This is a genomic window from Ditibartonella apihabitans (genome assembly GCF_002007485.1).
GTDB classification, from domain to species: domain Bacteria; phylum Pseudomonadota; class Alphaproteobacteria; order Rhizobiales; family Rhizobiaceae; genus Bartonella; species Bartonella apihabitans.
Genome location: NZ_CP015820.1, coordinates 2,317,501 through 2,375,171, shown reverse-complemented (window position 1 = coordinate 2,375,171; position 57,671 = coordinate 2,317,501). Strand labels below are relative to the sequence as shown.

Sequence of the window (57,671 nt, the reverse complement as noted above, 5' to 3'; positions counted from 1 at the left end):
GGACAGAGGACTTTGTGAGCAAGGCTCAGGAATTTACCCATAAAAGAGGTGTCAACGTCATTCTTGATATGGTCGGGGGAGACTATGTCAACAAGAATTACAAAATTGCTGCTCCTGAAGGGCGCATTGTGCAGATTGCCAATCTTTCCGGCTCTATGGCAACAGTCAATCTCAACTACATTTATGTAAAGCGGCTTATTCATACCGGCTCGACGTTGCGGGCACGTGACACAGCGTTTAAAGCTGCCATTGCCGCGCAATTAAAGGAAAAGGTCTGGCCGCTCCTGGAAACGCAAAAAGTTCATCCGGTTATTGATAAGGTTTTTCCGCTTGCAGAAGCCGCCAAAGCCCATGAACGCATGGAATCAAGCGCCCATATCGGCAAAATTATTCTCCAAATCGATTGAGGGGACTTGCGAGTTTCACCTCATGTCTTGTCGTTTTATAAAATTCGGTTTATAAGGCTTGGCGAATTCCCGGAAAATGTGGTCTATTCCACGTCCCGCCTCACCGGAGCGGGCGAACGAGAGGATAATGTTATGGCAACACAACTATTGATGCCCAAAGCTACAGCCGTTTGGCTGGTTGATAATACGGCGCTTTCTTTTGACCAGATCGCCGCTTTTTGCAAGTTGCATCCATTGGAAGTCAAAGCGATTGCCGATGGAGAATCAGCACAAGGCATCAAAGGGCTTGATCCGATTATTACCGGTCAATTGACGCGTGATGAAATTGAACGCGGCGAAAAGAATAATGATTACCGCCTGAAAATTTCCGAACCCAAAGTTCGCCTTCCGGAAAACAAACGTAAAGGACCGCGCTATACACCGCTTTCAAAGCGTCAGGACCGTCCGAATGCTATTTTATGGCTGGTGCGCAATCATTCCGAATTGAAAGACGCCCAGATTGCCCGTTTGATCGGCACAACCAAATCGACAATCGAGCAAATCCGCAATCGTACGCACTGGAATTCGGCAAATTTGACACCGATGGATCCGGTAACACTCGGGCTCTGCTCACAAATCGAGCTTGATATAGAAGTTGAAAAAGCCGCCAAGAACCGTCCGGCAGTGATGCCGGAAGACGGCACATTATTACCGGCATCAGCTACCGAGAATCTTGAAATCAATGATAACAAGGATGAAGAGCTTGATGCCGATAAGGTTTTTGCCAAGCTTTCATCTCTTAAAAGTGATAATCACGACGATAACTGAGTTTTTTACCAGTCAAGCTGTCAGACTTGATTGGTTGGAAAATTAACTAGTCGTTTCACCCCGCAATTTGAAAAAATTGCGGGTTTTGTTTATCGAAAATTCGGATATATCAATTGTATAGATAGTTTTTTACGGTTTTGTTATGATGTGTTAAATTTAGCGTTCGATTTTTTATTATATATAGATAATTATAATAATTTATATTTCACATTATAAATGATAAATTTTGTAACGTTGCTTTTTAACATATGAAATATTGTTTCTTTGTGGTCTTGTGCCCGCAAAGGCAGATTTTTTAATCCTCTAAAGTTGAACTTGTAGACCGTTAAAAATTGACCTGTTCAGGTTTGTTTTTAATTAGCCGACTTATTATTACTAAAAATTAACCATCCTTATCTATTGATATCGTCGAAGCAAACGCGCCGGAATATTCAAGTTTTGGCCTTTGTTTCAACAAATTTAAACGTCATAGAAATAACGTGAAGCAGGGAAATATCGTGAAGCAGGTCTATCGGTAAATCTGATGCTTCAGTTATTTTGACGGGAAGTAAAGAATTTTGCTTAAGACCGCCCGGTGAAAAGATGCCGGGCGTTTGGATTCAGGGATTAACACATTATGCCGGGAATAGAATTAGCGAGTCCAGCGTCGGTAGGAATCTGGAGCCTGTTCATGCAGGCCAATTGGGTTGTAAAAGCTGTCATGATCGGCTTGCTATTGGCATCTATCTGGAGCTGGGCAATCATTATTGATAAATTGATTGCTTATAGTCGCATTCGTCATGCGATGAACCGTTTCGAGCAGGTTTTCTGGTCCGGCCAATCGCTTGAGGACTTGTATAGAAATTTGAGCGAAAGGCGGGTTTTTGGCATGGGAGCCATTTTTATGGCGGCTATGCGCGAGTGGAAAAAGTCACTTGAAAAGGGTGCGCGCTCGCCGATGGGGTTGCAAAGCCGTATTGATAAAGCCATGGATGTTGCACTTGCCCGCGAAAGCGACCGGATGGAATCACGTTTAGGGTTTCTGGCAACAGTCGGCTCGGCAGGTCCGTTCATTGGCCTCTTCGGAACGGTTGTTGGTATTATGAGTTCTTTCCAGTCCATTGCAGCTTCGAAGAATACATCCCTTGCTGTCGTCGCACCCGGTATTGCGGAAGCTTTGTTGGCAACGGCTATCGGTCTTCTTGCTGCTATTCCGGCGGTTATTGCTTTCAATAAATTGTCGGGAGATGCGGGAAAAATCACCGGTCGTCTTGAAGGCTTTGCCGACGAATTTTCAGCCATTCTTTCCCGCCAAATCGATGAGAAATTGACTTCTCGCCAGTCTTACTAAAAGGAATTCTGAGATGGGTATGGCTGTAGGAAGTTCCGGTGGTTCAAAACGGCGTGGTCGCCGTGGCGGTGCGCCGCGTCGTGGCTTGATGAGTGAAATCAACGTGACACCATTCGTTGATGTGATGCTGGTTCTGTTGATTATTTTTATGGTTTCGGCACCATTGCTTGTTAATGGTGTGCCGCTTGATTTACCGAAAACGCAAGCCGGCCCCGTCAATACCGAAACAAAACCTTTGACAGTTTCCATTAACGATCAGGGGCGCCTTGCCGTTAACGAAGAATATTATGATACGCCGGATGAAGTTGTTGCAAAATTGAAAGCGGTTACAGAATCAGGCGGTGATGCTTCCAAGCAACGTATTTTTGTTCGCGGGGCAAAAACAGTAGAATACCAGAAGGTTCTTGATCTTCTTGCAATCATTCAGAAAGCGGGCTTTACCAATGTTGCATTGGCAAGTCTGCCACAACAGTAAAATTGGCGATAAACTGATATTATGAAAGCAGGTCTGGCAACATCGGTAGCGGCACATGCCCTGATTCTTACCTGGGGGCTTATCAGCCTTTCCTCGCCGGCCGATTTTAATGCAGAGGTAACCGAAGCTTTGCCGGTTTCTCTGGTGCCGATTGCCGAAACAACTTCGATACAAAAGGGCGAATTGACAGCATCCAAAGAGAATAAAGCCGCACCGAAACCAACCACAAAACCGGTTGAAAAACCTGATGCCGAGCATGTCGGCGATGGCAAGGTTGATAATGAAGCGCCATTAAAGCCCAAGGAAAAAGATCGCGATGTCGATGCAACACCGCCGCCTTCGGGCACACCCGACGCGGATCCTAATCCTGTTCCGCCTACAAAAACGCCCGAAACAAAGCCGGATAATACTCCCAAACCTGAAGAAAAACCGAAGGTAGAAGAACAAAAGCCGGAAGAAAGTTCCAAGCCGGATCAGGCAGAGCCGAAACCGGAAGAATCGGCCGATGCGAGTGAACCTGCAAGCGAGCCGAAGAAGGATCCTTTCCCGAATTTGCCGGAAAAAGCGCCTTTGCCGACAGCCAAACCGAAACCGGCAGAACCTAAGCCTGCTGTTAAAGCCAAAGGTGAAAGTGTCGATGATATTCTGGCAATGAATGAAAAGGCCTTGATTGATAAAACGCGCACATCCGGCGGTGGTGCTGCCCGTTCGCAAGGACCTGCAGGTTTTGGCGCCAAGAAAAATATCGGCAATGGTCAGGATGTTGGTCAGACACTCGTTAATGCGGCAACAAGCTGTATCACCAAAAACTTGAAATTGGCCGCCCTCGGTGGCGGGGTTGCCGGAGAAAATCCGGTTGCCGAAGCCAAGTTCAATTTGAGCATAGAAGGTAAAGTTGTCGGTGAACCGATCATTACCGGAATGAGTGGCAACCCCAATAAAGTGGACTTGCTGATTAATCAGACACGCGCGGCCATATTTGCCTGTCAGCCGTTCGAGGATTTGCCACGTGACCAATATGACAAATGGGGTCAGGGATTTGATTTGAAAATCGACCCGTTCAACTCGTTCTGATTGTGGCGATGTATTTTTGTGACGCGATTAAACAAAGTAAACAACTTTAGGAGAGATAACCGACTTTTTTATTCGCCAATGGTGTTGATGAAATAATTTCTTCATAATGGCGGAAAACAGTTTTCGATGTTCAGGTTTTTTCGATTGCATATCCGGTTTCCGGCTTGGCAAAATTATCTCATCGCAGTGATGATAGCGGCAGAAAACAAGACGTTGCTCGAAAATGGTCATAAGGTATTGGAAAGGTCTGCAAGGATCTGATGTGAAAGGGCTTGGAAACGGTTTTTCAAACAAGTCTTGTCATGATTCAAAATCTGAAATTGGAAAATAAATATCCGGAATTTTTACTATTCCGATATAAAAAAGACGTAAAGTGGAATGCTTTAAGGCAACGGAAAGAAAATGGTTTCTTCGATGATTAAGAAAAATAAGCGCCTTTATATTTTTGTTTTTTTGTCAATGGTTTTGCCATTTTTAAGCTGGCAAACCTCTTTTGCGCAATTGAAAGGAACTGTCTCGTCGGCCGATTTTAACCCGATTCCCATTGCAGTGACCGATTTTATTGCCGGTGATCAGATGGGCGTACAGATTTCCTCGGTCGTAACTGCCGACCTTGAACGCTCCGGTCTTTTCAAGCCGATTGACAAATCGTCATTTCTGGAACGTATCTCCAATCCGGATGTACAACCGCGGTTTCCCGATTGGCAGCAAATCAATGCACAAGGTTTGGTAACCGGCCGTGTTACAAAAGAAGCTGACGGGCGTTTGCGGGTCGAATTCCGCTTGTGGGATGTTTATGGTGGCAAACAGCTTGAAGGCCGCCAGTTCTATGCAACACCGCAAACTTGGCGTCGCGTTGCCCATATCATTGCCGATGCCATTTATACGAAAATGACCGGTGAAAAAGGTTATTTTGATACACGCATTGTATTCGTTGATGAAACAGGTGCAGCAAATGCACGTGTCAAACGTCTTGCTATTATGGATCAGGACGGAGCAAACCTTACCTATATCTCGAACGGTCGTGAACTTGTTTTAACACCACGTTTTTCACCAAGCCGTCAGGAAATTACCTATATGGCTTATGCCGGCAACAATGTTCCGAAGGTTTATTTGCAACAAATCGAAACCGGTCAGCGTGAACTTGTCGGTACTTTTCCGAACATGACCATTGCACCGCGTTTTTCACCGGATGGTCAAAAGGTGATTATGAGTTTGTTGCAAGATAATGGCAGTGCCAATCTTTACACAATGGATTTGCGTTCGCGTTCGACAACACGGCTTACAACAACGCCGGCGATCGATACATCGGCTTCCTATTCACCCGATGGCACCCAGATCGTTTTTGAGTCCGACCGTGGAGGAAAACCGCAAATCTATGTCATGAATACCGATGGCAGTAACCAGCACCGCATCTCGTTCGGCGATGGCAGCTATTCAACGCCGGTCTGGTCACCTCGTGGCGATTATATTGCCTTCACCAAACAGTCGCAGGGGCAGTTTTCAATCGGTGTCATGAAGCCCGACGGGCAGGGTGAACGTTTGTTGACTTCCGGTTTCCATAATGAAGGTCCGACATGGGCACCGAACGGTCGCGTTATCATGTTCTTCCGGCAAAATCAGGGGCAGCAGCCAAAGCTCTATACGATTGATATAACCGGACGCAATGAACGTGTGTTACCGACACCCAATGGTGCATCCGATCCGGCCTGGTCGCCACTTCTCGACTAGGAATTTTATATCAACCTTATCAAGCTGAAAGGCCATAAGCTTTCAATTTCTTGATGGCATCAATTGACTTTTCCGGCTTGCTACAAGAAGGTTTTTTCAAAATACCGAACACCGTTTCAAAGAATTGAAACGGTGTTTTTATTTACCGGCTTTCTTGAACAACTTGCTATTGGACTTTTTACTCATTTCGCGCTAAGGAAAATCACATCTGCCGTCTTTCCGCCTCAATCAGCGAGCAACCGGTGGATTTGTATTTTTTATAAAAAAGTGATGCGTAAGTATTCATTAACCATGCGTGTTGAGAGCTTTTTAAGCAAATCAAGCTAAAAGCCTTGAAAATCAACCGCTAACTTTTAAGGAGTCTCGGCACATGGGCCGTTTCCAAAAACTTGCTCGCAATCCGCTTGCTATAGCATTTGTCCTATCGCTAACTCTCGCTGGCTGCGCCAAACACGGCCTGAATGACCCGAATGCGCTGGGACTGAACAACGCAAAACCGGGATCAGCGCAGGACTTTACAGTCAACGTTGGTGACCGCGTATTCTTTGATCTTGATTCATCCAGCATTCGTGCAGATGCCCAGCAGACATTGACACGTCAGGCACAATGGTTGCAGCGTTATCCGCAATACACCATCACTGTTGAAGGTCATGCCGATGAACGTGGCACACGCGAATACAATATCGCTCTTGGTCAGCGTCGTGCTGTTGCCGCCCGCGATTATTTGATTTCACAAGGTGTTGCCGCGAACCGCATGCGGACCATTTCCTATGGTAAGGAACGTCCGGTTGCTGTTTGTGACGCTCCGCAGTGCTGGAACCAGAACCGTCGCGCTGTTACAGTCTTGAACAACGCACGCTAATTTACATTTTTATTCCAATGTCAAAAACGGCCCTGTCAAGGGCCGTTTTTTTTGTCAAACTTCCGCCGAAGTTGGTTGATAACCAAAATTGATACGAACATAAAAGGACAAAGCTATGGGTTTTCTTTCTTCCCCGCATTTATTGGCATGTTCGGTAAAACGTTTGGCAACAACGGTTATACTCGCTCAGGCTTTATCGTGGTCGGTGCTGGTGCCTTGTTATAGCGCGTCGTCAGAGCAAGGCGGATCGTCATTTGCAAACGGGCTTTTTCCTTTTGGCAAGAAAAAAACAGTTGAAAGCCAAACCGTACAAATGTCTCCTCAACCCGATAGCCGCGTTACCGATCTTCAACAACAGGTGCGTGAACTTACAGGAAAAGTAGAAGAGCTCAACTTTATGGTTCTGCAAATGCAGGAACAATTGCGTCAATTGCAGGGAGGCTCGGCGAGCTCTTCTGGTTCGACCCAACAGCCGTCATCGCCGCAACAAGCCCAGTCACTTCCATCGTCATCCCAGTCATCTGCGGCGACAGCCAATACTGGCAAGTCTATTGCCGGAAGCTCCGTTGAAGGGGCTACAGGAAACAGTGTTCCTCAAAACAGCGAAAATGGACAAAAAATAAATCCGCAAGAAGCGCCTAAAGATCTCGGCTCGATTGAATTTGACAAGAATGGCAATGTTCTTAATGGAAGTATCAATAAGGATGCAGTAGACACCGGTTCTCAAGGTCAGTCGGGCACACAAACCGCAACAGCATTGCCCACGGTTCCACAAACAACCAGTGCAAAAGAGCTTTATGACATCGGTTATAAAAATATCCTTGCCGGTGATTACCGTTCAGCCGAAGCCGATTTTCGTGCTTTTCAGGAGCGCTATTCCACCGACCCGCAAATTGCGGATGCAAGTTTCTGGCTTGGCGAATCTCTTTTCGGCCAGAAGCGCTATCGTGAAGCGGCACAAGCCTATATTGATGTGCAGCGTAATTACAAAGATTCACCGCGTGGACCGGAAAATCTTTTAAAACTTGGTATGAGCATGGCTCATCTTGATGAACAGAAAGTGGCTTGCGCAACCTTTGCCGAAGTGACAAAACGTTACAAAACTGTAGATCCGGCAGTTTTGAAACGTGTCAAAGACGAGCAAAGTCGCAACAAGTGTCAATAATAGATTTCAAAAAACTCTTTCAGCCTTCAGATTTCGAAAACTGTAAAATAGTCATTGCTGCGGTTTCCGGGGGCGGGGACTCAACGTCTCTTCTGTTTCTTCTGCGTGACTATTTGAAAGGTCTTGCAAATCCGCCCGAACTCATCGCTGTCACAGTCGATCATCGTCTGCGTCCCGAATCTGCGGCCGAGGCCGAAGAAGTCGGAAAATTATGTGATCGTCTTCACGTGAGACATGAGACGGTTTGCTGGGCAGATGCGAAACCTCAAACAGCTTTGTCCCATGAAGCGAGAATAGCACGTTATGGTTTGCTCTTTTCTGTTGCTGAGAAAGTCGGTGCGAGTGTCATTATGACCGGTCATACCTTGAATGATCAGGCAGAAACTTATGAAATGCGGTTGCATCGCGGTAGCCATCGCGGCCTTGCCTGTATGCCACGAGAATCGCTTCTCATGCGCAAAATACGCTTGATCCGGCCTCTCCTCGGAGTGAAACGGCAAGAGTTGCGTGAATATTTACGCTCCATTAAACAGGATTGGATTGACGACCCGACAAATGAAAATCCGCATTATGAACGGGTACGCATTCGCAAACGCCTCAAAGACGAGGATGTTGATGCCATTGCAAAAAAAGTTGACGAAGCGGCAATTTTCAGGCGCACACAAAGTAAAGCCGCAGCCGATCTCATCGGTAAACTCGACATAACAATGCAACATGCCTTATGTACGATAAGCGCGGTCACGGACGAACAGTTGAATGACCCGGAGTTTCCTTTTGTCATGGGGGCTCTCGCTTCCATTATTGGGGGAGCGCAGGTTCTCGCGAGCGATTCGCAGGTTGAATTTCTGAAAACCCAGCTCATGAAGAAACGGACGGCTCTTTATCATTTTACGTTACTTGGAACGGTGATCGAGCTTAACGGTAAAAATATCAGATTGTGGCGCGAGGCGAGAAATCAGACAGCAAGTGTCGCCGCTGCCCAATCTTCGATCATTTGGGATGGCCGTTATCGTATTGATAACCGGTCGGACAATGCTGTGCGGGTAAATGTTCCCTCTCTTTGCGATATAAAGTCTGTAGCGCGGGAAGAAGATATTAACCCCCGTTCGATCCATTTCCTGTCACTACAGACAGCATTGGCAATTTTCAGCCGTTCGGGAATTGATATTCCGGCTCTTACCGGAAAACTTGTTCATGCCGAAAATCTCACCTGCAAGAGATTCATGCGCCCGTTCGGTTGGCTGATCTCTTCTGATGATTACCCGCTTTTTAAAATATTAAGCCGTTTTTTTGAACTGACATTGTCGACATCGCAAGAAAATGACCAAAAAGCTGGATGAAACATTATGAAAAGCTCAAGTTCAGCCTTGGCAAGGCAACTTCAAGCACATATGTTACAATAAAATTTATCCAATAGAGCGTAATAGCCAATAGAGCGAAATAGATTGAGTGGACCTAATATGAATCCAAATTATCGTTCCTTCCTGATATGGGGGATCATCGCACTCTTATTGATTACTTTATTTTCGTTTTTTAACGGAAATAGTCAACAGGGTGGCACAGGAGAGATAACGTATTCAGATTTTCTGAAACGGGTCGATAATAAAGAAATCAAAACTGTTACCATTCAAGGTCAACGTTTGACCGGCATCACAAACGATAACAGAACGGTTCTTTCCTTTGCACCCAATGATCCCGGTCTTGTCACTCGTCTTGAAAGCAAAAATGTCAATGTCAGAGCCCAACCGGAAAGCACGGGCAATAGCACCTTTATGAATTTGCTCATCACGCTTCTGCCGGTTGTCATTCTTATCGGCGTGTGGATTTTCTTTATGCGTCAGATGCAAGGGGGTGCACGCGGAGCGATGGGCTTTGGTAAATCCAAGGCAAAATTGCTCACCGAAGCGCATGGCCGTGTGACTTTCAAGGATGTCGCTGGCGTCGACGAAGCCAAACAGGATTTACAGGAAATTGTCGAATTTTTGCGTGAACCACAAAAGTTCCAGCGTCTTGGCGGTCGTATTCCACGCGGTGTTTTGCTTGTCGGCCCTCCCGGAACCGGTAAAACATTGCTCGCCCGTTCCGTTGCCGGTGAAGCCAATGTGCCGTTCTTCACAATTTCCGGTTCGGATTTTGTCGAAATGTTTGTCGGTGTTGGTGCAAGCCGTGTTCGCGACATGTTCGAGCAGGCGAAAAAGAATGCGCCATGTATCATTTTCATTGATGAAATCGATGCCGTCGGTCGTCACCGTGGTGCCGGTTTCGGCGGTGGCAATGATGAACGTGAACAGACATTGAACCAGCTCCTTGTTGAAATGGACGGGTTCGAGCCGAATGAAAGCATTATTCTGATTGCCGCAACCAACCGTCCCGATGTTCTTGATCCGGCATTGTTGCGTCCGGGTCGTTTTGACCGGCAGGTGGTTGTTCCCAATCCCGACGTTGCAGGACGTGAGGAAATTCTTAAAGTCCATGTTCGCAATGTGCCTTTGGCACCCAATGTCGACTTGAAGATTGTAGCGCGCGGTACACCCGGATTTTCCGGTGCCGATTTGATGAACCTTGTCAATGAAGCAGCACTTATGGCAGCCCGGCGCGACAAACGCCTGGTCACCATGCAGGAATTCGAGGATGCCAAAGATAAGGTCATGATGGGGGCCGAACGCCATTCTGCCATGACACCGGCAGAAAAAGAGCTGACAGCATTTCACGAAGCCGGACACGCCATTATTGCAATCAATATGCCGGCAGCCGATCCTGTGCACAAAGCAACAATTGTCCCGCGTGGACGTGCACTCGGTATGGTTATGCAATTGCCGGAAGGTGACAAATATTCGATGAGCTACCGCTACATGATTTCGCGTCTGGCAATCATGATGGGTGGCCGTGTTGCCGAAGAATTGAAATTCGGCAAGGATAATATCACTTCAGGCGCTTCCTCCGACATCGAACAGGCAACAAAACTTGCCCGTGCGATGGTCACACGTTGGGGCTTTTCCGACGAACTCGGCAAGGTTACCTATGGCGAAAGTCAGGAAGATATGTATCTTCAAGGTGGTGGCCGTAACCAACAGGTTTCGGAAGAGACAGCAAGAGTTATTGATTCTGAAATTCGTCGTCTTATCGACGAAGCCTATCAGACAGCAAAACAAACCTTGACGTCGAAGAAGAAACAATGGGTTGCTCTTGCCGAAGGTTTGCTTGAATACGAGACTCTTACGGGAGCCGAAATTCAGGAAGTCATCAACGGCAAACCGCCATCACGCGATATGGGCAAGGATTCGCCGACCCCGCATGTTTCAAGTGTTCCGAAAGCCGGAAAAACGCCTGAAAAATCCAAAGCCGATCATGCGAAGTCGGTTGTCGTAAGGGCAAAAGCTGTTTCTCATTCGACCGATAAAGTCGATGAAAAGACAGAGGCTTCCGACAAGTCCGAAACAGAAAAAGCTGCGGCTGAGAAAAAGCCGACAAGGACCAGAAAGACGACCAAGGCAACAAAGACGGCAAAGACGACGGGGACAACCAAAACGTCAAAGTCGGAAAAGTCCGAAAAACCGGTAAAAAAAGTTGAAAAGCCGGCAAAAAAATCGGCAAAAACAGAAACCGGCACTGATAATCCGGATAATAAAAAGGACTGAACTTTATTTTAAAAAACGTCAAAGCGGCTTGATAAACTCAAGTCGCTTTTATTTTATTCAAGTGCCGCTATGTTAACCTTGTCTTGATAATTCCGGCCTTTACCAGCTTTGTTGATAGAGGAAATCATTGGTTTTTGGCTTAAAAATTGATAATCGAAACAAAAGACACAGGTATATGAGTAGCGGGCAGAATTTTATCGATTTTCAATTTTGTCGAAAAAGGAAAATATAATGGCGTTTAAATATTTCGGTACCGATGGAATAAGAGGAAAAGCCAATACATTTCCGATGACCGCAGATGTGGCTATGAAAGTCGGTATGGCGGTGGGGATTCTTTTTCGCAGCCAAGGTCGGCCGGGACGCGTTGTTATCGGTAAAGATACACGCCTGTCAGGTTATATGCTGGAAAATGCAATGGTTGCAGGCTTTACGGCAAGTGGCATGGAAGTGTTTCTTTTAGGGCCAATTCCGACACCTGCCGTCGCAATGCTTTGTCGTTCGCTGCGTGCCGATGTCGGCGTTATGATTTCGGCATCACATAATCCTTTTTTCGATAATGGTATAAAATTGTTCGGTCCGGACGGTTTCAAACTTTCCGACGAAATCGAGTTGAAAATCGAAAAGCTCATTGAAACCGATATGACTAACGAGCTTGCCGGCCAATCGCAAATCGGTCGGGCAAAGCGTGTTGAAGGTGATATTTATCGTTATATCGAATTTGCCAAACGTACATTGCCGCGCGATGTACGGCTCGACGGTATGCGGATTGTTGTCGATTGTGCAAATGGAGCAGCCTATAAAGCCGCGCCGCTTGCTTTGTGGGAACTCGGTGCGGAAGTTGTGACACTAAGCGACAAGCCGACAGGCACAAATATCAATGAAGAATGCGGTTCGACCCACCCGATTGCTTTGATGCGGAAGGTTCATGAGGTGAGGGCAGATGCGGGAATAGCACTTGATGGCGATGGTGACCGCGTGGTGATGGTTGATGAAACCGGTGCCATTATCGATGGTGACCAGTTAATGGCGGTTGTCGCCGAACGTTGGCTGGAAAATGGTCTTTTACGGGGTGGCGGTATTGTCGCGACAGTCATGTCCAATCTCGGGCTTGAACGGTTTCTTGCCCAAAAAGGACTGACTATGGCAAGAACCAAGGTTGGTGACCGGTATGTTGTCGAATATATGCGCCAGCATGGTTTCAATGTCGGTGGTGAACAATCGGGTCACATTGTTCTATCCGATTACGGGACGACCGGTGATGGTCTGGTGACATCGCTGCAAATATTGGGTTGTGCAAAAGAATCACAAAAACCGATGAGCGAATTGTGTCATCGCTTCGAGCCGGTACCACAAGTCTTGAAGAATGTCCGCTTTTCCGAAGGCAAACCGCTTGAAGATGCGCACGTCAAAGATGTTATCAAAAATGCCGAAAAACGTTTGGGGAAAAACGGTCGACTGGTCATTCGCCCGTCGGGAACCGAACCACTTATCCGCGTTATGGCGGAAGGGGATGACGAACATCTTATTGGCACACTGGTTGACGAGATTGTCGAGGCGCTCAAAAAAGTAAGAGATGCCGTTTAACCGGAAATTTTGCTCTATCAAATTGGATTTATGAGTTTTTTAAAGCAGTCTTTGTCGGGCTGCTTTTTTATTTATGACGTGATGACGTTTAAATTTATGGAAAATAGGTGGTTAAGAATTATGGTTAAGAACGTCTTAACCAATCATGTTTAAAAAGCTTCTTGAAATGAGAGAGGCTTCAATGCCTTGTTTAGAGGCTTTACATGAAATTTTGCGTTGCACTTGTTGGCGGGGCGATATCGGTTCTTGGTTCAATGCCTGCACTCGCCGGTGATATTGATCTGGACAAGGTGCCGGAAGTTGCTATTGCGTCCGAAACAGTTCCTTTTTATCTGAAAGGCTATGTCGGGGTCAGTATGGCAGATGCTGATCACCTCAATAAATTTCCCTCTTTTGGGGTGGATAGCGATTATCACTGGAAAAATAAAAGTGACATGGATGACGCTTTTCTTGGCGGAGTGGGTTTAGGCTATCGTATGAATGATATTGTCCGTCTTGATGGAACAGTCGAATATCATGCAAAAAATAAAATGAGCGCACGTGATCAAAATTTTTCAAACATACGAAAATATGAAGGCAATGCCTCGTCAATTGTGCTGATGGCCAATGCTTATGCGGACCTTGTAACCTATCACAATGTCACGCCCTATATCGGGGCAGGAATTGGCGCGAGTGCCAATCGCATGAACGATTTTGAAGTTGATGCTGGTAGCGATCACTATGAGGCCTCGTCAAAAACGAATTGGGATATTGCTTGGGCCATTCATGCGGGCGTTGGTGTTAAACTATCGCGAAATGTTATTCTTGATATCGGATATAGCTACAGCGATCTGGGAGACGCAAAAACCGGCGATTTTTCAAAAGAAGCTACGCTCAAGCTTGATCATTTGACATCGCACGATGTCAAAGTCGGAATAAGATACGCGTTCAAATAGAATTTGCCAAAAATAGTGACATAAAAAACCGGCTGTTTTACAACCGGTTTTTTAATGAGATCATTCCTTCATGCCCCTCAGGACTTGGAGTTCTTGTCTTTGTTCCAGAACATCAAAGCCGCAAGTCCGATGAGAGGAACAGCAAGCACAAGCGTTTTTTTATTTTTCAAAATGGCCGGAACAGCGGCAACAAGAGAAGCAGCGACCAGATTGAAACGTTCATCGTCCATCTGTTGCTGATAGATTTTACGTCTCTTTGCCGAAATGATGCGGCCGATAAAAACACCACGAGCGCGACGATAAGCCAAAAGGCAAAAATAATTGTTGCCGATAAGATGGGCGAGACAATCCAGCTCAACGCAATAAATGCAATAACGCATAAGAATATCACCGCGAAAAACAGCGATAATCCAATCAGAAAATAACAAATTGCCTGATTGCGCGTTGATTTGACTGCCGTCTTTACGCTGCCATTTGCCAAACCGCTCATGAGCGGCGCGATAAGCCGCCACATATCTTAACGCCGCATCAACAGAGCAAGAACAAAGCCGACACCTGCTGCCGCAACAAGGCTTGCAACCGGCTTTTCGCGGATGCAATTGCATAACTGGCTTTGCACATCATCAATTTTTTCTTTTGCCTGGGAAATGGCCTCTTCACCATTTTCTTTGGCAGAAGCATAAAGTTTTTCGGCTTTGCCTTTGGCGGCCGTCAGTTTTTCGGAGCCCAGATCATTGAGTGTCGAATGAATATTGGACACTTCTTTCTTCAACTGTTCGAATTGTTCCTGAAGACTTTTTCGGTTGGCGTTGCATTTTCTTTTGGCATAACGGTTTCTCCTGCTTTTGCGAATGAATGATCGTACGAATAATTTTCGTCGATGTACTTTAATTACATAGTTATCGCATTCAGTTTTTCCACTTTTTTCTAAAAACTGTGTCAGTAATAAACTATAATCGAAAATCCGAAGCAACAAAACGAACGATAGTTTTTCGGGAGGAGAACAATTGATAAATTCCACAGATCGCAGTTTTCTAAAAGAACTCTTTGATTGTGCGGTTATGGCTGCCAATCCGGAACATTTGATGGAACAGTTTTTGCCGAAAAAGCCGAAGGGCAGAACAATTGTTGTCGGAGCCGGAAAAGGCTCTGCCCAAATGGCTTTGGCACTTGAAAAACTTTGGGCTAAGGCTGGCTATGGCAAGCTTGAAGGCGCTGTCGTCACTTGCTACGGTTGTGGTGTAGAGCTTCATTCGATTGAAGTTATGGAAGCTTCCCACCCTTTGCCGGACGAAAACGGGCTGAGGGCTGCAAAAAAGCTTGTCAAACTTGTTCAAGGATTATCGCCCGACGATCTTGTCATTGCTCTTATCTGTGGTGGCGGCTCGGCCTTGTTACCTTTGCCGCTTGAGCCTTTGACACTTAAAGACGAAATCGCAATCAATGAGGCATTGTTAAAAAGTGGCGCTCCCATCGGTGCGATGAATACGATCAGAAAGCATTTGTCACAAATCAAAGGCGGGCGGCTTGCCTATTATGCAGCGCCCGCCCGCGTCGTCAGTTTCATTGTGTCGGATATTCCAGGAGACATTGCCTCGCAAGTTGCTTCCGGCCCGACCGTTGCGGATTGGTCGACGCGTGAAGATGCTCTGAAACTCGTCAAACAATATCATATTGATTTGCCTCCAAAAGCGGTCAGCCTATTGAACAGTCCAGCGGCTGATGCCCCTAAACCGGATAATCCCGCTTTTGACAAAAACGTTGCCTATATTGTTGCATCGGCGGCGACATCACTGGAAGCCGCCTCTGCTCATGCACGGAAACGGGGATGGAACGCTGTTATCCTTTCGGATTCAATCGAGGGCGAAGCAAAGGATATTGCATTGATGCATGCCGCCATTGCTCGCGAAATTGCCTTGAAAAACCGCCCCTTTGAAAAGCCTGTCGTCATGCTTTCGGGCGGCGAAACAAGTGTGACAATAACAGGCGATTACAGCAAGGGTGAGGTTGGCAAAGGCGGAAGAAACAGCGAATTTTTGCTGTCATTTTCAATAGCAATCGAGGGGGAGAGCTCTATTATTGCACTTGCAGCGGATACGGATGGTCGCGACGGTAGCGAAGATAATGCCGGTGCGTTTTGTGACGGAAATAGCTGCTCGCGTCTCAAACAGCAGGGCCTCGACCCCGCAACTTTTCTTGTCCGCCACGATGCATGGACTGCATTCGATATGCTTGATGACCTGCTTGTAACCGGCCCGACGGGAACCAATGTCAATGATTTCCGCGCTATCCTTATCCGTTAAAACAGCGTTGGCGGTAGAATTTCTTTACTCCCGGAAAATAAGTTCAATATTTGTTTAAACATGACTTGATTTATCATATTAAATTTTGTTAATTAATCGCCATCGAATTGAAGTTCAGGAACGAGAGCGATGATGAGATATTTGACAAGGCTTGTAGCTGCTACAGCATTTCTATGCTTGGCTGGCGGCTATGCATCGGCACAGACCGAGACACCGCAACCGACCGGCAGTCAGGTGTTGCAAGCTGGCGAACAAGCTGGCGAAAAAGCCTTACAAACCGGCGAAAATGCTGTCCAGGCCGGTGAAAACGCTGCACAGGCCGGTGAAAATACTTTGAAAGCAGGCAAACAGGCTTTGGAATCGGCCGCCTCGGAGACTGCAAACACAGCCAAAGCTGCTGCCGACACGGCTAATCAGGCTGCCGATCATTTTATGGCCTCTATCCCGCATGACTTATCGCCGATAGGAATGTTCCTGAACGCAGACTGGGTGGTCAAAGTTGTTATGGTCGGCCTTGCGCTTGCATCGGTTTTGACATGGGTTATCTTTATTGTGAAACTGACAGAAGTTTCTATTGTGAAACGCCGTGCGAAAGCAACGCTGCTCGAAGTTTACCGTGCCCAGAATCTTTCCGAACTCGCTTTGACTGTTAAAAAACAAAAGGGTGTTTGTCCTGTTCTGGTTCAGGCAGCACAAGACGAAGTGCAAGCTTCCATTGCAGTCGTTGACAGTGTCGGCACAGAAGGCTTGAAAGAAAGATTGAGCTCTGTTCTTTCACGCCTTATTTCTGCTTCCGGTCGCCATGTAGCCTTCGGAACAGGTATTCTGGCAACAATTGGTGCCATTGGTCCGTTTGTTGGGCTTTTTGGAACTGTATGGGGCATTATGAACTCGTTCATCGGCATTTCTCAAGCGCAAACAACCAATCTTGCCGTTGTTGCTCCTGGTATTGCCGAAGCGCTTCTTGCAACCGCTATCGGCCTTGTTGCCGCCGTACCGGCCGTCATTATCTATAACGTCTTTGCCCGTCTGATTACCGGTTATCGTCAACAACTCATCGACGTTTCAGCCGGAATTGAACGTCTGGTCAGTCGTGATCTCGACTTTCGTAAAGTCAAGATCGAAGCAGCCAAGCGGCCTAATTTGTCGATCGCAGCGGAGTAGGACAGAATGGCTACCAAGCTTGCAGATCTTGACAATGAAGAACTCGATGTCAGCCATGAAATCAATGTAACACCGTTCATTGATGTTATTCTGGTTTTGCTCATCATTTTTATGGTTGCCGCACCTTTGGCAACGAGCGATATTCCAGTACAACTGCCGACATCTTCGACACCCGCGCAACCAAAGCCCGATAAACCTGTCTATGTAACATTACAGCAGGATAAATCACTTTATGTGGGAGAAGAGAAAGCGTCACTGGAAGATCTCAAGACAACTCTTGATCGGCTCACGTCAAACAATCATGAAGAAAAAATCTTTATTCGTGGTGATGCAGGCGTGGAATATAGCGGCATTATTGCGCTACTTAATGAATTGCGCGCGGCAGGCTACACAAAAATAGGCCTTGTCGGTTTGGAAAAAGCTCCGGCTGCCAAATAGTGTCATTGCTGGCCAGATAGTGTGACTGCTTGACGTAATTAAAAAATGATTTGGTTGTTTAAGCAGTCAAAAAGCTTGGGCTCATTCAACAAGTGTGTCTCCATAAAATAGCATCCATCAAAATAGAAGAAAAACTACAGAGAAATAAAACGCCCAATAGAAAGATTTTTTAAATACGTGGAGCGACTTTCAAGCAGAGTTGGTTGGACAAGTTCCCTTTTCCGGTTATAAAATTGACCGAGTTTAAAATGGAGTTCAATCAAATATGCCGCGTAATAAAAAATTCGAAGGAGATATGACCGAAGTCGGTCATATGCGCACGCCTCCTTTCGTCCGGCTTCCCGATATCAATACGTTATTCGAGGAACGGAGCAAACGTTTTGAAGAACTTGCTCCCACAAGTCCGGTTAAAGACTATATAGATTTTTTGGTGGAATTTACCGGAGCCCAGCAATTCGTCTGTAACGAATTTGCGGCAAGCGATATTCCGATAGCCGATCAGGATCAGGCGCAAAAATTCATTATGCCGCCGATCGACCGGCAGGCTATTATATCCGCCCCTGTTTTTGAAGAAATTGCCAATAGTTTTTTCAAAGTTCTCGGCAACAGAAAGCTGAAGAGTTCAAGTCTTGTTGCTCTGGAGGATACAAGAGCCAACAAGGCAAAATGGCAAAACTGGGCTTCCGATATAATTGCGCATAAATTGCCGCAGGAAAATCTGGCTCAGCATATTTATGTAACAGGTGCTTTGCAGATTGTGTTGACATTGGCTGCTGCAAAACTTGACCCCAAAAAATTGCAGCCTATCGAAGGCAATCTTTGCCCCTGTTGCGGTGGTACCCATTCAGCTTCGATGATTGTCGGTTGGCCATCGTCAGAAGGTATCCGGTTCTGTTCATGCCTTTATTGTGGTTCCCTGTGGCGTTATGTCCGCATCAAATGTACATTTTGCGAAGAGACCAAGGGAATCAGTTTCCGCGAGATCGACGGGGGCCCGGGAACCATTCTTGCCGAGACATGTGATACTTGCAAACGCTATTGCAAACAGATGAATCATCAAAAAGATAGCCATTTTGATGTGTTTGCCGATGATATAGGCTCGCTGGCACTTGATCTTTTGATGAAAGAGGATGGTACATTTAAAAGAGGTGCATTCAATCCATTTCTGGCGGGTTATTGATGGTCTCAGATTTTTCTCTCCTACCTCCGGTCAACGCAATTCTTGCCGAACAAGCGGCAAAAGAAGCGGCGGCCAAATTCGGGCATAGTGCAACGGTTGATGCTATCAGGGCAGCCCTTGCCGACGAGCGCATTCTCATCAAAGCAGGACGCACACCGCGAACGAGTGATGTGTTGGCAATGATGGCGCTCGAACGACTGGAGGTGGATTCCCAATCGACCATGCGTGCCGTGTTCAACTTGACCGGTACAATTTTGCACACCAATTTCGGACGTGCACAACTGCCGGAAGTTGCAATTGAGAACGCTGTCAATGCCATGCGCAACGCGGTTTCGCTGGAATATGATCTTGAAAGTGGCGAGCGAGGAGAGCGCGACGACCATTTGCGCGAATTGATTTGCGAGCTTACCGGTGCGGAAGATGCAACCCTTGTCAATAATAATGCGGCAGCCGTTCTTCTGGTGTTGAATACGCTTGCGGGAAAACAGGGTGAAAGCATTATTTCGCGTGGCGAACTTATCGAAATCGGCGGTGCTTTCCGTATGCCCGATATTATGGAAAGTGCCGGTTGCACACTGGTGGAAGTCGGAACAACCAATCGCACCCACCTTGCCGATTATGAAAAAGCAATCAATGAAGAGACCGCGCTTTTATTGAAAGTGCACACATCGAACTATCGTATTGAAGGATTTTCTTCGTCAGTCACCACAAAAGAACTCGCGGCATTGGCTGCAACGAAAAGAGTACCTTTTATGGAAGATCTTGGTTCGGGAACGCTTGTCAATCTCGTTAGTTTCGGGCTTCCTTATGAGCCGACTGTTCAGGATGTCATCAAAGCGGGAGCGGATATTGTCACTTTCTCCGGCGATAAATTATTGGGCGGTGTCCAAGCCGGTTTTATTATCGGCAAGCAGGAATTGATTGCGCGGGTCAATAAAAACCCCATGAAACGTTCGCTTCGTGTCGACAAGGTACGCCTTGCCGCTCTGGAAGCGGTTTTGCGCGCCTATCGGAATGAAGAAAAGAGGAACGCAACAATTCCGACCTTGCGTTATCTTTCGCGCAACCAAAGTGATATTGCCCATCAGGCCGCCGATTTATGCGCAAAAATAAGCGACTTTTTTCAACCGGCTTTTCATGTTGAAATTTGTGCCTGTAATAGTCAGGTCGGCTCGGGCGCAATGCCGATGGAAACTTTGCCAAGCTATGGCATATCGATAAGCCAGGTTGATCCGGCCGTTTCATTGACAGAATTGGCTTATCGTTTGCGCCAATTGCCAAAGCCCGTTATCGGACGCATGCATGCCAACCGGCTGGTTTTTGATTTGCGTTGTCTGGATGATACAAACGGTTTTGTTAACAATCTCGAAAAACTATCATGATTATTGGTACTGCCGGTCATATTGACCATGGAAAAACAGCTCTCGTCAGAGCACTGACAGGCATTGATACAGATCGTCTGCCGCAGGAAAAACAACGTGGTATCACGATTGAATTGGGTTTTGCCTATCAGACATTGAAAAATGGCGAGCGTATCGGTTTTGTTGATGTTCCGGGACACGAAAAACTCATCCATACCATGCTGACAGGGGCCGGTAGCATTGACTATGTCATGCTGGTCGTCGCAGCCGATGACGGCATTATGCCGCAAACGCGCGAGCATTTCGAAATATTGAAGCTTCTGGGGTTAAAGCACGGGGTTGTTGTCATTACCCGCATCGACCTTGTTGATAAAGAGCGTGTTGAAGCATTGCAAGCGGAATTACACGAATTTCTCAAAGGTTCGTTTCTGGAAAATGCACCGATATTTCCTGTGTCGTCATTGACGGGCGAGGGGATAGAGGCCCTTCGGGAAGAGATAGAAAACGCCGCTTCACATTTGAAAAAACGTGTTTCCTATGGGCGGTTTCGCCATGCGATTGACCGTTGTTTTGTGCTTTCCGGTGCCGGCACAGTGGTGACCGGAACCGTGCTTTCTGGCGAAGCATCGACCAATGATCTTATGGTCATTGCACCCGATCATCTGCAAGCTCGGTTACGGTCGATCCATGTACAGGATGAGGTTTCTAATAAAGCAAGAACGGGCGACAGAGCGGCACTCAATATTGTTGGTGACGCAATCAACAAGGATAACGTCAAACGGGGTATGATGGTCATTGACCCGTTTCTTGATAAGCCAAGTCAAAGGTTCGATGTTCGTCTCACAATTCTTGCCTCCGAACCGAAACCGTTGAAACAATGGTTTCCTGTTCACTTGCACCATGGCTCTTTGGAAACCAATGCCCGTCTTGTATTTTTGTCGCAAGACACCATGAAAGCCGGTGAAACTGCTTATGTTCAGATTATTTCCGATAAAGCTATTATTGCCGCAAGCGGCGACCGCTTTGTCATTCGTGACACATCGGCAAGCCGTACAATTGGTGGCGGCATTATTCTTGATCCGCTAGCACCGGAAAGGCACCGCCGCGCGCCGGAGCGGTTCAAATTTCTTGCCGCAATGGAAAAAGAAGATCATCTTCAAGCTTTGTCGGCAATTCTGGCATTGCCACCTTATGGCATTGACTGGCTTTATTTTTGTCGTGCGCGTAATCTGTCGGAAGTCGAGGCGGCCAAACTTCTTTCGAGCGGAAATTTTGTTGTTCTTGAACATGGTCAAGACCGTTTTGTTATGGAACAACAACAAGAACAGCGCTTGCAAAAGGCAATTGTCGATTATCTTGTCGAATTTCATAAAAAAGAGCCTGATCTTTTCGGCGTTGGTCTTGAAAAATTGCGTCGTGACGTTGCCCGCGAAATTCGCGCTCCTTATTTTCGTGATCTGTTACAAAACGAAATTGATAAAGGCCGGTTGAAGATTCGTGGCGCCTGGGTTGGCCTTGCCGGTCATGAAGCCAAATTATCGCCCGAAGATGAAGCAATCTGGCAACGTGTCTATAAAGTTTTGAAGGGGGAAGAACGTTTCCGCCCCCCACGCACGCGTGATTTTGCGCAAGAACTTGGAATCGAAGAAAATCATATGCGGCAAATCCTCAAATCATGTGCACGAATGGGGCGTGTCTATGAAGTGGCACAAGACTATTTTTTCCCGCGTGAAGTGCTGGCAGAAATTATTATGATTATGCGGGACATTGCTGAAAAAAAAGAAAAGCACGAATTTGTCGCAGCCGATTTGCGTGACCGTTTGAATAATGGTCGCAAGGTTTCAATTTTTCTACTGGAATTTTTTGACCGCCATGGCGTGACAATCAGAAAAGGCGATATCAGAAGACTAAATCCGCATCGGCTTGACCTGTTTGCCGATAGTTAGACTTGCAGTTTTTGCCTAAAAGCCGCATAAGACATTCGGAAGGGCTTTTCATCCGGTGATGGATGCGGCCTTCAAAGCCGTAAGGGGCCGTGAGACGGTCTTTTATGGGTTCGACTCCCATGCTCTTCCGCCAATTATTTTCAATTGAATCATGTTCAGTTGAAACACATTGCTTATCATTACTGTTTCCGAACCGTTTTATTGCCGTGAACATCAAGTGTCGGGAAGGGCTTGAGCCATCAAGCACTGCGAAAAAAGTAACGGGTGTTAGAGACGTGTTCGGTTAAGCTTTTCTTCTGCAAGGAAGAATGCATCACGATAGTTTTTTGAAATCGGAAAGATATGCGTCTTGGAAGTTCCGGAAACTTTTAATCGGGAAAATTGCTTCGCTATCAATGAACAAAAACAGATAACAACCACAAAAGTACGCAATAAACAAAGAGGCGGGAAAACAAAAAAGACGGGTCATAACCCGTCTTTTTGATGACTATCAAGCAGAAAATCAGGCTTCTTCTTCAGCCTTGACCACTTTCGGTTTTGTTGTGCGTCTGCGACGCGGCTTCTTTTCAACAATCTCTTCAGTTTCAGCAGGCTTTTCCGCCTTTTCAACGGCTTCTTCAGGGGCTTCCGCTTTTTCTTTAGCTTGCTCTTCGGCTTCCCTTTCACCGGCATCGGAACGGCCTACCGGAGTGCTCCGACGACGTGGTGCACGACGGGGTTTCTTGAGCTCGACAACTTTTCCGACTTCACCGGTATCCTCGGCAAGAGCAACTTCAGCCGGTACCCCTTGAATTTCCGGTTGCGGACCGCTTCCAGCCGCCTCATGCTCTTCACTTATTTCCAATGATGCGATAGGAGTGTTTTCGTCTTCCTCCTCATCATCACTGAGTTCTTCACGCTGGATTGGTTGCGGCATTTGTGCTTGTGCTGCCAGAATGATGCGGACATAGTGTTCGGCATGTTGGAGGTAGTTTTCTGCCATCACCCTGTCACCGGCAGCCTGGGCATCCCGTGCCAAAGCTGTGTATTTATCTGCTATATGTTGTGCGTTACCACGAATTTTTACATCCGGACCGTTGCTTTCATAATTGCGTGAAAGAGGGTTTGGACCGCGTCTGTTGTTATTATTATTGTTGCGTCCACGGATGCGCCTATTTTGTTGTGGCCTCATAATGATCTCTTTAAGAATATGTTTTATCTATTTGTATTCAGTCGATTTTCTGACAAGAATATAATGGCTTTAGCGCCAATACCCGTTTTTGATTATGCTTGTTGACAAGCCATCAAGCTCAAATCAATTTTTTGAAAATCTCAAAAAGCCTATGGAAACGACTCCAACAGCTATGTTCCATGACGATTTATCTGGTATAGTGGAAACTAGCGTTGTTCATCCCAATTGCCAAGCACTTTTTTCAAAATTCGACATCTTATTGAAATGAAAAGCCATAATATCTCGTAAAAATTGGCTATATGGTCATGTGCGTGTTTATTCGGGCAGGTAAGATTTGATTTCTTGCCCGCCCGAAACAACTAGAAATTGTTCGAATCACTCTTCTATAATAACTTTCGGAGTACCGGAACGTACTTCACCGACAATAGTCGAAAGCGGATAGCCTCGGCTTTTCGCATAAGCGATGACAGAGTCGGCTTTTTCAGGTGAGACGGAAGCGAACAATCCGCCGGATGTTTGCGGATCGGTCAACAGAAAGCGTTTATAATCGGGATAATTTTGCGGCAATACAATATGTTCGCCATAGCTGTCCCAATTACGGCGTGAAGCACCGGTGAAGCATCCATCTTTTGCAAGTGCTTCAGCTTGCTTGAGAAATGGAATTTTCGAATAATTTATAGCAATCTCGACATTGGAACCTTGTGCCATTTCGAGACTGTGGCCTAAAATTCCAAAACCGGTCACATCGGTTAATGCGTGAACATCGGGATTTCTTCCAAGCTCTGTACCGATTTTATTGAGAAGCGTCATTGACGCTATCATTTCCTGATAGGCCTCATCGGAAAGTTTTCCGGTTTTGAATGCATGCGAATAAACGCCAACGCCGATACCTTTCATGAGTACCAGTTTGTCGCCTACATGGGCACGGGCATTCAATTTGATCTCGTCTTTTTTGCAAATGCCGATAACAGCCAAACCATAGACCGGCTCGGGATTGTCGATCGAATGACCACCGGCGACAGCAATGCCGGCTTCTGCGGCTTTTTGCCGTCCACCTTTTAAAATCTCTCCGACAATTGCCGGATCAATTTTGTCAACCGGCATTCCGAGAATTGCCAGCGACATAATCGGCTTTCCGCCCATAGCATAAACGTCGGAAATAGCATTGGTCGCAGCAATTTGGCCAAATGTGACAGGGTCATCCACCATCGGCATGAAAAAGTCTGTCGTAGCGATGACACAAGTGCCATCGTCCAGTTCGTAAATGGCAGCGTCATCACTTGTTTCGGTTCCCACCAATAGATGTTCAAATGGTCCATATTCCGGCTGGTTTTTCAGCATTTTCTGCAAAACGGAGGGTGCCAGTTTACAACCGCAACCCCCACCGTGAGCAAGACTTGTCAAACGGAAGGGTGTCATCGAAGTTTCCTTTTTAAATATTCAATTTTGTGTGGGTATCAAAGATATCCGACAGTTTGACAATATTAGCATTTGTCAAACATGCGTGCAATGTAGCTCATCTTCATCACGATCAATCGCCTGTGTTCACAAAACGTCAACGCCATCGGGAAAGCGATTGCATTATTGTCTTTCAGGATCCATATGAAAAAGCTGCGAATGATCTTCCCCGATCAATAGAATCCGCTTTTGTAACAACAGGGCATCAAGCAGACTTGTTTGAAGCTTGATTGGTTGCTTTGAAACAATTGTTGATTTACAATTGTGAGCTTGTGGGATGATCAAAAATACAAGAGGAATGCCCGTATGAATATAGAGATTTCGCGTCGCGCCTTTTTAAAGGGTGCTGGTGCGGGTGTCGGCGCAACAGCATTGGGTGCGCTTGGTTTTAGCGAGGCTGAAGCAACAGTTGTTTCAGCGATAAAGCCTTTCAGGTTAGCTTCAACAACCCAGACCCGACAGACCTGTACATATTGTTCGGTTGCTTGTGGTATTATCCTTTATTCAAAAGGATCAATGAAAGATGGCACAGCGAAAGTTGTCCACGTCGAGGGTGATGTTGATCACCCGACCAATCATGGTACTCTGTGCCCGAAAGGTGCAGCCCTTCTTGATACAATCCATTCAAAGAACCGTTTGACAAAACCGAAGGTTCGTCGCCCCGGTTCCGACCACTTTGAAGAAATCACATGGGACGAGGCACTTGATAAAATCGCCCGCTACATGAAAGATGATCGCGACGCCAATTTTGTTCAGAAAAATGAAAAAGGCCAGACAGTCAATCGGTGGTTAACAACAGGATTTCTTGCTGCTTCTGCAGCCACAAACGAAACCGCATTTGCGACTTATAAGGTCGTACGTTCATGCGGTATGCTGGCATTCGATAACCAAGCACGCGTTTGACACGGCCCCACGGTGTCCAGTCTGGGCCCAACATTTGGTCGTGGCGCGATGACAAATCCATGGACGGATATCCGGTCGACGGATCTCGTCATTATCATGGGTGGTAATGCTGCCGAAGCACATCCTTGTGGCTTCAAGTGGGTTACTTATGCAAAAGAGCATCGCGGTGCAAAGCTGATCGTTGTTGATCCACGCTTTACCCGTTCGGCTTCGGTTGCCGATTTTTATGCACCGATCCGTCAGGGAACCGATATTGCCTTTTTGTCCGGTGTCATCAACTACTGCATAACGCATGACAAAGTTCAGTATGAATATGTCAAACATTTCACCAATGCCGGTTTGATCGTCAATAAAGGTTTCGGTTTCAAAGATGGTCTGTTTACCGGATATGACGAAGCCAAACGTGATTATGACCGCTCGACCTGGTCCTATGAAATGGACGAGAACGGTTATGCCAAGAATGACGAGACTTTGACGCATCCGCGTTCGGTATGGCAGCTTCTTAAAAAACATGTTTCGGTTTACACGCCTGAAATGGTTGAAAGAATTTGCGGAACACCGAAGGACAAGTTCCTCAAAATCTGCGAGATGATTGCAGAATGTTCAAGCCCGACAAAGGCAATGACATCCATGTATGCTCTCGGTTGGACACAACACTCCAAGGGTGCGCAGAACATTCGCACAATGTGCATGTTGCAGCTTATTCTTGGTGATATCGGTGTACGTGGTGGCGGTGTGAATGCCCTTCGTGGCCACTCCAATATTCAAGGCCTTACAGATGTCGGACTGATGTCCAACCTCATTCCGGGCTATATGAATATTCCGATGGAAAACGAGACCGATCTCAAGACCTATCTCGCGAAACGCAAGTTCACACCAACGCGGCCGAATCAGGTTAGCTACTGGCAGAATTATGACAAGTTCTTCATTTCGTTCATGAAGGCAATGTGGGGCAAGGCCGCAACAAAAGAAAACGACTTCGCCTATGATTATCTGCCGAAGCTTGATATCGCCAATTACGATATTCTTAAAGCTGTCGACATGATGGATCATAACCAGATGAACGGCTATTTCTGCCAAGGGTTCAATCCTGTTCTTGCTTTCCCGAACCGTAAAAAGGTCGAGCGCGGCTTGAGCAAATTGAAATTCCTTGTCGTGATGGATCCGTTGGAAACAGAGACGGCACGTTTCTGGGAAAACCACGGTGATTTCAATGATGTCAATACATCCGAAATCAAAACGGAAGTTTTCCAATTGCCGACAAGCTGCTTTGCTGAAGATGAAGGAGCTGTTGTCAATTCCGGTCGCTGGTTGCAGTGGCACTGGGCGGGGCAAAATCCGCCGGGTGACGCAAAGCACGATACTTGGATCATGGCACAACTTTGGTTAAGGCTGAAAAAGCTTTATGAAAAAGAAGGCGGTGTGTTCCCCGATCCTATCGTCAATTTGCATTGGCCATATAAGGACGCAAGCGAACCTCAACCGGCAGAACTTGCCAAGGAAATGAACGGTTATGCTGTTGAAGATCTTTATGATCCGAAAGACCCGACCAAGAAAATCCTTGAAAAAGGCAAACAGGTTCCAGGCTTTGCTTCGTTGAAGGCCGATGGAAGTACCGCTTCGGGCTGCTGGATTTATTCAGGTAGCTTTACCGAAGACGGAAACATGATGGCACGGCGTGATAACACCGACTATGATGGTGCCGGACTTTATCCGAAGTGGACATTCGCATGGCCTGCAAACCGTCGTATTCTTTATAATCGTGCCTCTGCCGATTTTGACGGTAAGGCTTGGGATCCGGAGCGTAAAGTTATCGAATGGAATGGCGAGAAATGGACGGGATTTGATGTTCCGGATATTCCGCCCGCATCCGATCCGCACGCTGTTGGTCCGTTTATCATGAATGCGGAAGGCACTGGCCGGCTCTTTACACTTGCCGGACTTCGTGATGGACCGTTCCCGGTTCACTACGAACCGTTCGAATCGCCGATCGTCAACCCGATTGCTCCGAATGTCCGTGGTAATCCGGCCGCTCGTATCTTTGATGAAGATCTTGCACAATTGGGAACAAGTGATGAATTCCCATATGCCGCAACCTCTTATCGGTTGACCGAGCACTTCCACTACTGGACGAAAAACAACCGGATTAACGCTGCTTTGCAGCCGCAATTCTTTGTTGAAATTTCGGAAGAACTGGCAGCAGAGAAAGGTGTTGTGAAAGGTGATTGGGTAAGAGTTTGGAACAAACGCGGGCAGGTTTTTGCCAAAGCGCTGGTTACCAAACGTATCCGTCCGATCATTTGTGACGGCAAGCCGGTTCACGTTATCGGCATTCCACTGCATTGGGGCTTTATCGGTGAGGCGAAGAAAGGCTTCGGTCCTAACTCGCTCACGCCATTTGTTGGCGATGCCAACTCCCAGACGCCTGAATTCAAGGCATTTCTGGTGAATATGGAAAAATCGAAAGCACCGGTCGATGAGAATGGAAAGGCGGAAAAATGATTAATATTAATCCTCCAACACAGGATAAAATCGAACCGCAGATCGGTCCGGATGACTACATCCGGATTTCCGCTTCGCCAGCGCCGAAACCAAAGCGAAAATTGGAAGAAATAGCCAAGCTGATTGATGTTTCACGCTGCATTGGTTGCAAAGCTTGCCAATCGGCGTGCTCGGAATGGAACGAGCTGAACCCCGAAATTGGTGACAATGTCGGTGTTTATGATAACCCGCGTGACCTTTCGCCGGACGCTTTTACAATTATGCGTTTCACAGAATGGGTTAATCCGGAAACCGATGCACTGGAATGGCTTATCCGCAAGGATGGTTGTATGCATTGTTCGGAACCGGGATGTCTTGCCGCTTGTCCGTCACCCGGTGCGATTGTGCAATATTCAAACGGTATTGTGGATTTTATTCACGATAAATGCATCGGTTGCGGTTATTGCATCAAAGGCTGTCCGTTCAATATTCCGCGTGTCTCGCAAGTAACCCACAGAGCCTATAAATGCACTTTGTGCTCCGACCGCATTGCTGTCGGGCAAAAGCCTGCTTGTGCGAAGACCTGCCCGACTGAAGCGATTATGTTCGGGACAAAGGCCGAGCTTAAAGAACACGCCAAAGAACGCATTGCCGATCTGAAAAACCGTGGTTACAAGAATGCCGGCCTTTATGACCCGCAAGGTGTTGGCGGAACGCACGTTATGTATGTTCTTCACCATGCCGATCAGCCAAGCATTTATGCAAACTTGCCGGAAGACCCGCATATTTCACCGATTGTGAAAACGTGGAAGGGCATTTCCAAATATTTCGGACTTGGTGCTATTGCTGCAGCTATCCTTGGAGCAGCTGCACATGGTATCTTCATCGGACGTACGAGAGTAACCAAGCACGACGAAGAACGTGCCGAGAAAACCTTGAAGGATGTCGAACATGACGCATAAGCTTTATGAAAAATACGATTATGTCCATGAAGGTCATCCGGTTATGGTCGACCGCTATACAAAAGGCGCACGCATCAATCACTGGATTGGCGCTGTTTCGATGATTCTTTTGGCATTGACCGGTCTGATGATGTATTGGCCACCACTTTTCCCGCTATCAAATCTCATTGGAGGCGGGCAAGTGGTGCGTACCATTCACCCCTATATCGGTGTTGTCATGGTTATCAGTTTTGCCGGACTTTTCTTCCGCTTCTGGCGCCTCAATATCTGGGAAAATTCCGATTTGAAATGGATTGTCGATATCAAGGATGTCCTTGAAGGCGATGAAGAAAGACTGCCTATGATCGGAAAATACAATTTTGGTCAAAAATGTATTTTCTGGTCGATGTCGATTGGTCTTATCATATTGATTGTGAGCGGCTTTATGGTTTGGCAAGCCTATTTTGCACCTTTTGTTCCGATTGAATGGCAGCGTTATGCACTACTCACCCATTCACTGGTTGCCGCCTGCATTATCGCGGTGTGGATTTTCCACGTCTATGCCGGTTATTGGGTTGCCGGTTCGATTGGTGCAATGATCAAGGGCAAGATTTCAGGCGGCTTTGCATGGGCGCACCATCGCAAATGGTATATTGCGCTTTTGCGCGCAAACCGCATTAAAGACCGCTAAGCTTTATTTTAAGGTTTCAATCAATTTAACCGCAATGTTTTTCCAAAACATTGCGGTTTTATTTTAATGTTTCGTTTATCCGTTGATGATGCAAACGCAATATCAGCAATGGCAAAAGTGTGATCAAAAGGAGCTCGTGAGCTAAAGCGAATCAGCCGATTGCACCTTTCTTCACAATTATTATCTTAAAAAATTTCTTTGGGTGTTGATTGTCTAGTTGTGTCCGGTTGAACCGAACCCTTTGGTTCCACGAATTGTATCCGAAGTTGTTGTGGTTTCCACAACGGCAATTTGGGGAGCCGGAGAAATGACAGTTTGCGCGATTCTCATGCCGCGGGTAATTGTGAATGGTTCTTGACCGAGATTGATGAGTAAAACTTTTATTTCTCCGCGATAATCACTGTCGATTGTGCCAGGCGTATTCAGGCATGTAACGCCATTTTTGAAGGCCAGACCGGAACGCGGACGAATTTGCGCTTCGTAACCTTCCGGCAACTCGAATATCAAACCGGTAGGGACGAGGACACGTTCACCGGGGGAAAGGATGAGTTCTTTTCCCTCTTCCAAAGCTGCCCTCAAATCCATTCCGGCCGAGCCCACAGTTTCATAAGCGGGCAATTTCAGCCCTTCAGAATGTGGGAGACGACGAATGGCGAGTTTAACGAAATCGGTTTGCGACATGGAAAGCCTTCAGGACGATATAATCACTGCCAGTCCTTTTAAAGGGGATGGCAGAAAGTTACAAGTTCCCTTAGGGCCGGTCTTTTTCAGGCACTACCGATAAGAATACCGGTGGCAAAAACCAGCGCTCCGCCGACAACAACCTGCAAAGCAGCACGCCAGAAGGGTGTTTCCATAAATTTGTTCTGAATCCATGCAATTGCCCATAATTCAACGAACACAACCGCAAATGCAATGGCAATCGCAATATGGAAATCGGGTATGAGAAACGGAAGCGCGTGGCCGAGACCGCCGAGAGATGTCATAACACCATTGGCAACGCCGCGTTTGATTGGCGAGCCGCGGCCGGATAGCTTTCCGTCATCATGGGCAGCTTCGGTAAAGCCCATTGATATACCGGCGCCGAGTGACGCCGATAAACCGACCAGAAAAGTCTGTCTTGTGTCACCAGTTGCAAAGGCAGCCGCAAAAATCGGCGCCAAAGTTGAAACGGAACCATCCATCAAACCGGCTAGACCCGGTTGTATCCATGTGAGAAGCGTTTGCTTGCGTTCTTTTGCGCGTTCTTCATCGGCAACAGATTTCGGCGCGTATTTTTTTTCAAGCTCGATAGCAACATCTTCATGGTGTTTTTCTTCAAGAGCAAGATCGCCTAAGAGTTTGCGGATTTCCGCATCCTTGGCATGGTCGGCAGCTTGTTCATAAAAGCGCGCCGATTGGTCTTCCATTTGTGCAACCGAATCACGCACTTTATCAATGCCGAGCGGGCGAACCAACCAATCCGGTTTGCGGTCATAAAAGCCGCTCACATGTTCGCGCCGGATAAGCGGAATCATTTTGCCAAAGCGTTTTTCAAAAATCTTTATCAGCCTGTCGCGGTGGCTATGTTCCTCATCTGCCATTTTTTCAAAAATTTTGGCAGTTGCCGGAAACTCGTCACGTAAACCATCAGCATAGTTAAGATAAATGCGCTCGTCATCTTCTTCCGAAGAAATGGCAAGAGCGAGAATTTCCTTTTCGCTAAGCGAAGAAAACGGTTTCCGATAGGATGATGCAAAGAGTTTTGAAAACATTGGAGACCTATAAATTAGAATTATTCTAAATTAGTTGAGTTGGAAGGAAATTCAACCGGAAAATATTGCATGCACTCGATTGTGAATGGGTTAATTTTCGTGAATGTGACTTCTCAGCTCGGTTGCAACGAAAATTTACGACAATGAGATCAGGTAAAGCCTGAACAAACCGGTTATTCGCGACAACCGGCTATGTATAAGCTCCCGTTGATTGGGGATGCCGTATTTTTTATGTGTCACCGGCATAGTAAGCTAAACGCTGTTTCCATTCATTGATTTCCGATTTTTCGACCCAAAATTTCCCCCGTTCGGTTGTTACAAAAATAGCGATAAATGTCATCCTTTGATTTTTAAAAAAAGCAGAATTCAATCGCTGGTTTTGAGCCTGATCAGAAAGCTCGCACCGACGTTTTTGGAAAGAACGGTCATCGGGAAAATGCATTTGCCAATCAATAATGTCGAAATTTGTTTTTTACATTGGCGATCGGCTTTTATGTTTGCCTGAACAAAACAGGCTTTATTGAACAGATTGAATTGAACATGGTGATATTGATTTATCAGCTTCTTATTTTTGTGATTTTTCACCACTGGAAACAAATTGACCCGAACGGTTTTACCAATTGCCACAATCGATAGACGACGCGAAAGAGCTATAAAATTTATATGAAAATCGTTTTTGTCAAAAGCAGATAAAAACTATAATTTAACCATATTAAAATTGGTGTTTGACAGCGTCGGATATTTGCTCTTCAGGAAAAATCACATGGGCAAGCGCATTCTTGTTTTTTTGCTTTTTGTCTTTGCATTGATTGCGGTTTTTTACTTTTTCTTGGCGCGGTTATCACTTGATAACTATCCGGTTCGCGGGATTGATGTATCGCATCATCAAGGCGAAATCGATTGGCATAAAATAAAAAGCCAGAATATCAGTTTTGCCTATATCAAAGCGACAGAAGGTGGTGATTTCAAGGATCCTCAATTCAAGAAAAATTGGGACCATGCATTAGAGGCCGGTTTGAGAGTTGGTGCTTATCATTTTTCAGGCCTGAAACGGACGGTGTGTTGCAGGCAGAAAACTTTATCAGTTCGGTGCCCGAATATAAAAACATGTTACCTCCGGCAATAGATGTCGAAATCGATCAAACGAAAAACCCTGACCGACAAGTCATTTTAGAGAGACTTGGCAATCTTCTTCAACATGTCGAAAGCTATTATGGTTCAAAGCCAATTATTTATACAGATGAAGAAAACTATAAAAATTATATCGCCGGCCGGTTTTCCGGTTATCTGTTGTGGTACCGTTCGATTTTTAGCCGACCGGATTTGCCGGACAAACACCAATGGGCCTTCTGGCAATATAATCCCGTGGGTCGTCTTCAAGGGTATAGGGGCCAAGAATATTTTATCGACCTTGATATCTTCAATGGTACGAGGGATTTGTTTGAAACGTTCCCGACCGGCTGGTAACGTGTCAGAGAATCCGTTGCATCAATACAAGATTGAGCCACTGTCCGGCTTTTGTACCAACTTCCGGCATGTGTCCGGTTATTGTGAAGCCGAACGCCTTATGGATGGCGATAGAAGCTTTGTTACCCGCTTCAATACCGGCAATAAGAACATGGATATGGTTTTGTTCGGCATGTGTGATTAAAGCCGCCAGAAGTTTTTTGCCAATTCCTTTTCCGCGTTCGGTCTTTTCAATATAAATGGATATTTCAGCCGAATAGCGGTAGCCTTCGAAAGGTCTGAACGGTCCGTAGCTTGCATAGCCTACTGTTTTGCCATCATCCACAGCAACCAATACCGGATATCCGGAAGCATTTCGTGTTTTCAACCATTCCCGACGATTATCAATATCGACGGTTTTTTCATTCCAGATAGCGAGCGTATTCTCTACCGCATCGTTATAAATATCAGTGATGGCTTTAAGATCACGTTCTTCAGCCGGTCTAATGGTAATCATTTTAAAAACCCATCGAATATTATGATTGGAAACCCTAGTCGCTTTTTAAAAGCGTGGAAAGAGGGCGCATGATAGCAATGGTCAAATTTTCGGCAAAAGGGCAAAAATATCGTTCGCCGTCAATCCTTTCTCTCTGAGCGACCGCAAACTTGTGTCCTTGTTGGATTTTGACAATTTGTGTCCATCATGACCGAGAACGAGCGGATGGTGGTAATAAAGCGGTGGTTCATAACCGAGAATCGTCTGCAAGAGCCGGTGAACCGAAGTGGCCTGGAACAGATCATTGCCTCTGACAACATGGGTGATGTGCTGAAGAGCATCATCAACAACGACCGATAGATGATAGCTTGTCGGCATGTCTTTACGTGCGATAATGACATCGCCCCAAAGTTCGGGGTGAGCAATTACTTTCTTTGTCTGATTGCCATGAAATTCGTACCAGTAGAGATCGTTACCTGAAAAACGCAATGCAAGATCCATGTTAAGCCGCCATGAATAAGGCACACCTTCGGCAATCATTTCGCGTGCTTTTGACTTTGAAAGCGAACGTTCATCCGTCGGATAAAGCGGTGTGCCATCGGGGTCACGCGGCCAATTTTTGCCCTTTCGCTCGGCTTCGGCAATGATTTCTTTTACCTCTCCACGGGTCAAAAATGCGGGATAGACAAGACCGAGTTTTTCAAGTTCATCAAGTGCTTTTTGATAGTCTGAAAAATGTTCCGATTGTCGCCGGAAAGGTTTTCGGAAATCGACCCCTAGCCATGATAGATCTTCCACAATCGCATTTTCATAGTGTGTTTTGCAGCGTGTTGTATCAATGTTTTCCATGCGCAAAACAAGTTCGCCCTTTAATATTCGAGCGATATGTTTGTTGACCAGCGCCGAATAGGCGTGCCCGAGATGGAGATAGCCGTTGGGGCTAGGTGCGAAACGTAACCGGACGGGCTTAATGTTCACCATTTTTTTTGTATGCACAAAAAGTGCCGACAAGAGCAAGAAAGGCTAGAAAAAGGCTCGATACAGCATTCCAACCGGCAAATGAAAGCCCTAGAAAATAACCGGCCGCAGTATCACAGGAAGGTGGTCGTTTTTTGTTCAGATTTGCCAGTAGATCATTTGCATCGGAAGTAATGGCTGTAGCGGCCGCCGAACAATCTGTTGGACCTGGCCAGAATTTATATTCCGCACCGGCATGATAGATTGATAGACCGAGATTATAAACCATTAGGAAAGCGGTAATCAAAAACAGCAAACGGATAAGAAATCCCGGTTTTCCTGTGAGCGACAAAGCCAAAGTTATGATCATTAAAGGTATACCGGTATAATAGGGAATACGTTCTTCAAGGCAAAGTTTACAAGGCATATAGCCGCCTATATGTTCGAAACCGAGTGCGGTTCCAATAGCAATCACCATCAAGACCAGTATCAAACAGGAAAGAATTGTTTGAAGCCGTCCGGACAGATAAATGGGCGAAGCAAAACCAATCAAAACAAATCCCCTTAGACCAGTATTTTATATAAAATATAGCCAATTATCAGAACGGTGCAAGCAATGGCGATAATCCATTTTAATCTTGGCAAGATATAGTCCAGCATGGTTGCACCATATTTTTTAATGAGCCAGGCCAGAAAATAGAATCGTGCGCCGCGTGCGACGATTGCTGAAATTATGAAAACCCAGATGTTCATACCGACAACACCGGCAAGAATCGTAACAACCTTGATGGGCGGAAGATGGGATATGCCTGATGTGATCAGCAATAACAGGATGATTTCCATACTGGTATTGCTGCGCAACGCATCGAAAGTCTCGAATTTTCCGTAAAATTCCAATACCGGTTTTGCTATCGCTTCATATGCAAAATGGCCGATAAGCCATCCCAATATTCCGCCGAGAACAGAAAAAAGTGATGCAATAAATGCATAGCGATAGGTTTTTTCTTTATTGATAAGTGACATCGGGATGAACAGGACATCTGCCGGAATAAGGAAAACAGAACTCTCTACAAAAGCGATAAAGGCCAGCCAGTATTCGGCTGATCTGCGGCCTGCCAGAGATAAAGTCCACTCTCCGAGCTTTTTGAGCATTTTGTTATTCCTCGTCAATCAAGCTATCTCTAAAGATGGTTAAAGCGTTAATCCAGTAGCTTGAACAAAATTTTTTAAGATAATTGTGTGTAAGGCAGTTGACGAGACCTCGGTTCTTAATATAACCAACAAATCCGTGACACATGGTTTGTGTCCTCACTTCATCGATGCGGGTGTGGTGGAACTGGTAGACGCGCCAGACTCAAAATCTGGTTCCCAAAAGGAGTGTCGGTTCGATTCCGACCACCCGCACCAATTAATCCCAACCTTTGTTCCTATTCTTGCTTCGAGCTTTGTATTTTTGTTTCTTGGCGCTCGTATCGGTTAAACGTTTTATTCAATCAGCCGATTGCTACCCCGACATTATTTTGTTTGCCCTTTCTTTTAAAAATAACTCCGGCAGGAAAATTCGCGACAATGTGGTGGAAACGTTTTTAATGGGCGGCAATGGGAGAACACTTTTGTCGAATTTATTTTGATAGTGTGTAAAACTCACCTGCCACGCGTTCTATTGACAAGGACTATAAAATTGTTCGACAAAGTTTATTGCGAACGTCAAGAACAACAAAACGGGAATTTAAAACAGTTTATTCGAAAGAGGGTAGATAGAATAGTCTTATCCAATATCGTCCTCTCGCACTAACCAAGTTTTTCCCGACAATTACGGCAATAAAGGGCCAATTCATGCAAAATACCGATGTTATTATTTATCATAACCCGCGTTGTGCAACTTCGCGAAGCGTGGTCGGTCTTGTGCGGGCTATGGGTTATGAACCCCATATTATCGAATATCTGAAAACACCGCCTACACCGGAAATGCTTCTTTGGCTAGCCAACCGTGCCAATGTTTCCATACGGGATTTTTTGCGGACAAAAGAACCGGCCTATAAAAAGTTAGGCCTGGATGATGAATCATTGCCCGACGATGTCATCGCCAAAAAAATGCATGATCATCCGGAACTCATCAATCGGCCGATTGTTGTTTGCCCGAAAGGTGTTCAACTTTGTAGGCCTGCTGAAACAGTGACAAATCTGCTGATTTTACCGGAAGAATGAAGTTTTCGGTCTTTCCATCTTTGTGTTGCGGACAAGAAAGCCGTGAGCGGAGGCTTTTGTTTTTCGTGATGTAATATTGTCCTTTCAAACGGGATTGGATTGAAACCGGGTGATGAATTTCCTTCCATGAGGTGAAAGTTATTCAATTCTGGACTTTACCGATCGGGTAGGCTTGGATTGAAAAACAGATTTTGCGTGTTTCATGCAAACAGGATGACAGATTGGAAAACTGTCGAATTGAAGACATTTCTTTTGAACAAAACATCCGGATCTCAGAGAAGGGCGGGCAGGTTTCAGCTAATTCAGCTTTCTTCAATCTGTCACTTGACTGTATTTCGCGATGAGATTGTCTACAAAATCCGGAGCTGTTTTTGTTGCAGGTCCGGAAATAACCTCGTCGAATAATTCATAAGTAGCCGGATTGGTAGCAAGGTTAATTTCGAAACATTCTGCACCGGCTTGTCGTGCAAGGCCAACAAAACCGGCTGCCGGATAGACGAGGCCGGATGTTCCGATAGCCGCAAAAATATCGGCTTGAGACAATGCCTTTTCGATTTTTTCCATATAAAAAGGAATTTCACCGAACCAGACGATGTCGGGTCTGAGACTCGCTTTCGCATGACAATGCGGACAGATGCTTTCCGCCGTTACATCGCCTTTCCATTCGGCTCTTTTGTGACATGTAAGACATAGAACATGGTTGAGGGTGCCATGCATATGTAGAACATTTTTTGATCCCGCCCGTTCATGTAAATCGTCGACATTCTGTGTCACGAGGAGAAAAGAGTGCGGAAAATTCTTTTCCAGTTTTGCAAGAGCAAGGTGAGCCTTGTTGGGGCGTGCATTTGCAGCATCATGACGGCGCTTGTTATAGAAATTATTGACGAGATCGGGCGAGCGTGCAAAACCTTCGGGTGTTGCTACGTCTTCAACTTTATATTTATTCCATGTACCATCGCTACCACGAAAGGTTTCGAGCCCCGATTCAGCCGATATGCCTGCACCTGTTAAAATGACAATATTTGGAGTTATATTCATTTGTTACTCACTCGTGACAAGGTTATTTCTCTTTTACCAGAAACGCGTATGTTACAAAGATTAAATTTATAAAAGGAATCGTTCACTTGGCCTTGGATAGTGACAGCAAAAAAACACTTCGCCAGAAGGTTGAGGATGCAGATTTGGCATTGTCTCTTAAAAAGCGTGCCGATAACAATACCGCATGGGCAGAAGCGCATATAGAACTTTCCGAAGCCTTGTTGGCACTTGCAGATGCCGAAGACAGTGATGATGATGCGCTTTCCCACTATAACGAGGCAGCATCGGGCTTCGAAAAAGCTTTACAGGTTTTCACCCGCAAACGTAATTTTAGTCGTTGGGGCGGGATTATTGTTTCTTATGTGCGGTGTTTACGCAATTATGCGCTGCGCGAAGAGGGGGAAATTGCTATTTTACGGCTTAAACGCGGACTTTCTTTACTTGATGAAGTCTGTAGAGCGCTGCCAAAAAAGAAAGGTGCGTTTGATCGGGCGCTCATTTTAACTGAGAAAGGCCATGTCTATCGCGCACTTTCGGATATTGATTTTTCAAGACCGCGTGAAGAACGACTGAAATTGGCATTGGATGCATTCAATGAAGCCATTGCTATTTTACGCGCAAAAGAAAATTTCCATTACTGGTCGCTTGCCGTTTCGGCAAGTGCGCTGGTTGCGGCCCAATTGGCACGAATCGAACCGGTCGAAAAAGCAAGGGATGATCTCGACCTTGCTATTGAACGTTTTGAAACGGCGCTGAACTACTTTGATGAGGATGACCAACCGCAAGATATTTCCTATGTTTATTTCGAGATGGGTCGTGCCTTGATGCAAAGGGCAACAATGGACACGCCAGCCAATCTCGGGCTTATGGAAAAAGCATTGAAAGCTTTCGAAAATTCCAGTGCGACATTTAAAGACGACGGGAGTGTACACGCATTGAGTCGTCTTCAAAACGAGACGGCATTGGCTCTTGCGCTTTTCGCCCAGCAGAAAGATCGGGACAGTGCTATTGAACTTCTCGAAAAATCGGTCGCACTTTATCGTTCCAATATTGATCTTCTCAAAGATAAGAGTGAAACGCTGGGACTGGCAATGACCTATGGCAATTTGGGAAAAGATCTGACCCAGCTTGCCAATTTTGCATCCGTTCCCTCTCAGGAACTAGAAAAAAGATATGAAGCAATTGCTGCCTTGCGTAACGCTATTGGCAAAGAAATAAAATTGGCTCGTCCGCTAGATTGGCTTTCCTATTTTATCGAATTGGGCGCGGCCCTTCAGGCGGCGTCCAATATAGAAGTACCGGAAAGGCGCGGTGAACTGTTACGGGAAGCTGTAAAACTTTATAATGAAGTTCTGGACACGATTAAAGGCCAGCAAAACGCCAAACTCTTTAACCGGATTTTGCAATGGCGTGCTCTTGCCCGTGCCCGTCTTGGTGAAGACGAAAAAGGTCATCAAGGTTTGATATGGCTCAAACAGTCCGAACTGGACTTCCGCTTGGCAATTGCTAAGCTTGATCCCGATAGGGATAAAAACGAGCTTTTTCGGCTTTATAGCAATTTGGCTCATGTTCTCTATTCCATGGCAAGGCGCAAAGATTCGACAACTCCTGTCGATTTGCTCAAAGCGGCCAATAGCGCCATTGAAACAGCATTTATCATCATAGGGAATGAACCTTTCGATAATGTGGATGAACAATTGGAAGCCCATTCCCATCACGCACTTGTTTTGTGGCGTTTGGGGTCATTCGGCAATGTGGTTGAAGCTTTTGCCAAATCACGAGCAATTTATGAAAAGCTGCTCCTTTCGCCAGTGTTGAAAAACAAGCCGAACAAGCTCTCGAATATCAAGCGCAGCTATGCGTTGATGCTCAAAGACTGGGCACAAAAAGTGCCAAAAAAGGCGGCAAAACCATTACTGGAAAAAGCAGCCGGACTGGTCAACGAACTCCGTGTCGTGGCGCTTGCCGATGATGATAAAAAAGCACTTAAACGATGCGATGATGCTTTGGCAGATATTCAATCAGGAATTCATGCTTTGGCAAAAAAGCGGTTTTTCAATTTCTGGCCGTTTAATCGGATATAAAACCGCTCTTTATTTTTTTCAAATTTCCGATCAACTGATCAATGATCAAAACATTAATCGGTAAAGTGGACAACCACACCGGGCTTTACCAATTTTGCCAATTCTTCGGCATCCCAATTTGTTAGACGGATACAGCCATGGCTTGACGTTTTTCCGATTCGTGAAGGATCGGGTGTGCCGTGAATACCATAGGTCGGTTTTGAAAGAGCTATCCAGACCGTTCCGACAGGTCCGTTGGGGCCGGGGGGAATAGTCAATATTTCATTATTGCTTCCCTGTTTGAAATTGACCTTCGGGTTATAAGTATAGTTCGGATTAAATGCGATGCGCTCGACTTGTACCGTGCCCGATGGCGAGGGGTTGTCAGACGAACCGATTGTTGCCGGATAAGCAACAACAAGCCTGCCTTCCGCATTATAGCCGCGCACCTGTTTGCGGGCCTTGTCGGCAACAATCCGGTCGACACTTTCGCGTTTGGGCAAAACCAGATTGGGAACCTTGATTGTTTCGCCGGCACGGGAGAAATGGGCTTGCGGATTGAGTTCCTGCAAGAATGTCTCATCAATATGAAAACGCTCTGCCAACATTTCTCTAACCGATGTATAGGCCATGGCAGGCATCTGTGCTTTCATAGCATAATCGGCAGGAATAGAAGAGACATATTGGCGGTTCAAATCGCTTTCGGTAATAGTATATTGCGTAAAGGCAGGACCGCCGGTTGATTGTAGAGCCGAATCCAGACGTTGTTTGTCATTGGGGTCAATAAAACGGCCACTGATTTCACTTGCAGCGGCGGCAGCCTTATCGAAATTGCTACCGGCCAAACCATCAATTGCTCCTGGTGAGGAGCCCAGCCGGTCCATTAAAATCTGAACAGCAGCAACTGTTTCACGACCTTTCGGAACATTGATCGCGGGGGTATGTTCGCTCGGCATTTCGCCAGCCTGATAACGGGGAGTGGTTTTCTATAAGAAGGTTGATTAGCCTCGCCACCACCACGATAAGGCTTGGCATCGGGTGCTTCAGGTACATCCTGATCATAAGGCACGCCACCTTCTATCGGCCCCTGATTGTTCGTTCCATAGGGTGGCGGCGTCACACCTTGGGGATAGTTTTCCGGCTCTTCCACACGAACAACCTGTCCATTTTCATCGACATAGATGCGCCGACCATATTGATCGCGATAAACGCGCAATTGCTGGCGATGACGCGGCAAATCGGAGGGGTCATAAAGTTGTGCCAGTTCGATTGGTTCGTCACTTTGTGTTGTGCTCGTTCCGTTTGCATAAACAGAAGGGAGCGATGCCATGACAAGGGCAATTGTCAAATTGGAAACTGAAGAAATATGAAACATTACGAACCGTACGAACTTATATTGGCAAAATTCGGTTGAATAGAGAAAGTGCCATCTCTAGACCAATTTGACGGCAGGAAAAAGGCATGTTCCATTCTCTCTTCCGTTAAATTATTTTAACAAAAGCCGTTTCTGACAAGACCAAGCTTTTGGGCGATAATCAGGTGATCAAAAAAGTCCGGTGATCAAAAACTTATAAAATCACAAATGTCTTGCAATTCGTCAGAATTGGAGAGTGCCCCCGCTTCGAGGTTTCATTGCTTGTCTTCTTCATCTTTATTGTCTTTTATGATCATTAATTGTGGCGATTATTGGCAATGAATGGGGAACAACAGAACGAGAATAGAGAACAACAGAACGAGCCGGTTTTCGCGTAAGTTCCGGTTGCCGTATTGATTTTTGAAAGTACTGATGCAATCGGCCTACCGTTTATTTGGCTGGTTTTGGCAGTGAATATCACGGATTGCAAGTGGAAATGGATTCTGGTGCTGCGAGAGAGGATTGAACTCTCGACCTCTCCCTTACCAAGGGAGTGCTCTACCACTGAGCTACCGCAGCTAAGAAAAATAGTTTTCGGGCGGCGTTCTGCCACATTGTAAAGAAATAGGCAAGCGGACATTCACGTTTCTCATAAGAAAAATCAAGGCAATATTCTTTGGCTGGCAATTTTTTTAACATGGTGTTATGACCGGAACCGTTTTTTTAGAATATTCAACAGGTTTGAAGGATGGCAGATTCAATCGCTGAGGAACGTCGCCAAAAACGTTTGGCGCAACAATTGCGCGCCAATCTTGTCCGGCGCAAACAACAAGCGCGTGAGCGCGAAGAAATGCGCGAAAAGACAGGCCACGACGAGGCAGAACATCCGCAAGGTGTACCGGCAAAATAATCCGGTTATTCTTAATTTTTTAATTTTAAGTCCTGTTTGTGCCACCTTTTGTCCTTACAGGGCGAATGGATAAACCGGACGATTGCTACCAATCGCAAAACAAAGAAAGGTCTTAACGGATGGATCGTATAAAAATTATTGGCGGGAATCGTTTGAACGGGGTTATTCCTATTTCAGGTGCAAAAAATGCAGCATTACCGTTGATGATTGCCTCTTTGCTTACCGATGATACATTAACACTTGATAATGTACCCCACTTGGCCGATGTCGAACAACTTATCAGGATTCTCGGCAATCACGGTGTCGACTATTCGGTGAATGGCCGTCGTCAGCATCAGGATGGCGCCTATTCCCGAACGGTGCATTTTACAGCCCGCCAAATTGTTACAACACGTGCACCCTATGAGCTTGTGTCGAAAATGCGGGCGAGTTTCTGGGTTATCGCGCCTTTGGTTGCCCGCATGGGAGAAGCTTGCGTTTCACTTCCCGGTGGCTGTGCAATCGGCACCCGTCCTGTTGATTTTATTCTTCAAGGGCTTGAGGCATTGGGCACAGAAATCAATATCGAAAATGGTTATGTACATGCCAAAGCTCCGAAAGGGCTGCGAGGCGCCGAATTTACTTTTCCGAAGGTGACGGTCGGTGGTACGCACACCATGTTAATGGCAGCATGTCTGGCAAGAGGTGATACTGTTTTACACAATGCTGCTTGCGAGCCGGAAGTTGTCAATCTTGCCGAATGTCTCAATGCCATGGGGGCAAAAATCAAGGGAGCGGGTACACCCACAATTTATATTGAGGGCGTCGAGGGGCTTTCGGGCGCACGCGTCAAGGTTATTTCCGATCGTATTGAAGCAGGCACCTATGCCATGGCGGTTGCCATGACCGGTGGAGATGTTCTGCTGAAAGACGCACGTCCCGATTACTTGCGTTCTGTTCTCGATACACTTTCCAAAACCGGATTGGAAATAAAAGAAAGTGAAGAGGGTATCCGTGTTGCAAGAAACGGTCTCGATATTGTTCCGACCGATATTGAAACACAACCATTTCCGGGTTTTCCGACAGATTTGCAGGCGCAATTTATGGGGCTGATGACAAGGGCAAAAGGTGTTTCGCACATCACCGAAACAATTTTTGAAAACCGTTTCATGCATGTTCAGGAACTTGCCCGCCTTGGTGCCCATATTTCGCTAGTTGGCCAAACGGCTACAGTTGAAGGTGTCGAGCGGCTATTGGGCGCACAGGTTATGGCAACCGATTTGCGTGCCTCGGTTTCTCTCGTTATAGCGGGGCTTGCGGCAGAAGGAGAAACAACAGTCAATCGTGTTTATCACCTCGACCGCGGTTTCGAGCGGCTTGAAGAGAAGCTTTCAAATTGTGGTGCACAGATTGAACGTATAAGCGGATAATGACAATATCTTTCCTGTCGCAAACAGGATATTATTGAAAGGGAATGGAGTGGTAAGATGCCGCTTTTGAAATTGATAGCCATGGATGACGAGGATCTGGAGATCTTGTCGGCGCATTTACAAGATGCTGTCGTTAAAGTTGCCGATCTCGACTGGCGCAGTACCGAGAAGCGTTTTATAGCGGCACTTAACCGTTTTGCCTGGGAAGAACAGATGAAGGGGGGATTGTTTTCGCGCACAAAAACCGGTGAACGGCATCGTACGGCTCTCCGCTTCGATCGGGTTCTAAGTGTCAAAACACGTGGTTTCGATCGTGAAAAAAAAGACAATGTCTTGTCTCTTTTGACAATGCAATTCCAGCCGACAGTTCCTCCCGCCGGTATTGTGACGCTGATTTTTTCCGGTGAAGCGGCTATCCGTCTTGAAGTGGAATGTATTGAAGCGCAATTGACCGACCTTGGTCCTGTCTGGCAGGCCAAGGCCAACCCGCATCACAGATAATTTTTTTCGACAGGAAAAAGAATGGTTCAAATTCTTCGTCAATCATCGGCAAATTTCGAAAACGAGTTTCGTAAATTTCTCGATTCAAAGCGTGAAGTTTCCCAGAGTGTTGATGACACTGTGCGCGACATTATCAAAACGGTTCGCGATGAGGGTGATCAGGCTTTGATCGACTTATCGGCAAAATTCGATCGTGTGGACCTTAAAGAAAAAGGTTTAAAAATTAGCGAGAGTGAAATTGATGAAGCGATGAAGCACGTTCCGCCAAAAACGCTTGATGCTTTGAAGCTTGCCCATGATCGTATTGTTGTCTACCACCAGAAACAACTGCCAAAGGATGAACGCTTTGTCGATCCGCTGGGTGTCGAACTCGGTTGGCGCTGGACGGCTGTTCAATCAGTCGGGCTTTATGTGCCAGGTGGTACGGCAAGCTATCCGAGCTCGGTGCTGATGAATGCTGTGCCGGCCAAAGTTGCGGGCGTTGAGCGTATTGTCATGGTGGTTCCGACGCCGGATGGACATCTCAATCCGCTGGTTCTTGCCGCAGCCAAACTTGGCGGTGTGAGCGAGATCTATCGTGTTGGCGGGGCGCAAGCGGTGGCAGCCCTTGCCTATGGTACAAAAACCATAAAGCCGGTGGCAAAAATTGTCGGCCCCGGTAATGCTTTTGTTGCGGCAGCCAAAAGGCAGGTTTTCGGCAAAGTCGGCATTGATATGATTGCCGGACCGTCGGAAGTTCTGGTCATTGCCGATAAGCTTAATGATGCTGACTGGATTGCCGCTGATCTTCTCGCTCAAGCCGAACATGATACAGCCGCCCAATCCATTCTCATGACCGATGACGAAGCTTTTGCAAACGAGGTTATGAAGGCGGTTCAAACACAATTGACAACATTGAAACGCGGTAAAACCGCTTCTTCGAGCTGGCAGGACTTTGGTGCGGTCATTCTTGTCAATGATCTTGAACAAGCCTTTCCACTTGCCAATCGTGTTGCGCCGGAACATCTCGAATTGGCGGTGGAAGACCCTGAGCGCTTTTTACCCTTGATACGGAATGCCGGAGCTATATTTGTCGGGCGTTACACACCGGAAGTGATTGGTGATTATGTTGGCGGTTCCAACCACGTTTTGCCAACTGCCCGTTCGGCAAGATTTTCATCCGGTCTTTCAGTTCTTGACTATATGAAACGCAGCTCGATTTTAAAACTTGGTGCAGACGAATTGCGCAAGCTTGGACCATCGGCGATAGAACTTGCCAATGCGGAAGGACTGGAAGCCCATGGAAGGTCTGTTGCCATAAGATTGAATCTCTAGTTTGAAAAGGGAGGGGGAGTGTGGAGAAGGCGCGGCTCATTGATGTCGAACTTGATGAAACCATCGGGCGTTCGACGCCCGAGGTCGAGCATGAGCGTGCAGTTGCTATTTTCGATCTCATTGAGGAAAATAGTTTTATGCCCGTGGGAGACACCGGAACCGGTCCCTATAAACTGAAATTGTCGCTTGTTGACAGGCGTCTGGTCTTCGATATTTCCCGTGAAAATGGCGAATGGGTAACCACCCATATACTTTCGCTTGGGCCGTTTCGGCGCATTGTTAAAGATTATTATCTGATTTGTGACAGTTATTACGAGGCTATCCGGTCTGCAACGCCTACAAAAATCGAAGCCATCGATATGGGGCGTCGCGGCTTGCACAATGAAGGGTCGACCACTCTGCAAGATCGCTTACGCGGAAAAATAGATATGGATTTCAAAACGGCGCGGCGGCTTTTCACTCTTCTTTGTGTTCTATACTGGAAAGGGTGACGATGGCTGAAGATTATAAATCAACATCAAGACGCCCTTCATCAGTGCTTTTTGTTTGCGGGCAAAATTCTATACGCTCGCCAATAGCCGAGGCGCTGACACGCAAAATGTTTCCGGATATTTATGTTGCATCTGCCGGCGTCGTCAAAGGCAATCGTGACCCTTTTGCAGCCGCGGTTATTGCCGAAGACGGGCTTTCTATGGAAGGGCACAATCCGCGCGGGCTGGAAGAATTGTCGGATGGCTATTTCGATCTTGCCATCACCCTTACGCCGCAAGCTCATCATGCAGTGCTCGAACAGATGCGCGGGTTTTCGGTCGATGTCGAATATTGGCCAACGCCTGATCCGGCACTTGCAACGGGTTCGCGCGAACAAATTCTTGATGCCTATCGGGATATCAGGGAAAACCTGAAAAAGCGGATAATGGCGCGCTTTGCCAATAAATAGTGCCCATTTGCTTAAAAACCGCATAAACTATTGCGCTCTTTTGATTCAGATGTTCACAAATGGCCGAGAATAGGGTAGGTTCCCCCCAACTGGACGGGCGGCACCTGCCGTTTGTCAAATTTTGATCAAAATAAACAGTCTAGAAACAGGTAATTTATGGCCAAAGAAGAAGTATTGGAATTTTCCGGCGTGATTACGGAGCTTTTACCCAATGCGATGTTTCGCGTAAAGCTCGATAATGATCACGAAATTATCGCTCATACAGCAGGGCGTATGCGTAAAAACCGCATCAGAGTTCTCGCTGGAGACAAGGTTATGGTGGAAATGACACCTTATGACCTGACCAAGGGTAGGATCACCTACCGTTATAAATAATTATGACGACAAATTCTGTTATGCCGGAAGAAGACCCGCGGGTGAAAACCAAGCTTGTTCTTGCTTCAGCTTCGCCAAGACGCTTGGCATTGCTCCGGCAGATTGGTGTTTTCCCCGATCATTTGCATCCTGCCGATATTGATGAAACGCCAAGGCGTCTCGAACATCCGCGTTTTCTCGCAAGACGTTTGGCAAAGGAAAAAGCCCAAAGAGGTGCAGAACTCGTTTGTGTTATGCCGGAATTCGAGCATGCGCTTGTTCTTGCTGCCGATACGGTCGTTGCCGTCGGGCGTAAAATTCTGCCGAAACCCGTTGATGAAGATGAAGCACGTGAATGTTTGCGACTTTTGTCTGGCCGGACGCATAAAGTTTATACCGGTGTCTGTCTCATTAACGCCAAGGGAAAGAGTCATCATAAGCTTGTTGAAAGCCGTGTGCGTTTTGAACGATTGGGGCGCGAGGTTATCGAAGCATATCTCTTGTCGGGCGAATGGCAGGGAAAAGCCGGAGGTTACGCCATTCAGGGGCGGGCCGGTTGTTTTGCCTTGCAAATTAGCGGTTCCTATAGCGGGATTGTAGGCTTGCCGCTCGCTGAAACAGTCGAATTGTTAACAACACAGAATTATCCCGTATTTGAACATTGGCAGAAAGATGAGGTCTGAAATGGCAACATCAGTTAAAGACCAATCCCGATCAACCGCTAAAGTATATCCGTTGCGTTCACCAAGGCCATGCCCTGAATGTGGCAAACCTTCAACCCGCGAAGCTTATCCATTTTGTTCTGACCGTTGTCGTGCAATTGATCTCAATCGTTGGCTTAAAGGTTCATATATCCTGCCGGGTAAACCCTTTAACAATGCGGATGAAGAAGAATGAAACTCGTAAAGCCCGTTGCCATTTTCGACGCCGGTATCGGCTCTTATGCCATTGTGGACCTGTTACATAGAAAACAGCCGCAACGCGATATTATCTATTTTGCCGATCGGGCCCATTTCCCATATGGAAAAAAGACGGCTGACGAGCTTGCCGATATTATGAAGCTGACATTCAAACGGTTGATGCGTTACGACCCCTCGGCCATCATTATCGCTTCCAACGCGCCGTCTATTATGGTGTTTGACCGCGTCAAAGACAGTTCGCCCGTGCCGCTTTATGGCGTATTTCCGCCGCTTGAAGAAGCGGAAAGAAAAAGTCGAAGCGGCTTTGTGGCAATTATGGGGGTAGCCTCAATGGTGAAAAGCGAGATGGGGAAGGCATTTGTCAAAAATCACAGTAAAAAGCCGGACAATGTCGCTCTCGTCAATGCCTCACCGATGGTTGAATTGGTCGAAAGCGGGACTTTCTTATTCAATCCGGAAAAAACGCAATCCGAAGTCGACCGTTTCATGGGAGATTTGTTGGAAAAATATCCGGCCGTTGATACATGCACGCTTTCAAGTACCCATCTGCCTTGGCTTAAAAACTTCTTTGAAAAAGCAGCGCCACAATGCTGTTTTCTTGATCCCGCCGAAAGCATTATCGGAAAACTTGAAAAAAAATATTCAGGAAGCGGCCTTATTCAAGGTCTGGTAACCGAAAGTGCCGAATACAGGTTACAAGACTTCAAAAAAATGCTGCGTAAACTCGACATTACAATTCCACTCGACGTGATTGCAGACGAATAGAAATCCTGTCTTTGTCAATTCTAGAGGCTTAACTTCATTGTTTTTCGGACAATGGATTTTGTTTAATGCCTTGATTATTTTTGATCTTGTGGAATTTCATCGTCAATACCATATCAGGTAACGAGTACGGCTTGCCTTAACGGGAGTCTGTCACTTCAAGCCCATAATGCCATTTATGGATTATGGGAAAAGGAGACGAGAATGAATTTAGAAAAATATACCGAGCGCGTGCAGGGGTTTTTACAGTCTGCACAAAACTTTGCCTTGTCATCGGACAATCAGCAGTTCGTTCCCGAGCATTTGTTAAAAGTGCTATTGGATGACAATGAGGGGCTTTGCTCTTCATTGATAGAGAAGGCTGGCGGCAACGTAAAAGCGGCAAAAGAGGCGTTGGCAACGGCACTTTCGGCATTGCCAAAAGTAAGCGGTGGCAATGGCCAGCTTTATATGTCGGAAGCTATGGCCAAGGTTTTTACCAAAGCAGAAGAGCTGGCAGAAAAAGCAGGAGACAGCTTTGTGACTGTCGAACGCCTTTTGCAAGCTCTGTTGATGGAACCGAAAGCCAAGACAGCAGAAATTCTTTCCAAAAGTGGGGTTACGCCAACAGCGTTAAACAAGGCGATCAATGAAATGAGAAAAGGACGCACAGCTGATTCGGCCAATGCCGAAGCACAGTATGACGCATTGAAGAAATATGCGCGTGATTTGACGAAAGATGCGCGCGAGGGGAAACTTGACCCTGTCATCGGCCGTGATGAAGAAATCCGCCGGACAATTCAGGTATTGTCGCGGCGCACCAAAAATAATCCGGTTCTGATCGGTGAACCGGGCGTTGGTAAAACGGCTATTGTTGAAGGGCTGGCATTGCGTATTGTGAACGGCGATGTTCCCGAAACATTACGGGACAAATCGCTTCTTGCCCTTGATATGGGGGCATTGATTGCCGGTGCAAAATATCGTGGCGAGTTTGAAGAGCGCCTGAAAGCGGTTTTGACCGAAGTTCAGGCTGCAAATGGCGAAATCATCCTGTTTATTGATGAAATGCACACATTGGTTGGTGCCGGTAAATCGGATGGCGCAATGGATGCGTCCAATTTGTTGAAACCGGCTCTTGCCCGTGGTGAACTTCATTGCGTTGGTGCAACGACTCTCGAAGAATATCGCAAATATGTTGAAAAGGACGCGGCTCTTGCCCGTCGTTTCCAACCGGTCTTTGTTGATGAACCGACAGTTGAAGACACCATTTCGATTCTGCGTGGTATTAAAGAAAAATACGAGCAACACCATAAAGTCCGGATTTCCGATTCCGCTCTCGTTGCTGCGGCAACTTTGTCGAATCGTTATATTACCGACCGGTTTTTGCCCGATAAAGCAATTGACCTTATTGATGAAGCAGCTTCACGGTTGCGTATGCAGGTTGATTCGAAACCGGAAGAACTTGATGAAATTGACCGCCGTGTCATGCAGTTGAAGATTGAGCGGGAAGCTTTGAAAGCCGAAACCGATCCTGCTTCGAAAGATCGTTTGGAAAAACTCGAAGACGAATTGGTCGAGCTTGAAGAACAATCGCATGAAATCACTGCAAAATGGCAATCTGAAAAACAGAAATTGGGTCATGCTGCCGAGTTGAAGAAACAATTGGAAGCAGCGCGCAACAATTTGGCTATTGCCCAGCGTAACGGTGAATATCAGAAAGCTGGTGAACTTTCCTACAGCATCATTCCGCAATTGGCTAAACAATTGGAAGAGGCTGAAAGTCAGGAAAATCACGGCTCGATTCTGGAAGAAACCGTCACACCTGATCACATTGCGCAAGTGGTATCACGCTGGACCGGTATTCCGGTTGATAGCATGCTCGAAGGCGAACGTGAGAAACTTCTGAGAATGGAAGACGAGCTTGCCAAACGCGTTGTCGGACAAGGCGAAGCAATTCAGGCTGTTTCCCGCGCAGTAAGGCGTGCACGTGCGGGCTTACAAGACCCGAACAGACCAATTGGTTCGTTCATTTTCCTAGGGCCAACAGGTGTTGGTAAAACCGAGCTCACCAAGGCTTTGGCAAAATTCCTGTTCCAGGACGAGACCGCAATGGTTCGTATCGACATGTCGGAATATATGGAAAAACATTCGGTTGCCCGTTTGATCGGTGCTCCTCCGGGATATGTCGGTTATGAAGAAGGCGGTGCTTTGACAGAAGCGGTTCGTCGTCGGCCATATCAGGTCATCTTGTTTGATGAAATTGAAAAAGCCCATCCGGATGTTTTCAATGTTCTTTTGCAGGTGCTTGATGACGGACGCTTGACCGATGGTCAGGGGCGCACTGTCGACTTCCGCAATACGCTCATTATTATGACATCGAATCTCGGTGCCGAATATTTGACAGCTCTTGACGATAATGATGAAGCCGAGAAAGCCCGTGATGATGTTATGGCAGTGGTTAAAGCTGCATTCAGACCGGAATTTCTCAACCGTGTTGATGAAATTATCCTGTTCCACCGGTTGCACCGGAAAGAAATGGGAGCCATTGTCGACATCCAGTTGCAACGTTTGCAATCATTGTTGTCAGACCGGAAGATCAAACTTGTTATTGATGATAGTGCTCGCGAATTTCTTGCCGACAAGGGCTATGACCCTGCTTATGGTGCACGGCCTCTTAAACGGGTTATCCAGAGAGAAGTTCAGGATCCGCTCGCTGAAAGGCTGCTCATCGGCGATATTCTTGATGGTTCGACTGTCAATATTTCGCGCGGTTCCGATCGCCTGATCTTCACACCGACGCCAACTCATCCTGTCGATGAATCGAAAGTCGAGGACAAGGGTACCGAAACTGCCGGGGAAAAGGCTGACGAAAAAAAGCCGGATACAAAGCCGAATAAACCTAAAAAATAATATTTCAATCTCATAAAAAAGGCCGCTTTCAAGCGGCCTTTTTATTGCAATTTTTTACTTAAGCTTATTGGGCGGGCGATGCGTTAGCCGGTTCTTCAACAGGCTGTTTTGCAACCGGTGAGGTATCAACTGTAATACCGGCAACCAGATGTCCTTGCCGATAATCGTAAATAACAAGCTCTGTATTGCCTTCCGGTGTCAATGTTTCAAGCGCAATCATGTCGTTCGAAAGACTCTGCGAGAGGATGCGTGTTCCTTGAGGAAGAGCAATGGAACGTTTGATAAATTCCGGAACAGCAGGAGCCGGTGTTTTTGCATTAACCGCTTGATTTGATAGATCGGCGTTAGCACCGGGCACCGGACTTGTTTCGGTTTTCGTAGTGCTTGCCGGTGCTTTATCGGAAGGCGAAGATGTAACTTTATAGATAACGGCGGCCAGAATAATCAGAATGAGAACGATTGTTATTCCAATAGAAACGATCATCAGCCTCATCAGCTTCCGCCTTACTTTTTCAACTGCGGGATCCAGCGGCGCTTGTGGCTGCATGGGCTGCTGATTATAAGGATCCTGATAATCCATATTTTCATAACCGGATTGATAATCGTCGCGCATCGAACATTCTCCATTGATAGTGCCCCGCATTTACGAGTTTCACAGCAATGTTTCAATGGAAAATAAATATTTTAAGCTTTGGTGAATAATCTTTTAATCAGAAAATCCCGACCATTGGCAAGATTAATGGCCAAGAATAATGTAAAGAAGATAACTTTATGCTGCGGGTTTTGTATTGATTTGTGTTGCGCCGGCAACCGGCTTTTCAATCTTTTGTAACGGTACAGTCAATTCTTCTTCTTCGCTATCTTCATTGGCAAGTTCCACAATGAAATCGCCATTCTGGTCAACCCGCCAATAAATGCTCAAATCACCGTTGATGAAGTTCGGATCTGCTTTGATACATTGACCGAACACCAATTCGTTGGACTGTCCGATGTGATTGACTGCCGGTATCAAGGCTGCCTCGCAGGCTTCGTGGGTGGGATAAACCTTGACCATATCGTCAGCGGCATTGCATGCAGAAAAACCATCTGTGCAGGAAACAAGCAACATTACAGCGATGACGGAATTCATGATCGACCCCTTCAGGAACATTTTAAGATTTAGCGGATGAATTTATTTCTTTTATACTTTGATAACGAGCTCGCCGGTTTTTTGTTCCGGAATAAAACATATGCCACAAAAAATAGCTGAATAAAGGATTTGTTTTTTACTTCATTCCTGATCGCGATAAGTTTTACTCAAAGCTAAAAAACCCGAACGCTTATCGCAAAAAGAAAAAGTTCAGGCGTAAAAATCGAAATAGGTATCGGGGAGTGTAAGGTGATAAACCACGCCGTCATTTGTAAATTCGAGACTTGCCGTGCCGTTCACAGAAACCGGAACAATCTTTTCAAGGACGGCACTGCCAAAGCAGGCTCTCCGATCATTGTCGAGCGTGTGTCCGGGCGAAAAGACTTCATACCAGGAAATGCATAATTGCGATGGCTTGCCCTCATCTTTTTCAATCCGGCTCGTTACATGGATTACACCATCCGGTTTGGAAAGTGCTCCATAAGAAAGGGAATTGATGATGAGCTCATGGAATGCCAAACCGATATGCAATGCCGCACCAGGAAAAAGATAGGGGTCATCACCATCAATCGTAAAACGCCGATGTTCTTTTCCCAGATAATTTGCTGTCTGGCTTAAAAACAGCTCACGAAAATGAGCACCACGCCAATCGGAATCAGTCACAAGATCTTGTGAATGGGATAATGATTGTATGCGACCCTGAAATTTTTTTAAAAAGGTTTGCAAGGAATCGGTATAACGAGCGGTTTGACCGGCCACGCTTTGAATAATGGCAAGAAGATTTTTTGAACGATGACTTACTTCCCTGAGTAAAGCTTTCAGAACCTGTTCACGCCGACGCAATTCGGTTATATTAACGCCGGTCGTTAATAAACCGACGATTTCTCCCCGCTCGTCACGGTGACAATCAATCGAAAACTTGAACCAGAAAATACGATTGTTACTGTTTTCAAATCGGGCTTCCAACGTGTGCATCTTGCCGGTTTCCAAAACCCGCAATTTGATATCCATCATATTTTCGGAAAGTTTTTCGGATAAAAAATCGCTGTCGCGACATCCGGCAAACCACTTTTCGGCGATAATTTCCGGCAAGTTTTCTGCCCAGCGATAAACCATGTCGGGGGTCTGATAAAGAACAAAAATATCGGCTCCATGGATAGCCTGCGTCAAGGCACTCACATGCAATTTTTCAACAGCAGGTGAAGAATGGGGAGCCGATATCATAAGAAATTAAAAACCTTCTGATTTATTTCTTTCACGAAAACCTGTTATGATTTTCTGGATGCATTTTCCTGAAAGAAAAGCGCTTGGGAAATCAAAGCTTTCACCATATCCGGATTAAACGGCTTGGTTACAAGAAATGTCGGTTCAGGCCGTTCACCTGTCAACAAACGTTCGGGGAATGCGGTAATGAAAATGACCGGAACCTCATCGGTTTCAAGAATATCATTCACAGCATCTATGCCGGAACTGTTGTCAGCAAGTTGAATATCGGCAAGAACCATACCCGGTTTTTCTTTTTTGAACAGTGAAACAGCTTCGTCGCGCGTACGTGCAATGCCAACAACCTGATGACCAAGCGATTCGACAAGCTGTTCGATATCCATCGCAATTAACGGCTCGTCCTCGATAATAAGAATGCGTGTGGAAACTTGTTCGGAAATATCACGCGAAGCCTCGTTCAGCAATGCTCTGAATTGCTGTTGATCAACATTCATGATCTCCATAACTTCTTTGTCACTGAACCCTTCGACAGCAATGAGAAGAAATGCCTGACGGGCCCTCGGAGTAAGGTAGGAAAGTTTTGCATTGGCTTTTTGTTCCACACCGAATTGAGGTAAAGGCTCTGCAACGTTCGGCGTTGTTTGGTCGAACAATTCGCAGAACAGCCGATAGACGCTGATACGGTCGGATGTCGCCTCGGGGAAAATTGATGTGTCGGCAATAAGTGCTTCGAGCATAGCTGCAACATAAGCATCGCCCGACGTCTGAGAACCGGTAACAGCACGTGCAAATCGTCTCAAATAAGGTAAATGTGGTGCAATGCGTGTTGATAAAGTCATATATGAACTCCTTCTGCCCCTGAAAGTGTAACCATAGACAGGTTATGTGAAATATTAATTCATGAATAATAAAAAAGTTCCAGCCCCTTGGAACTTTTTAGTCAGTTCTATATTCTTAAAGGTAAGTGTAATTATTTACACGATTGTTAATTAACGGATGGCGTCATTTTTAAGGGACTTAAGATGGATGACAGCAAGGAAAAAATCGGTTCCGAGGTTTCCGGACCGGAAGATGATCTGCTTGGATCCAATAGTGAAATAGCGGTGAAATTACGGCAATTCTATACGGCTATTCAGGAAGAAGAAATACCGGAAAAATTTCTCGATCTTCTTGAAAAGCTCGATAAAGCCGAACAAGGTAGCCAGAGTTGAAATGGGAAAGTCACACCCATGAACGCACATAACCCAGATTTCAAACGTGAACTTTTGTCAAACCTGCCGGCCTTGCGTGCTTTTGCAGTTTCGTTGAGCGGGCAACATGATAGAGCTGATGATCTTGTACAAGATACAATCATGAAAGCATGGGCGAAGCAGGACAGCTTCGAGATCGGCACAAATATGAAAGCCTGGTTGTTCACGATTCTGAGGAACGAGTTTTTTAGCCAGATGCGCAAAAAAGGACGTGAAGTGCAGGATAGTGAAGGCGTTTTCACTGAAAATCTGGCTGTACATCCTGCCCAATATGGTTCACTCGATTTGCAGGATTTCAGAAAAGCGCTCGACCAACTTCCTGCAGACCAGAAGGAAGCTATCATTCTGGTCGGAGCATCAGGTTTTTCTTATGAAGATACTGCCGAGATTTGTAGTTGTGCTGTTGGTACGATAAAAAGTCGTGTCAGTCGCGCCAGAACCCGTTTGCAAGAACTTTTAGGCGTCAACGGACAATCCGACTATGGTCCGGATGCTGATTCGGCATCGTCGACAATGCGTTCTTTTACCAATTCCTGAAATTTGCAAATGCGGTATTCAAACTTATCAACCGCCAAAGTATGCTAGCTCTTTATCCGGTCATTCAGCACTATGTAATGATGTAATGCGGTAACGAACAGCTTCACGATTTTGCAAATCATGAAGGTTGACTTCGAATTATGGCAAATCGCGATATCAAGTTTCTTCCGGTCGTTTCGCTGCCATGCTTCATTGCATTGATAGACCTGAAGCAGGGGCTTCCCGATTCAGCGCCGCATAAGAAAATCTGTAAACAGACCGAACAGATTCGTTTTTTCTATTCGTATCCTCATGCCTTTTTATGTAAGGCTCTGTAAAGGCCATTGTGCTTTTTCTATTTGCTCGACCGGTAACATTGGCATGTTGATAATCGAGACTGTTTTCAGGCAGAATCAATTTTTCAGCGAAATGATTAATCGCATCAGATATCTGAACGGGATGTCCGATTTTTCTCGTCTGTGCCCGTGGTCGCAGCAAGTTTTTGGTCGTCTTGCCCGTTGATCAATGCTTCAAGTTTGTTGCGGTCGCGTTTGAACGCTTCAAGATCTTTTCCATGCAAGGATTTTGCATCCGGAAGGCGAATGCGCATCGGATCGACTTTCGTATTGTTCACTGAAACTTCGAAGTGGCAATGCGGACCCGTTGCAAGGCCGCTCGAACCGACATAACCGATAATCTGACCCTGATGAACCTTCGCTCCCGCTTTAATGCCAGGAGCAAAACTGTTCTGGTGTGCATAGGACGTTACGTAACCGTTGGCATGTCTAATTTCGGTCTGATTCCCATAGCCACGAACCGGACCTGCTTTTGTGACGACGCCATCTCCTGCCGCAACAATCGGTGATCCTCTTGGTGCGCTCCAATCAACACCGGTATGCATCCTGACATAACCCAGAACCGGATGCCTTCTCGGGCCGAACGGTGAACGGAAAATGGCATTGGGCACGGGTTTGCGCAAAAGGAACTGCTTTGAACTACGACCTTCCGAATCATAATAATCAATTGTTCCATCATTGGAGCGGAAACGATAATATTTTCGCGTTACGCCACCAAGTGTAGCACTGATAAAACGGATTTCCGGTTCGGCTGTGTCTTCCGAGTCTTTTTCAGGCGCTGCGTAAAATACTTCAAGTGTATCATTGGGTGAAACGCGATCTTCCAGATCAACATCGTTGGCCATGACGCGAATGAGTTGACGTGCTGTGGTGAGAGGCATGTCATAACTTAAAACCGAACGGTAAATTGCATCATAGATTGTCGGCAGATTCGAAGCATTAATATGTGTAAGCGGCACCCCGCCCTCGAAAGCGGTTTTGAGTAACGGTGTCATTTCCGGTTCGTTGCTTCTGACGAACTGCTTCTGGTCATTGAGAGAAATTGAAAGGATATGATGCATACCATGATAAATGCTGGCTCTTACCAGATGGTCATCACCGGACGCGTTGGTTTCTATTCCAATACGCAAAACGTTGCCGGCACGAAGCGTGTCGGATCCGTTGAATTGAGAAAGTGCAGCAGCTATTTTATCAGCATCTTCCCCTCCATAATTGGCATCATTCAAAGCATTGATAATGGTTTGGGTTTTTCTGAATGGAATAATATCTTCGGCATATTCTTCTGAATTGTCGTTCGGCGCTATGCGTGGAGAGATGCTGACATTCTCCTGAATAATTTTAACATCCGGCATTTCGGAAAATTTAATTGAACCGAAATGCCCCAATTGCGCAGGGTCAAGATAATGAAGTGCGGCAACGCGCGTAATATTATCACCAAGAACAAAACCGGCTGCTCGAATATTCTGTTCGGCCTGATCAGCAGTCAATTGATCCGAATCATCAAAAGTAGCGGTGTTCACATCAAACTCGATGCTATGGAGTGTAATTTCCGTTTCTACTTTTGTACCGTAGATCTGTAAGTTATTTTCCGGCTTATCGCCTTGTTTGACAGTTTGGTCAGAAAAAATTGTCAATGCGTTGAAGGGCGGATATTTCAAATTATTCGGCCGATCTTCGGCAAGAGCCATACGCACAAGTTCGAAAGGTTGAGTTCGAATGACCTCTTTTTCACCTTGCTTTTGCATGATTGAAAGATCGAAATGCTGCCTGTCGTCGAAATTTTTTCTCGGTACAATCTGGGCTATTCGATCGACTTTTCTTTCGTCGGATTCTTCT

General features: G+C 46.2%; 52 protein-coding genes, 3 tRNA genes and 2 pseudogenes (2 of these 57 only partly in view). 39 read left to right on the top strand and 18 right to left on the bottom strand.

Features of this window, described 5'->3' with window-relative positions; genetic code table 11:
• The 12 genes from BBC0178_RS10555 to BBC0178_RS10500 all read left to right on the top strand — a co-directional run.
• On the top strand, positions 1-407 hold the final stretch of the coding sequence (locus tag BBC0178_RS10555; protein WP_078040134.1) for an NAD(P)H-quinone oxidoreductase. The gene continues 595 nt to the left of window position 1, outside the view; the window shows 407 of its 1,002 coding nt (coding positions 596-1,002); its start codon lies off the left edge, out of view; it ends in the stop codon at positions 405-407.
• Between the two features lie 132 nt (positions 408-539).
• Positions 540-1,214 carry a DUF1013 domain-containing protein gene (locus BBC0178_RS10550; protein WP_078040461.1) on the top strand — a complete coding sequence of 225 codons (675 nt, stop codon included), beginning with the start codon at positions 540-542 and terminating at the stop codon, positions 1,212-1,214.
• Between the two features lie 616 nt (positions 1,215-1,830).
• On the top strand, positions 1,831-2,544 hold the full coding sequence (gene tolQ, locus BBC0178_RS10545; protein WP_077972977.1) for a protein TolQ: 714 nt from the start codon (positions 1,831-1,833) through the stop codon (positions 2,542-2,544).
• A gap of 13 nt (positions 2,545-2,557) precedes the next feature.
• Complete coding sequence (tolR, locus tag BBC0178_RS10540; RefSeq protein ID WP_077972976.1) at positions 2,558-3,019, top strand: protein TolR; 462 nt, start codon at positions 2,558-2,560, stop codon at positions 3,017-3,019.
• A 21-nt stretch (positions 3,020-3,040) separates the two neighbouring features.
• Positions 3,041-4,093, top strand: coding sequence for a hypothetical protein (locus BBC0178_RS10535; protein WP_078040133.1), 1,053 nt, complete (start codon positions 3,041-3,043; stop codon positions 4,091-4,093).
• A gap of 459 nt (positions 4,094-4,552) precedes the next feature.
• The gene (gene tolB, locus BBC0178_RS10530) at positions 4,553-5,824 is read left to right on the top strand and encodes a Tol-Pal system beta propeller repeat protein TolB (RefSeq protein WP_225868017.1); all 1,272 of its coding nucleotides are present in this window, start codon (positions 4,553-4,555) and stop codon (positions 5,822-5,824) included.
• 370 nt (positions 5,825-6,194) lie between these two features.
• Entirely contained in the window at positions 6,195-6,686 is a 492-nt protein-coding gene (gene pal, locus BBC0178_RS10525) for a peptidoglycan-associated lipoprotein Pal (RefSeq protein ID WP_075869304.1), read from the top strand.
• 115 nt (positions 6,687-6,801) lie between these two features.
• Entirely contained in the window at positions 6,802-7,851 is a 1,050-nt protein-coding gene (ybgF, locus tag BBC0178_RS10520) for a tol-pal system protein YbgF (protein WP_078040132.1), read from the top strand.
• Positions 7,842-9,191 carry a tRNA lysidine(34) synthetase TilS gene (gene tilS, locus BBC0178_RS10515; protein ID WP_078040131.1) on the top strand — a complete coding sequence of 450 codons (1,350 nt, stop codon included), beginning with the start codon at positions 7,842-7,844 and terminating at the stop codon, positions 9,189-9,191. Before ybgF ends, tilS begins: the two co-directional genes overlap by 10 nt.
• 120 nt (positions 9,192-9,311) lie before the next feature.
• A complete protein-coding gene (gene ftsH / locus BBC0178_RS10510; protein ID WP_078040130.1) occupies positions 9,312-11,489 on the top strand; it encodes an ATP-dependent zinc metalloprotease FtsH in 2,178 nt (725 codons plus the stop codon).
• Between the two features lie 231 nt (positions 11,490-11,720).
• On the top strand, positions 11,721-13,073 hold the full coding sequence (gene glmM, locus BBC0178_RS10505; protein ID WP_078040129.1) for a phosphoglucosamine mutase: 1,353 nt from the start codon (positions 11,721-11,723) through the stop codon (positions 13,071-13,073).
• 203 nt (positions 13,074-13,276) lie between these two features.
• A complete protein-coding gene (locus tag BBC0178_RS10500) occupies positions 13,277-14,008 on the top strand; it encodes an outer membrane protein (RefSeq protein ID WP_078040128.1) in 732 nt (243 codons plus the stop codon).
• Between the two features lie 166 nt (positions 14,009-14,174).
• On the opposite strand, the gene BBC0178_RS10495 is transcribed toward BBC0178_RS10500, so the two are convergent.
• On the bottom strand, positions 14,175-14,498 hold the full coding sequence (locus BBC0178_RS10495; RefSeq protein ID WP_225868016.1) for a phage holin family protein: 324 nt from the start codon (positions 14,496-14,498) through the stop codon (positions 14,175-14,177).
• A gap of 27 nt (positions 14,499-14,525) precedes the next feature.
• The gene (locus BBC0178_RS10490) at positions 14,526-14,780 is read right to left on the bottom strand and encodes an ElaB/YgaM/YqjD family protein (RefSeq protein ID WP_335617865.1); all 255 of its coding nucleotides are present in this window, start codon (positions 14,778-14,780) and stop codon (positions 14,526-14,528) included.
• Positions 14,781-15,015: 235 nt separating this feature from the next.
• On the opposite strand from BBC0178_RS10490, the gene BBC0178_RS10485 reads away from it, so the two are divergent.
• The 7 genes from BBC0178_RS10485 to BBC0178_RS11755 all read left to right on the top strand — a co-directional run bounded on the left by BBC0178_RS10485 (position 15,016) and on the right by BBC0178_RS11755 (position 22,533).
• Positions 15,016-16,311 (top strand): glycerate kinase type-2 family protein, encoded by a 1,296-nt coding sequence (locus BBC0178_RS10485; protein ID WP_149867488.1) that lies wholly within the window; start codon positions 15,016-15,018, stop codon positions 16,309-16,311.
• Positions 16,312-16,440: 129 nt separating this feature from the next.
• A complete protein-coding gene (exbB, locus tag BBC0178_RS10480; RefSeq protein WP_078040126.1) occupies positions 16,441-17,475 on the top strand; it encodes a tonB-system energizer ExbB in 1,035 nt (344 codons plus the stop codon).
• Between the two features lie 6 nt (positions 17,476-17,481).
• Positions 17,482-17,913 (top strand): TonB system transport protein ExbD, encoded by a 432-nt coding sequence (gene exbD / locus BBC0178_RS10475; RefSeq protein WP_077972960.1) that lies wholly within the window; start codon positions 17,482-17,484, stop codon positions 17,911-17,913.
• A gap of 265 nt (positions 17,914-18,178) precedes the next feature.
• On the top strand, positions 18,179-19,093 hold the full coding sequence (gene fdhE / locus BBC0178_RS10470) for a formate dehydrogenase accessory protein FdhE (protein WP_078040125.1): 915 nt from the start codon (positions 18,179-18,181) through the stop codon (positions 19,091-19,093).
• Complete coding sequence (gene selA, locus BBC0178_RS10465) at positions 19,093-20,475, top strand: L-seryl-tRNA(Sec) selenium transferase (protein WP_078040124.1); 1,383 nt, start codon at positions 19,093-19,095, stop codon at positions 20,473-20,475. Before fdhE ends, selA begins: the two co-directional genes overlap by 1 nt.
• A complete protein-coding gene (gene selB / locus BBC0178_RS10460) occupies positions 20,472-22,400 on the top strand; it encodes a selenocysteine-specific translation elongation factor (protein ID WP_078040123.1) in 1,929 nt (642 codons plus the stop codon). The genes selA and selB overlap by 4 nt, the downstream gene beginning before the upstream one ends.
• 37 nt (positions 22,401-22,437) lie before the next feature.
• Positions 22,438-22,533, top strand: a tRNA-Sec gene (locus BBC0178_RS11755).
• 369 nt (positions 22,534-22,902) lie between these two features.
• Here the strand turns inward: BBC0178_RS11755 and BBC0178_RS10455 are convergent.
• The gene (locus BBC0178_RS10455) at positions 22,903-23,571 is read right to left on the bottom strand and encodes a DUF4167 domain-containing protein (RefSeq protein WP_078040122.1); all 669 of its coding nucleotides are present in this window, start codon (positions 23,569-23,571) and stop codon (positions 22,903-22,905) included.
• A gap of 375 nt (positions 23,572-23,946) precedes the next feature.
• Positions 23,947-24,990, bottom strand: coding sequence for a selenide, water dikinase SelD (gene selD / locus BBC0178_RS10450; protein WP_078040121.1), 1,044 nt, complete (start codon positions 24,988-24,990; stop codon positions 23,947-23,949).
• Positions 24,991-25,335: 345 nt separating this feature from the next.
• Here selD and fdnG point away from each other — a divergent pair, with 345 nt between their 5' ends.
• The 3 genes from fdnG to BBC0178_RS10430 are packed head-to-tail and all read left to right on the top strand — an operon-like array spanning position 25,336 to position 30,045.
• Positions 25,336-28,434 (top strand): formate dehydrogenase-N subunit alpha, encoded by a 3,099-nt coding sequence (fdnG, locus tag BBC0178_RS10440; RefSeq protein ID WP_078040119.1) that lies wholly within the window; start codon positions 25,336-25,338, stop codon positions 28,432-28,434.
• A complete protein-coding gene (fdxH, locus tag BBC0178_RS10435) occupies positions 28,431-29,375 on the top strand; it encodes a formate dehydrogenase subunit beta (RefSeq protein WP_077972946.1) in 945 nt (314 codons plus the stop codon). The genes fdnG and fdxH overlap by 4 nt, the downstream gene beginning before the upstream one ends.
• The gene (locus tag BBC0178_RS10430) at positions 29,365-30,045 is read left to right on the top strand and encodes a formate dehydrogenase subunit gamma (RefSeq protein WP_078040118.1); all 681 of its coding nucleotides are present in this window, start codon (positions 29,365-29,367) and stop codon (positions 30,043-30,045) included. Before fdxH ends, BBC0178_RS10430 begins: the two co-directional genes overlap by 11 nt.
• Before the next feature lie 213 nt (positions 30,046-30,258).
• Here the strand turns inward: BBC0178_RS10430 and dut are convergent, their stop codons facing one another.
• Both dut and mbfA read right to left on the bottom strand, forming a co-directional pair.
• Positions 30,259-30,726 (bottom strand): dUTP diphosphatase, encoded by a 468-nt coding sequence (gene dut, locus BBC0178_RS10425; protein ID WP_078040117.1) that lies wholly within the window; start codon positions 30,724-30,726, stop codon positions 30,259-30,261.
• An 86-nt stretch (positions 30,727-30,812) separates the two neighbouring features.
• Entirely contained in the window at positions 30,813-31,799 is a 987-nt protein-coding gene (gene mbfA, locus BBC0178_RS10420) for an iron exporter MbfA (RefSeq protein WP_078040116.1), read from the bottom strand.
• Positions 31,800-32,562: 763 nt separating this feature from the next.
• Here mbfA and BBC0178_RS12350 point away from each other — a divergent pair.
• Positions 32,563-33,266 (top strand): annotated as a pseudogene (locus BBC0178_RS12350) (GH25 family lysozyme).
• Between the two features lie 4 nt (positions 33,267-33,270).
• On the opposite strand, the gene BBC0178_RS10400 reads toward BBC0178_RS12350, so the two are convergent.
• From BBC0178_RS10400 to BBC0178_RS10385, 4 genes are all read right to left on the bottom strand, one after another.
• Positions 33,271-33,762, bottom strand: coding sequence for a GNAT family N-acetyltransferase (locus BBC0178_RS10400; RefSeq protein ID WP_078040112.1), 492 nt, complete (start codon positions 33,760-33,762; stop codon positions 33,271-33,273).
• A gap of 81 nt (positions 33,763-33,843) precedes the next feature.
• On the bottom strand, positions 33,844-34,722 hold the full coding sequence (gene gluQRS / locus BBC0178_RS10395) for a tRNA glutamyl-Q(34) synthetase GluQRS (RefSeq protein ID WP_078040111.1): 879 nt from the start codon (positions 34,720-34,722) through the stop codon (positions 33,844-33,846).
• The gene (locus BBC0178_RS10390) at positions 34,709-35,248 is read right to left on the bottom strand and encodes a disulfide bond formation protein B (protein ID WP_078040459.1); all 540 of its coding nucleotides are present in this window, start codon (positions 35,246-35,248) and stop codon (positions 34,709-34,711) included. Before BBC0178_RS10390 ends, gluQRS begins: the two co-directional genes overlap by 14 nt.
• A gap of 14 nt (positions 35,249-35,262) precedes the next feature.
• Entirely contained in the window at positions 35,263-35,850 is a 588-nt protein-coding gene (locus tag BBC0178_RS10385) for a YqaA family protein (protein ID WP_078040110.1), read from the bottom strand.
• 169 nt (positions 35,851-36,019) lie between these two features.
• On the opposite strand from BBC0178_RS10385, the gene BBC0178_RS10380 reads away from it, so the two are divergent.
• Positions 36,020-36,105 (top strand) — tRNA-Leu (locus BBC0178_RS10380).
• 429 nt (positions 36,106-36,534) lie between these two features.
• Positions 36,535-36,906 carry an arsenate reductase (glutaredoxin) gene (gene arsC, locus BBC0178_RS10375; RefSeq protein ID WP_077972928.1) on the top strand — a complete coding sequence of 124 codons (372 nt, stop codon included), beginning with the start codon at positions 36,535-36,537 and terminating at the stop codon, positions 36,904-36,906.
• Positions 36,907-37,218: 312 nt separating this feature from the next.
• On the opposite strand, the gene BBC0178_RS10370 is transcribed toward arsC, so the two are convergent.
• Positions 37,219-37,944: an NAD-dependent deacylase gene (locus tag BBC0178_RS10370; protein ID WP_078040109.1), complete on the bottom strand. Its 726-nt coding sequence runs from the start codon at positions 37,942-37,944 to the stop codon at positions 37,219-37,221.
• An 86-nt stretch (positions 37,945-38,030) separates the two neighbouring features.
• Here BBC0178_RS10370 and BBC0178_RS10365 point away from each other — a divergent pair, with 86 nt between their 5' ends.
• Positions 38,031-40,028 carry a hypothetical protein gene (locus BBC0178_RS10365; protein WP_078040108.1) on the top strand — a complete coding sequence of 666 codons (1,998 nt, stop codon included), beginning with the start codon at positions 38,031-38,033 and terminating at the stop codon, positions 40,026-40,028.
• 53 nt (positions 40,029-40,081) lie between these two features.
• Here BBC0178_RS10365 and BBC0178_RS10360 read toward each other — a convergent pair.
• Together BBC0178_RS10360 and BBC0178_RS10355 are read right to left on the bottom strand one after the other, a co-directional pair.
• Positions 40,082-41,382 (bottom strand): annotated as a pseudogene (locus BBC0178_RS10360) (L,D-transpeptidase).
• A 483-nt stretch (positions 41,383-41,865) separates the two neighbouring features.
• Positions 41,866-41,940, bottom strand: a tRNA-Thr gene (locus tag BBC0178_RS10355).
• Positions 41,941-42,109: 169 nt separating this feature from the next.
• On the opposite strand from BBC0178_RS10355, the gene BBC0178_RS11915 reads away from it, so the two are divergent.
• The 11 genes from BBC0178_RS11915 to clpB all read left to right on the top strand — a co-directional run bounded on the left by BBC0178_RS11915 (position 42,110) and on the right by clpB (position 51,360).
• A complete protein-coding gene (locus BBC0178_RS11915; protein WP_188317732.1) occupies positions 42,110-42,271 on the top strand; it encodes a hypothetical protein in 162 nt (53 codons plus the stop codon).
• Positions 42,272-42,390: 119 nt separating this feature from the next.
• Complete coding sequence (gene murA / locus BBC0178_RS10350; protein ID WP_078040107.1) at positions 42,391-43,680, top strand: UDP-N-acetylglucosamine 1-carboxyvinyltransferase; 1,290 nt, start codon at positions 42,391-42,393, stop codon at positions 43,678-43,680.
• 57 nt (positions 43,681-43,737) lie between these two features.
• Positions 43,738-44,181, top strand: coding sequence for a DUF2948 family protein (locus BBC0178_RS10345; protein WP_078040106.1), 444 nt, complete (start codon positions 43,738-43,740; stop codon positions 44,179-44,181).
• Positions 44,182-44,202: 21 nt separating this feature from the next.
• Positions 44,203-45,495, top strand: a complete 1,293-nt coding sequence (gene hisD / locus BBC0178_RS10340; RefSeq protein ID WP_078040105.1) for a histidinol dehydrogenase — start codon at positions 44,203-44,205, stop codon at positions 45,493-45,495.
• 20 nt (positions 45,496-45,515) lie between these two features.
• Positions 45,516-45,986 (top strand): UPF0262 family protein, encoded by a 471-nt coding sequence (locus BBC0178_RS10335; protein ID WP_077972906.1) that lies wholly within the window; start codon positions 45,516-45,518, stop codon positions 45,984-45,986.
• A gap of 2 nt (positions 45,987-45,988) precedes the next feature.
• Positions 45,989-46,435 (top strand): arsenate-mycothiol transferase ArsC, encoded by a 447-nt coding sequence (locus BBC0178_RS10330; RefSeq protein ID WP_077972902.1) that lies wholly within the window; start codon positions 45,989-45,991, stop codon positions 46,433-46,435.
• Between the two features lie 156 nt (positions 46,436-46,591).
• Complete coding sequence (infA, locus tag BBC0178_RS10325; RefSeq protein WP_075869273.1) at positions 46,592-46,810, top strand: translation initiation factor IF-1; 219 nt, start codon at positions 46,592-46,594, stop codon at positions 46,808-46,810.
• A 2-nt stretch (positions 46,811-46,812) separates the two neighbouring features.
• Positions 46,813-47,472 carry a Maf family nucleotide pyrophosphatase gene (locus BBC0178_RS10320; RefSeq protein ID WP_078040104.1) on the top strand — a complete coding sequence of 220 codons (660 nt, stop codon included), beginning with the start codon at positions 46,813-46,815 and terminating at the stop codon, positions 47,470-47,472.
• Position 47,473: 1 nt separating this feature from the next.
• A complete protein-coding gene (yacG, locus tag BBC0178_RS10315; RefSeq protein ID WP_077972898.1) occupies positions 47,474-47,686 on the top strand; it encodes a DNA gyrase inhibitor YacG in 213 nt (70 codons plus the stop codon).
• The gene (locus BBC0178_RS10310; protein ID WP_078040103.1) at positions 47,683-48,474 is read left to right on the top strand and encodes a glutamate racemase; all 792 of its coding nucleotides are present in this window, start codon (positions 47,683-47,685) and stop codon (positions 48,472-48,474) included. Before yacG ends, BBC0178_RS10310 begins: the two co-directional genes overlap by 4 nt.
• 201 nt (positions 48,475-48,675) lie before the next feature.
• A complete protein-coding gene (gene clpB, locus BBC0178_RS10305; protein WP_078040102.1) occupies positions 48,676-51,360 on the top strand; it encodes an ATP-dependent chaperone ClpB in 2,685 nt (894 codons plus the stop codon).
• A 64-nt stretch (positions 51,361-51,424) separates the two neighbouring features.
• Here the strand turns inward: clpB and BBC0178_RS10300 are convergent, their stop codons facing one another.
• The 4 genes from BBC0178_RS10300 to BBC0178_RS10285 all read right to left on the bottom strand — a co-directional run bounded on the left by BBC0178_RS10300 (position 51,425) and on the right by BBC0178_RS10285 (position 54,552).
• On the bottom strand, positions 51,425-51,973 hold the full coding sequence (locus BBC0178_RS10300; RefSeq protein ID WP_078040458.1) for a hypothetical protein: 549 nt from the start codon (positions 51,971-51,973) through the stop codon (positions 51,425-51,427).
• A gap of 156 nt (positions 51,974-52,129) precedes the next feature.
• Complete coding sequence (locus BBC0178_RS10295) at positions 52,130-52,489, bottom strand: hypothetical protein (protein WP_077972891.1); 360 nt, start codon at positions 52,487-52,489, stop codon at positions 52,130-52,132.
• Positions 52,490-52,699: 210 nt separating this feature from the next.
• Entirely contained in the window at positions 52,700-53,713 is a 1,014-nt protein-coding gene (locus BBC0178_RS10290) for a PAS domain-containing sensor histidine kinase (protein ID WP_078040100.1), read from the bottom strand.
• 44 nt (positions 53,714-53,757) lie between these two features.
• On the bottom strand, positions 53,758-54,552 hold the full coding sequence (locus BBC0178_RS10285) for a response regulator (protein WP_078040099.1): 795 nt from the start codon (positions 54,550-54,552) through the stop codon (positions 53,758-53,760).
• Between the two features lie 183 nt (positions 54,553-54,735).
• Between BBC0178_RS10285 and BBC0178_RS10280 the strand changes: the two genes are divergently transcribed.
• Both BBC0178_RS10280 and BBC0178_RS10275 read left to right on the top strand, forming a co-directional pair.
• Entirely contained in the window at positions 54,736-54,924 is a 189-nt protein-coding gene (locus BBC0178_RS10280) for a NepR family anti-sigma factor (protein ID WP_078040098.1), read from the top strand.
• A gap of 18 nt (positions 54,925-54,942) precedes the next feature.
• Positions 54,943-55,500, top strand: coding sequence for an RNA polymerase sigma factor (locus BBC0178_RS10275; RefSeq protein ID WP_077972883.1), 558 nt, complete (start codon positions 54,943-54,945; stop codon positions 55,498-55,500).
• Positions 55,501-55,921: 421 nt separating this feature from the next.
• Here the strand turns inward: BBC0178_RS10275 and BBC0178_RS10270 are convergent, their stop codons facing one another.
• A protein-coding gene (locus BBC0178_RS10270) for a M23 family metallopeptidase (protein WP_078040097.1) crosses the window boundary here: on the bottom strand, positions 55,922-57,671 show its 3' portion. The gene runs 239 nt beyond the window's last position; the window shows 1,750 of its 1,989 coding nt (coding positions 240-1,989); its start codon lies off the right edge, out of view; its stop codon occupies positions 55,922-55,924.

Coding starts and splice junctions, on each gene's coding strand:
- BBC0178_RS10550 (WP_078040461.1), top strand. CDS start 540: ATGGCAACACAACTATTGATGCCCAAAGCTACAGCCGTTTGGCTGGTT.
- tolQ (WP_077972977.1), top strand. CDS start 1,831: ATGCCGGGAATAGAATTAGCGAGTCCAGCGTCGGTAGGAATCTGGAGC.
- tolR (WP_077972976.1), top strand. CDS start 2,558: ATGGGTATGGCTGTAGGAAGTTCCGGTGGTTCAAAACGGCGTGGTCGC.
- BBC0178_RS10535 (WP_078040133.1), top strand. CDS start 3,041: ATGAAAGCAGGTCTGGCAACATCGGTAGCGGCACATGCCCTGATTCTT.
- tolB (WP_225868017.1), top strand. CDS start 4,553: ATGGTTTTGCCATTTTTAAGCTGGCAAACCTCTTTTGCGCAATTGAAA.
- pal (WP_075869304.1), top strand. CDS start 6,195: ATGGGCCGTTTCCAAAAACTTGCTCGCAATCCGCTTGCTATAGCATTT.
- ybgF (WP_078040132.1), top strand. CDS start 6,802: ATGGGTTTTCTTTCTTCCCCGCATTTATTGGCATGTTCGGTAAAACGT.
- ftsH (WP_078040130.1), top strand. CDS start 9,312: ATGAATCCAAATTATCGTTCCTTCCTGATATGGGGGATCATCGCACTC.
- glmM (WP_078040129.1), top strand. CDS start 11,721: ATGGCGTTTAAATATTTCGGTACCGATGGAATAAGAGGAAAAGCCAAT.
- BBC0178_RS10500 (WP_078040128.1), top strand. CDS start 13,277: ATGAAATTTTGCGTTGCACTTGTTGGCGGGGCGATATCGGTTCTTGGT.
- BBC0178_RS10495 (WP_225868016.1), bottom strand. CDS start 14,498: ATGAGCGGTTTGGCAAATGGCAGCGTAAAGACGGCAGTCAAATCAACG.
- exbB (WP_078040126.1), top strand. CDS start 16,441: ATGATGAGATATTTGACAAGGCTTGTAGCTGCTACAGCATTTCTATGC.
- exbD (WP_077972960.1), top strand. CDS start 17,482: ATGGCTACCAAGCTTGCAGATCTTGACAATGAAGAACTCGATGTCAGC.
- fdhE (WP_078040125.1), top strand. CDS start 18,179: ATGCCGCGTAATAAAAAATTCGAAGGAGATATGACCGAAGTCGGTCAT.
- selA (WP_078040124.1), top strand. CDS start 19,093: ATGGTCTCAGATTTTTCTCTCCTACCTCCGGTCAACGCAATTCTTGCC.
- selB (WP_078040123.1), top strand. CDS start 20,472: ATGATTATTGGTACTGCCGGTCATATTGACCATGGAAAAACAGCTCTC.
- BBC0178_RS10455 (WP_078040122.1), bottom strand. CDS start 23,571: ATGAGGCCACAACAAAATAGGCGCATCCGTGGACGCAACAATAATAAT.
- selD (WP_078040121.1), bottom strand. CDS start 24,990: ATGACACCCTTCCGTTTGACAAGTCTTGCTCACGGTGGGGGTTGCGGT.
- fdxH (WP_077972946.1), top strand. CDS start 28,431: ATGATTAATATTAATCCTCCAACACAGGATAAAATCGAACCGCAGATC.
- BBC0178_RS10430 (WP_078040118.1), top strand. CDS start 29,365: ATGACGCATAAGCTTTATGAAAAATACGATTATGTCCATGAAGGTCAT.
- dut (WP_078040117.1), bottom strand. CDS start 30,726: ATGTCGCAAACCGATTTCGTTAAACTCGCCATTCGTCGTCTCCCACAT.
- mbfA (WP_078040116.1), bottom strand. CDS start 31,799: ATGTTTTCAAAACTCTTTGCATCATCCTATCGGAAACCGTTTTCTTCG.
- BBC0178_RS10400 (WP_078040112.1), bottom strand. CDS start 33,762: ATGATTACCATTAGACCGGCTGAAGAACGTGATCTTAAAGCCATCACT.
- gluQRS (WP_078040111.1), bottom strand. CDS start 34,722: ATGGTGAACATTAAGCCCGTCCGGTTACGTTTCGCACCTAGCCCCAAC.
- BBC0178_RS10385 (WP_078040110.1), bottom strand. CDS start 35,850: ATGCTCAAAAAGCTCGGAGAGTGGACTTTATCTCTGGCAGGCCGCAGA.
- arsC (WP_077972928.1), top strand. CDS start 36,535: ATGCAAAATACCGATGTTATTATTTATCATAACCCGCGTTGTGCAACT.
- BBC0178_RS10370 (WP_078040109.1), bottom strand. CDS start 37,944: ATGAATATAACTCCAAATATTGTCATTTTAACAGGTGCAGGCATATCG.
- BBC0178_RS11915 (WP_188317732.1), top strand. CDS start 42,110: ATGGCAGATTCAATCGCTGAGGAACGTCGCCAAAAACGTTTGGCGCAA.
- murA (WP_078040107.1), top strand. CDS start 42,391: ATGGATCGTATAAAAATTATTGGCGGGAATCGTTTGAACGGGGTTATT.
- BBC0178_RS10345 (WP_078040106.1), top strand. CDS start 43,738: ATGCCGCTTTTGAAATTGATAGCCATGGATGACGAGGATCTGGAGATC.
- hisD (WP_078040105.1), top strand. CDS start 44,203: ATGGTTCAAATTCTTCGTCAATCATCGGCAAATTTCGAAAACGAGTTT.
- BBC0178_RS10330 (WP_077972902.1), top strand. CDS start 45,989: ATGGCTGAAGATTATAAATCAACATCAAGACGCCCTTCATCAGTGCTT.
- infA (WP_075869273.1), top strand. CDS start 46,592: ATGGCCAAAGAAGAAGTATTGGAATTTTCCGGCGTGATTACGGAGCTT.
- BBC0178_RS10320 (WP_078040104.1), top strand. CDS start 46,813: ATGACGACAAATTCTGTTATGCCGGAAGAAGACCCGCGGGTGAAAACC.
- yacG (WP_077972898.1), top strand. CDS start 47,474: ATGGCAACATCAGTTAAAGACCAATCCCGATCAACCGCTAAAGTATAT.
- BBC0178_RS10310 (WP_078040103.1), top strand. CDS start 47,683: ATGAAACTCGTAAAGCCCGTTGCCATTTTCGACGCCGGTATCGGCTCT.
- clpB (WP_078040102.1), top strand. CDS start 48,676: ATGAATTTAGAAAAATATACCGAGCGCGTGCAGGGGTTTTTACAGTCT.
- BBC0178_RS10300 (WP_078040458.1), bottom strand. CDS start 51,973: ATGCGCGACGATTATCAATCCGGTTATGAAAATATGGATTATCAGGAT.
- BBC0178_RS10295 (WP_077972891.1), bottom strand. CDS start 52,489: ATGAATTCCGTCATCGCTGTAATGTTGCTTGTTTCCTGCACAGATGGT.
- BBC0178_RS10290 (WP_078040100.1), bottom strand. CDS start 53,713: ATGATATCGGCTCCCCATTCTTCACCTGCTGTTGAAAAATTGCATGTG.
- BBC0178_RS10285 (WP_078040099.1), bottom strand. CDS start 54,552: ATGACTTTATCAACACGCATTGCACCACATTTACCTTATTTGAGACGA.
- BBC0178_RS10280 (WP_078040098.1), top strand. CDS start 54,736: ATGGATGACAGCAAGGAAAAAATCGGTTCCGAGGTTTCCGGACCGGAA.
- BBC0178_RS10275 (WP_077972883.1), top strand. CDS start 54,943: ATGAACGCACATAACCCAGATTTCAAACGTGAACTTTTGTCAAACCTG.